Source organism: Pseudomonas sp. Sample_22 (genome assembly GCF_004307635.1).
In the GTDB taxonomy this organism is placed as follows: domain Bacteria; phylum Pseudomonadota; class Gammaproteobacteria; order Pseudomonadales; family Pseudomonadaceae; genus Aquipseudomonas.
In genome coordinates, this window is record NZ_RCNY01000004.1 from 27527 (window position 1) to 84551 (window position 57025).

51 protein-coding genes, 3 tRNA genes and 1 pseudogene (1 of these 55 only partly in view) are annotated in these 57025 nt (G+C 58.3%); 32 read left to right on the forward strand and 23 right to left on the reverse strand.

Translation table 11 applies throughout. From position 1 onward, the window contains the following. Positions 1-66: 66 nt before the first annotated feature. Positions 67-135, forward strand: a pseudogene (locus tag D8U73_RS00110) (lactoylglutathione lyase); the annotation flags it as partial. A 188-nt stretch (positions 136-323) separates the two neighbouring features. On the opposite strand, the gene ahpF reads toward D8U73_RS00110, so the two are convergent. From ahpF to D8U73_RS00125, 3 genes are all read right to left on the reverse strand, one after another. Beyond that, on the reverse strand, positions 324-1886 hold the full coding sequence (gene ahpF / locus D8U73_RS00115) for an alkyl hydroperoxide reductase subunit F (protein ID WP_130903394.1): 1563 nt from the start codon (positions 1884-1886) through the stop codon (positions 324-326). Between the two features lie 127 nt (positions 1887-2013). Then, positions 2014-2577: an alkyl hydroperoxide reductase subunit C gene (gene ahpC, locus D8U73_RS00120; RefSeq protein WP_007975937.1), complete on the reverse strand. Its 564-nt coding sequence runs from the start codon at positions 2575-2577 to the stop codon at positions 2014-2016. Between the two features lie 174 nt (positions 2578-2751). Further along, the gene (locus D8U73_RS00125) at positions 2752-3690 is read right to left on the reverse strand and encodes a site-specific integrase (RefSeq protein WP_130903395.1); all 939 of its coding nucleotides are present in this window, start codon (positions 3688-3690) and stop codon (positions 2752-2754) included. A 177-nt stretch (positions 3691-3867) separates the two neighbouring features. Here D8U73_RS00125 and D8U73_RS00130 point away from each other — a divergent pair, with 177 nt between their 5' ends. Next, positions 3868-4881 (forward strand): DNA-binding protein, encoded by a 1014-nt coding sequence (locus D8U73_RS00130; protein WP_130903396.1) that lies wholly within the window; start codon positions 3868-3870, stop codon positions 4879-4881. Here the strand turns inward: D8U73_RS00130 and gorA are convergent. Then, on the reverse strand, positions 4878-6236 hold the full coding sequence (gene gorA / locus D8U73_RS00135) for a glutathione-disulfide reductase (RefSeq protein ID WP_130903397.1): 1359 nt from the start codon (positions 6234-6236) through the stop codon (positions 4878-4880). The genes D8U73_RS00130 and gorA overlap by 4 nt on opposite strands. Before the next feature lie 130 nt (positions 6237-6366). Then, positions 6367-7206: a UTP--glucose-1-phosphate uridylyltransferase GalU gene (gene galU / locus D8U73_RS00140; RefSeq protein WP_008065368.1), complete on the reverse strand. Its 840-nt coding sequence runs from the start codon at positions 7204-7206 to the stop codon at positions 6367-6369. 290 nt (positions 7207-7496) lie between these two features. Between galU and D8U73_RS00145 the strand changes: the two genes are divergently transcribed. Together D8U73_RS00145 and D8U73_RS00150 are read left to right on the forward strand one after the other, a co-directional pair. Continuing rightward, complete coding sequence (locus D8U73_RS00145) at positions 7497-7685, forward strand: hypothetical protein (protein WP_056852767.1); 189 nt, start codon at positions 7497-7499, stop codon at positions 7683-7685. 140 nt (positions 7686-7825) lie between these two features. Continuing rightward, positions 7826-8107 carry a hypothetical protein gene (locus tag D8U73_RS00150; RefSeq protein WP_056852905.1) on the forward strand — a complete coding sequence of 94 codons (282 nt, stop codon included), beginning with the start codon at positions 7826-7828 and terminating at the stop codon, positions 8105-8107. 15 nt (positions 8108-8122) lie between these two features. On the opposite strand, the gene D8U73_RS00155 is transcribed toward D8U73_RS00150, so the two are convergent. Next, positions 8123-8353: a hypothetical protein gene (locus tag D8U73_RS00155; protein WP_056852768.1), complete on the reverse strand. Its 231-nt coding sequence runs from the start codon at positions 8351-8353 to the stop codon at positions 8123-8125. A 73-nt stretch (positions 8354-8426) separates the two neighbouring features. Continuing rightward, entirely contained in the window at positions 8427-8783 is a 357-nt protein-coding gene (locus D8U73_RS00160) for a hypothetical protein (protein ID WP_056852769.1), read from the reverse strand. Between the two features lie 209 nt (positions 8784-8992). Here D8U73_RS00160 and D8U73_RS00165 point away from each other — a divergent pair, with 209 nt between their 5' ends. The 4 genes from D8U73_RS00165 to ada all read left to right on the forward strand — a co-directional run bounded on the left by D8U73_RS00165 (position 8993) and on the right by ada (position 11349). Then, entirely contained in the window at positions 8993-9295 is a 303-nt protein-coding gene (locus D8U73_RS00165) for a DUF1883 domain-containing protein (RefSeq protein ID WP_007912251.1), read from the forward strand. A 35-nt stretch (positions 9296-9330) separates the two neighbouring features. Further along, positions 9331-9501 (forward strand): hypothetical protein, encoded by a 171-nt coding sequence (locus D8U73_RS29105; protein WP_162250568.1) that lies wholly within the window; start codon positions 9331-9333, stop codon positions 9499-9501. A gap of 30 nt (positions 9502-9531) precedes the next feature. Continuing rightward, entirely contained in the window at positions 9532-10197 is a 666-nt protein-coding gene (alkB, locus tag D8U73_RS00170; RefSeq protein WP_130903398.1) for a DNA oxidative demethylase AlkB, read from the forward strand. An 87-nt stretch (positions 10198-10284) separates the two neighbouring features. Next, on the forward strand, positions 10285-11349 hold the full coding sequence (ada, locus tag D8U73_RS00175) for a bifunctional DNA-binding transcriptional regulator/O6-methylguanine-DNA methyltransferase Ada (RefSeq protein ID WP_130903399.1): 1065 nt from the start codon (positions 10285-10287) through the stop codon (positions 11347-11349). Positions 11350-11399: 50 nt separating this feature from the next. Here the strand turns inward: ada and D8U73_RS00180 are convergent, their stop codons facing one another. Further along, entirely contained in the window at positions 11400-12383 is a 984-nt protein-coding gene (locus D8U73_RS00180; protein ID WP_130903400.1) for an MDR family oxidoreductase, read from the reverse strand. A gap of 214 nt (positions 12384-12597) precedes the next feature. Here D8U73_RS00180 and D8U73_RS00185 point away from each other — a divergent pair, with 214 nt between their 5' ends. The 10 genes from D8U73_RS00185 to D8U73_RS00230 all read left to right on the forward strand — a co-directional run bounded on the left by D8U73_RS00185 (position 12598) and on the right by D8U73_RS00230 (position 19449). Then, positions 12598-13662: a nitronate monooxygenase family protein gene (locus tag D8U73_RS00185; RefSeq protein WP_130903401.1), complete on the forward strand. Its 1065-nt coding sequence runs from the start codon at positions 12598-12600 to the stop codon at positions 13660-13662. Positions 13663-13769: 107 nt separating this feature from the next. Further along, on the forward strand, positions 13770-14537 hold the full coding sequence (modA, locus tag D8U73_RS00190; RefSeq protein WP_130903402.1) for a molybdate ABC transporter substrate-binding protein: 768 nt from the start codon (positions 13770-13772) through the stop codon (positions 14535-14537). Further along, on the forward strand, positions 14538-15218 hold the full coding sequence (gene modB / locus D8U73_RS00195; RefSeq protein WP_130903403.1) for a molybdate ABC transporter permease subunit: 681 nt from the start codon (positions 14538-14540) through the stop codon (positions 15216-15218). Between the two features lie 3 nt (positions 15219-15221). Then, complete coding sequence (modC, locus tag D8U73_RS00200) at positions 15222-16301, forward strand: molybdenum ABC transporter ATP-binding protein (protein ID WP_056852775.1); 1080 nt, start codon at positions 15222-15224, stop codon at positions 16299-16301. Between the two features lie 56 nt (positions 16302-16357). After that, positions 16358-17395 (forward strand): DNA topoisomerase IB, encoded by a 1038-nt coding sequence (locus D8U73_RS00205; RefSeq protein WP_056852907.1) that lies wholly within the window; start codon positions 16358-16360, stop codon positions 17393-17395. 72 nt (positions 17396-17467) lie between these two features. After that, positions 17468-17689 carry a hypothetical protein gene (locus D8U73_RS00210; protein ID WP_056852776.1) on the forward strand — a complete coding sequence of 74 codons (222 nt, stop codon included), beginning with the start codon at positions 17468-17470 and terminating at the stop codon, positions 17687-17689. Positions 17690-17817: 128 nt separating this feature from the next. Further along, the gene (locus D8U73_RS00215; RefSeq protein ID WP_056852777.1) at positions 17818-18048 is read left to right on the forward strand and encodes a hypothetical protein; all 231 of its coding nucleotides are present in this window, start codon (positions 17818-17820) and stop codon (positions 18046-18048) included. A gap of 202 nt (positions 18049-18250) precedes the next feature. Beyond that, positions 18251-18535, forward strand: coding sequence for a hypothetical protein (locus D8U73_RS00220; protein ID WP_130903404.1), 285 nt, complete (start codon positions 18251-18253; stop codon positions 18533-18535). Between the two features lie 136 nt (positions 18536-18671). Further along, on the forward strand, positions 18672-19097 hold the full coding sequence (locus D8U73_RS00225) for a hypothetical protein (protein ID WP_130903405.1): 426 nt from the start codon (positions 18672-18674) through the stop codon (positions 19095-19097). Between the two features lie 142 nt (positions 19098-19239). Continuing rightward, on the forward strand, positions 19240-19449 hold the full coding sequence (locus D8U73_RS00230; protein WP_056852780.1) for a hypothetical protein: 210 nt from the start codon (positions 19240-19242) through the stop codon (positions 19447-19449). A gap of 88 nt (positions 19450-19537) precedes the next feature. On the opposite strand, the gene D8U73_RS00235 is transcribed toward D8U73_RS00230, so the two are convergent. Beyond that, positions 19538-19624, reverse strand: a tRNA-Leu gene (locus D8U73_RS00235). Positions 19625-20024: 400 nt separating this feature from the next. Here D8U73_RS00235 and D8U73_RS00240 point away from each other — a divergent pair. Next, positions 20025-24173 (forward strand): CheR family methyltransferase, encoded by a 4149-nt coding sequence (locus tag D8U73_RS00240; protein WP_130903406.1) that lies wholly within the window; start codon positions 20025-20027, stop codon positions 24171-24173. Positions 24174-24300: 127 nt separating this feature from the next. Here the strand turns inward: D8U73_RS00240 and D8U73_RS00245 are convergent. From D8U73_RS00245 to D8U73_RS00270, 6 genes are all read right to left on the reverse strand, one after another. Then, positions 24301-24374: transfer RNA gene (locus D8U73_RS00245), tRNA-Cys, on the reverse strand. Between the two features lie 46 nt (positions 24375-24420). Next, a tRNA-Gly gene (locus tag D8U73_RS00250) sits at positions 24421-24496 on the reverse strand. A 63-nt stretch (positions 24497-24559) separates the two neighbouring features. Then, positions 24560-25120, reverse strand: a complete 561-nt coding sequence (gene pgsA / locus D8U73_RS00255; RefSeq protein ID WP_056852782.1) for a CDP-diacylglycerol--glycerol-3-phosphate 3-phosphatidyltransferase — start codon at positions 25118-25120, stop codon at positions 24560-24562. A gap of 32 nt (positions 25121-25152) precedes the next feature. Continuing rightward, positions 25153-26976, reverse strand: coding sequence for an excinuclease ABC subunit UvrC (gene uvrC, locus D8U73_RS00260; RefSeq protein WP_130903407.1), 1824 nt, complete (start codon positions 26974-26976; stop codon positions 25153-25155). A gap of 6 nt (positions 26977-26982) precedes the next feature. Continuing rightward, on the reverse strand, positions 26983-27624 hold the full coding sequence (gene uvrY, locus D8U73_RS00265) for a UvrY/SirA/GacA family response regulator transcription factor (protein WP_008015884.1): 642 nt from the start codon (positions 27622-27624) through the stop codon (positions 26983-26985). A 126-nt stretch (positions 27625-27750) separates the two neighbouring features. Next, a complete protein-coding gene (locus D8U73_RS00270) occupies positions 27751-28194 on the reverse strand; it encodes a GNAT family N-acetyltransferase (protein ID WP_130903408.1) in 444 nt (147 codons plus the stop codon). Between the two features lie 700 nt (positions 28195-28894). Here D8U73_RS00270 and D8U73_RS00275 point away from each other — a divergent pair. Next, positions 28895-29974 (forward strand): 3-deoxy-7-phosphoheptulonate synthase, encoded by a 1080-nt coding sequence (locus tag D8U73_RS00275; protein WP_130903409.1) that lies wholly within the window; start codon positions 28895-28897, stop codon positions 29972-29974. Between the two features lie 56 nt (positions 29975-30030). Here D8U73_RS00275 and D8U73_RS00280 read toward each other — a convergent pair whose 3' ends face one another. Next, positions 30031-31074, reverse strand: a complete 1044-nt coding sequence (locus D8U73_RS00280) for a hypothetical protein (RefSeq protein ID WP_130903410.1) — start codon at positions 31072-31074, stop codon at positions 30031-30033. A gap of 338 nt (positions 31075-31412) precedes the next feature. On the opposite strand from D8U73_RS00280, the gene D8U73_RS00285 reads away from it, so the two are divergent. The 10 genes from D8U73_RS00285 to D8U73_RS00330 all read left to right on the forward strand — a co-directional run bounded on the left by D8U73_RS00285 (position 31413) and on the right by D8U73_RS00330 (position 44475). Next, entirely contained in the window at positions 31413-32294 is an 882-nt protein-coding gene (locus tag D8U73_RS00285; protein WP_130903411.1) for a triacylglycerol lipase, read from the forward strand. A gap of 106 nt (positions 32295-32400) precedes the next feature. Continuing rightward, on the forward strand, positions 32401-32682 hold the full coding sequence (locus tag D8U73_RS00290) for a peptidylprolyl isomerase (RefSeq protein ID WP_007984657.1): 282 nt from the start codon (positions 32401-32403) through the stop codon (positions 32680-32682). A gap of 137 nt (positions 32683-32819) precedes the next feature. Then, positions 32820-34688 (forward strand): extracellular solute-binding protein, encoded by a 1869-nt coding sequence (locus D8U73_RS00295; protein ID WP_130903412.1) that lies wholly within the window; start codon positions 32820-32822, stop codon positions 34686-34688. Then, the gene (yejB, locus tag D8U73_RS00300) at positions 34688-35746 is read left to right on the forward strand and encodes a microcin C ABC transporter permease YejB (protein WP_130903413.1); all 1059 of its coding nucleotides are present in this window, start codon (positions 34688-34690) and stop codon (positions 35744-35746) included. The genes D8U73_RS00295 and yejB overlap by 1 nt, the downstream gene beginning before the upstream one ends. After that, entirely contained in the window at positions 35746-36768 is a 1023-nt protein-coding gene (locus D8U73_RS00305) for an ABC transporter permease (protein ID WP_130903414.1), read from the forward strand. Before yejB ends, D8U73_RS00305 begins: the two co-directional genes overlap by 1 nt. 13 nt (positions 36769-36781) lie before the next feature. Continuing rightward, positions 36782-38359: an ABC transporter ATP-binding protein gene (locus D8U73_RS00310; protein ID WP_130903415.1), complete on the forward strand. Its 1578-nt coding sequence runs from the start codon at positions 36782-36784 to the stop codon at positions 38357-38359. Positions 38360-38489: 130 nt separating this feature from the next. Then, positions 38490-39905: a sigma 54-interacting transcriptional regulator gene (locus tag D8U73_RS00315; RefSeq protein WP_130903416.1), complete on the forward strand. Its 1416-nt coding sequence runs from the start codon at positions 38490-38492 to the stop codon at positions 39903-39905. Positions 39906-40193: 288 nt separating this feature from the next. Beyond that, entirely contained in the window at positions 40194-41585 is a 1392-nt protein-coding gene (locus D8U73_RS00320; RefSeq protein WP_056852793.1) for a GntP family permease, read from the forward strand. Between the two features lie 7 nt (positions 41586-41592). Beyond that, on the forward strand, positions 41593-42366 hold the full coding sequence (gene hbdH, locus D8U73_RS00325) for a 3-hydroxybutyrate dehydrogenase (protein WP_130903417.1): 774 nt from the start codon (positions 41593-41595) through the stop codon (positions 42364-42366). Between the two features lie 153 nt (positions 42367-42519). Next, the gene (locus D8U73_RS00330; RefSeq protein WP_130903418.1) at positions 42520-44475 is read left to right on the forward strand and encodes an acetoacetate--CoA ligase; all 1956 of its coding nucleotides are present in this window, start codon (positions 42520-42522) and stop codon (positions 44473-44475) included. A 19-nt stretch (positions 44476-44494) separates the two neighbouring features. Here the strand turns inward: D8U73_RS00330 and D8U73_RS00335 are convergent, their stop codons facing one another. Both D8U73_RS00335 and D8U73_RS00340 read right to left on the reverse strand, forming a co-directional pair. Beyond that, positions 44495-48346 carry a hypothetical protein gene (locus D8U73_RS00335; RefSeq protein ID WP_130903419.1) on the reverse strand — a complete coding sequence of 1284 codons (3852 nt, stop codon included), beginning with the start codon at positions 48344-48346 and terminating at the stop codon, positions 44495-44497. Between the two features lie 135 nt (positions 48347-48481). Next, positions 48482-49591, reverse strand: a complete 1110-nt coding sequence (locus D8U73_RS00340) for a PilT/PilU family type 4a pilus ATPase (protein WP_130903420.1) — start codon at positions 49589-49591, stop codon at positions 48482-48484. A 111-nt stretch (positions 49592-49702) separates the two neighbouring features. Here D8U73_RS00340 and D8U73_RS00345 point away from each other — a divergent pair, with 111 nt between their 5' ends. Together D8U73_RS00345 and D8U73_RS00350 are read left to right on the forward strand one after the other, a co-directional pair. After that, on the forward strand, positions 49703-52240 hold the full coding sequence (locus D8U73_RS00345) for a PAS domain-containing protein (protein WP_130903421.1): 2538 nt from the start codon (positions 49703-49705) through the stop codon (positions 52238-52240). Positions 52241-52294: 54 nt separating this feature from the next. Next, entirely contained in the window at positions 52295-52570 is a 276-nt protein-coding gene (locus tag D8U73_RS00350) for a peptidylprolyl isomerase (protein WP_007933743.1), read from the forward strand. A 139-nt stretch (positions 52571-52709) separates the two neighbouring features. Here D8U73_RS00350 and D8U73_RS00355 read toward each other — a convergent pair whose 3' ends face one another. The 5 genes from D8U73_RS00355 to D8U73_RS00375 all read right to left on the reverse strand — a co-directional run. Beyond that, positions 52710-53642, reverse strand: a complete 933-nt coding sequence (locus D8U73_RS00355) for a sugar kinase (RefSeq protein WP_056852799.1) — start codon at positions 53640-53642, stop codon at positions 52710-52712. A 142-nt stretch (positions 53643-53784) separates the two neighbouring features. Continuing rightward, a complete protein-coding gene (locus D8U73_RS00360) occupies positions 53785-55002 on the reverse strand; it encodes an amino acid deaminase (protein ID WP_056852800.1) in 1218 nt (405 codons plus the stop codon). A 38-nt stretch (positions 55003-55040) separates the two neighbouring features. Further along, entirely contained in the window at positions 55041-55805 is a 765-nt protein-coding gene (locus tag D8U73_RS00365) for an IclR family transcriptional regulator (protein WP_056852801.1), read from the reverse strand. A gap of 171 nt (positions 55806-55976) precedes the next feature. After that, a complete protein-coding gene (locus tag D8U73_RS00370) occupies positions 55977-56366 on the reverse strand; it encodes a RidA family protein (protein ID WP_056852802.1) in 390 nt (129 codons plus the stop codon). Between the two features lie 30 nt (positions 56367-56396). Further along, positions 56397-57025, reverse strand: partial view of an amino acid ABC transporter ATP-binding protein gene (locus D8U73_RS00375; RefSeq protein ID WP_056852803.1) — the 3' portion only. Its footprint extends 166 nt past the window's final position; the window shows 629 of its 795 coding nt (coding positions 167-795); its start codon lies beyond the right edge, outside the window; it ends in the stop codon at positions 56397-56399.

Genomic DNA, 57025 nt, shown 5'->3' on the forward strand with positions numbered 1-57025 from the left:
GACGCGGAGCGTCCTGGGCTGCATTCCCACGCAGAGCGTGGGAACGATCATGTAAGCGTTCGACCCGATGGCCGCATGAAGAGCCTGGCGTTCATCACTTACTGGGTCGAGATCATTCCGCCGGCACCGCTGTAAAAAAGTTTGCTGCCACTGATCGTTCCCACGCTCTGCGTGGTAACGCCTCCTGTGACGCTCTGCGTCACGCTTTTGGGGACGCGGAGCGTCCTGGGCTGCATTCCCACGCAGAGCGTGGGAACGATCATGTAAAGAAAAACAAAAACCCCATGATCACTCATGGGGTTTTGTATTTTCAGCGTCCCGGTTTACGCCGGGGCTGAAGTTCGGATCAAGTGATCAAATGCGCTCAGGGAAGCCTTGGCGCCCTCGCCCACCGCAATCACGATCTGCTTGTAAGGCACGGTCGTTACGTCACCGGCGGCAAACACGCCAGGGATTGACGTTTCACCACGGGCATCGACGATGATCTCGCCGCGCGGCGACAGCTCGATGGTGCCCTTGAGCCAATCGGTGTTCGGCAACAGGCCGATCTGCACGAAGATCCCTTCCAGCTCAACGGTACGCAGTTCGTCACTCTGACGATCCTTGTAACGCAAGCCGTTGACCTTCTGTCCATCGCCAGTCACTTCAGTGGTTTGCGCACTGGTAATCACGGTGACGTTGGGCAGGCTGTGCAACTTGCGCTGCAGTACCGCATCGGCGCGCAGTTGTACGTCGAACTCCAGCAGCGTGACGTGGGAGACGATACCGGCCAGGTCAATGGCCGCTTCGACGCCGGAGTTACCGCCGCCAATCACTGCAACGCGCTTGCCTTTGAACAGCGGACCGTCGCAATGCGGGCAGTACGCCACGCCCTTGTTGCGGTACTGCTGCTCGCCGGGGACGTTCATTTCACGCCACCGCGCACCCGTCGCCAGGATCACGGTCTTGGCTTTGAGTTTCGCACCGCTGGCGAAGTGAACTTCGTGCAGCTCACCCTCTTTGCCAGGCACCAGTTTGTCGGCACGCTGCAGGTTCATGATGTCCACATCGTACTGTTTAACGTGTTCTTCCAGCGCTACGGCCAGTTTCGGCCCTTCGGTTTCCTGCACCGAGATGAAGTTCTCGATGGCCATGGTGTCCAGCACCTGTCCACCGAAACGTTCGGCCGCCACACCGGTACGAATGCCTTTACGCGCGGCATAAATCGCTGCCGAGGCACCGGCCGGGCCACCGCCGACCACCAGCACGTCAAACGCGTCTTTGGCGCTGATCTTTTCAGCCTGACGCTCGATGCCGCTGGTGTCGATCTTGGCGAGGATTTCCTCCAGGCCCATGCGGCCCTGGCCGAAGTTCACACCATTGAGGTAGATGCTCGGCACCGCCATGATCTGACGCTCATCGACTTCAGCCTGGAACAGCGCACCGTCGATAGCGACGTGGCGGATGTTCGGGTTGAGTACGGCCATCAGATTCAATGCCTGGACTACGTCGGGGCAGTTCTGGCAGGACAGCGAGAAGTAAGTCTCGAAGTTGAACTCACCTTTGAGCGAACGGATCTGTTCAATGACTTCAGCGCTGGCCTTCGACGGATGACCGCCAACCTGCAGCAGAGCCAACACCAGCGACGTGAATTCGTGACCCATGGGGATGCCGGCGAAGCGCAGGCTGACGTCGGCACCCGGGCGATTGATCGAGAACGATGGCTTGCGTGCATCGTCACCGTTGTCGAGCAAAGTAATCTGGCTGGAAAGACTGGCAACGTCCTTCAGCAATTCAAGCATTTCCTGGGATTTCGCACCGTCGTCGAGGGATGCAACGATCTCGATCGGCTGGGTGACCCGTTCCAGGTACGATTTCAACTGGGCTTTAAGATTGGTGTCCAACATACGGGCGATTTCCTTGAATTTGGTGCATAAAAAAACGCCCGAGCGAATCTCGCCCGGGCGTTTTTAGTGGGCGGTGCAGCTTGCTTAGAAGGTGCGGAAGTCCGCCCTGATGAAGCGCGTCACTGACTTAGATCTTGCCGACCAGGTCCAGGGACGGAGCCAGAGTGGCCTCGCCTTCTTTCCACTTGGCTGGGCAAACCTGGCCTGGGTGAGCAGCGACGTACTGAGCAGCCTTGATCTTGCGCAGCAGCTCGGAGGCGTCACGGCCTACACCGCCGTCGTTCAGTTCAACGATTTTGATCTGGCCTTCAGGGTTGATCACGAAGGTGCCACGGTCAGCCAGACCAGCTTCTTCGATCAGCACGTCGAAGTTGCGGGAGATCGCGTGGGTCGGGTCGCCGATCATGGTGTACTGGATTTTGCCAATGGCTGGCGAAGTGTTGTGCCAGGCAGCGTGGGCAAAATGGGTGTCGGTGGAAACGCTGTAGATTTCGACGCCCAGCTTCTGGAAGGCATCGTAGTTGTCAGCCAGGTCTTCCAGCTCGGTTGGGCAAACGAAGGTGAAGTCTGCTGGGTAGAAGAAAACTACAGACCACTTGCCTTTCAGGTCAGCGTCCGAGACTTTTACGAAGTCGCCGTTTTTGAATGCGTCAGCTTTGAATGGTTTAACTTGGCTGTTGATGATAGGCATCGTTGACTCTCCGTCAGGGGTTAAGAAGTTGATGGGGAGAACTTTACCCACTCGACGGACGGTTGGCTCATTGGCAAACCTGATGCTGCTGATTGGCTTTGGCTATTAGCCAACAGTATTAATAGAAGAAAACGGTATCTGGGGAATTGCAGTGAGGGCGCGCTTGCGCTTGGCTCAGGGAACCAGCGCTTTTTCAGGCAGGCGCGCCATGCCGAGAAACGGGCTGGCTTCGATATAGCGCATGGCCGACTTCATGTCCTTCCAGCCGACGTAACTCATCAACGATTTCAGATCCCAGCCGGCCTGATGCGCCCAGGACGCAAAGCCGCGGCGTAACGAGTGACTGGTGTAGAGCTCGGCGGCAATCCCCGCGCGCTCCAGCGCTTGTCGCAGCAATGGGATCACGCTGTTGGCGTGAAGCCCCTCCTCACTCAAATGCCCCCAGCGATCAATGCCACGGAAAACCGGCCCGCGCACCAGCGCAGCTTCGGTGATCCAGTCGATGTAGGCCTGCACCGGACACAGGCGTTGCAGCGCCGGTGTCTGGTAAGTCTTGCCGAGATTTTCCCGATCACTCTTGCTGCGCGGCAGGTACAACGTGATGCCCGAGTTGGCGATGGCCTGTACATGTTCAATCTGTACGCGGCACAACTCGTCGCTGCGAAAACCACGCCAGAAGCCCAGCAGAATCAGCGCGCTGTCGCGCTTTGCCCGCAGCAAACCGGGGCGATCGCCCTGTGCCCTGGCGGTTGCCGCCTCCTGTTCGAGCCAGCCAATCACTTGCTCCAGATGCTGAAGCTGCAACGGCTGCGCCTGTTTCTCTTGCGCGGGGTGCAACGCACGAATCCCTTTGAACACCTTGCGCACCACGGGCGCCTTGGTCGGATCGGCAAAACCCTGGCTGTTGTGCCATTGCGCCAGCGCCGACAAACGCAACTTGAGCGTATTGATCGACAACACGCCTGCATGGGCAACCAGGTAGCGCGCAACGCTGTCGCTGGTGGCCGGCAGAAACCCGCCCCAACTGACTTCGAAGTGCTCGATTGCCGCGCGATAACTGCGACGGGTGTTGTCGCGGGTGGCGGCTTGCAGGTAGCGGTCCAGTTCAGTCATGGCGCAGATCTCGAAAACGTACCGTTTCAGCGGGAAAATTCACGGCTTTTGCTGTATCACATGGGGTAATACCAGTATATCCCGTGTCAATAACGCTTTGTATTTAACTTCTATGATTGAATGGTACAATGTGTATTCAGGTAGTACGTACCACATTACGAAATTGTAGGAGTAGTCATGGCCCGTGGCGGTGTAAATAAGGCGGTCGTGCAAGCGGCCCGTTTGGCCATTCTTGCCCGCGGTGAGAACCCGAGCATCGATGCAGTGCGGATCGAAATGGGCAATACCGGCTCCAAAACCACCATTCATCGCTATCTCAAGGAACTGGACGACGGCGCTCAGCGCGTAGAAGCCGAACCTGCCGAACCGATCGACGATGAACTGCTGGCCTTGGTTTCGCGACTGGCGCAACGCCTGAAAGAACAGGCGCAAGAGCCGATTGATCAGGCCCGCGAGCAGTTCGAGCAGCAGCGCAAAGCGCTTGAAGCCCAGCTGACAGAAGCGCAGGAAACCAACAACGAACTCCACGAGCAGTATGAAATCCAGAGCCTGGCGCTGACTCAAGAACACGAATCCCTGCAAGAAACCCTGGCTACGCTGCAGGCCGAACAGACCCGCAACGCCGGATTGAACCAGGCGCTGGCGGATTTCGAATTACGCTTGCAAGACAAAGACGAGCAAATCCGCTCGCTGGAAGAAAAGCACCTGCATGCCCGCGATGCTCTTGAGCACTACCGCAATGCCGTCAAGGAGCAGCGCGAACAGGAACTCAGCCGTCATGAAAGTCAGGTGCAACAGTTGCAGATGGAGTTGCGCCAAGCGCAGCAAAATGCGCTGGTGCGCCAGGACGAAATCACGCAGTTGCACCGTGACAACGAACGATTGCTCACGGAGAACCGCGGAACGTTGCGTGAGCTGAGCCTGTTGCAGGATCAACTCAAGCAAAGCAATAACCGTCAGGACCAGCTACTGGAACAGGCCACCCGTGTCGACGCCGAACGCACCCTCCTCCAGGAACGCCTGCGCGTTGCCCTGTTGGAAAGTCAGGCGCAAAAACAGAACATCGATGAGCAATCGCACATCAACAAAGCACTGGAAATTGAACTGACGAAAACCCAGGCAGCGCTGGAAGAAAGCGTACGTCTGGCCGCTGCAGCAGCAGCGGCGGCAGACGCAGCCAAAGACGATTAACCGGCGACCGGCGTACGCATGGTGACGAACTCTTCGGCGGCCGTCGGGTGCACGCCGATGGTTTCGTCGAAGTGGCGCTTGGTAGCGCCTGCCTTCAAGGCAATCGCCAGGCCCTGAACGATTTCACCGGCGTCTGGCCCGACCATGTGACAACCCAGCACCTTGTCGGACTTGCCGTCCACCACCAGTTTCATCAGCGTGCGCTCCTGGCATTCGGTCAAAGTCAGCTTCATTGGGCGGAAGCGGCTTTCGTAGATCACGACGTCATGCCCGGCGTCGCGCGCCTCTTCTTCGGTCAAGCCGACGGTGCCAATGTTCGGCAAGCTGAACACCGCCGTCGGGATCATCTTGTAATCCACTGGGCGATATTGCTCAGGCTTGAACAAACGGCGCGCCACCGCCATGCCTTCGGCCAACGCCACAGGTGTCAGTTGCACCCGACCAATCACATCACCCAGCGCCAGGATCGACGGCTCGGAGGTCTGATACTGCTCATCCACCTCGACAAAGCCTTTCTTGTCGAGCTTGACCGCGGTGTTCTCCAATCCGAGATTGTCCAGCATCGGCCGGCGACCCGTGGCGTAAAACACGCAATCGGCTTCCAGCTGACGACCGTCCTTGAGCGTGACTTTCAGGCTGCCATCAGCCTGCTTGTCGATGCGTTCGATGTCGGCGTTGAACTGCAGGTCCATGCCGCGCTTGGTCAGCTCTTCCTGCAAATGCTTGCGCACGGAACCGTCAAAGCCACGCAGGAACAGTTCACCGCGATACAGCAGCGTGGTTTGCGCACCGAGGCCATGGAAAATCCCGGCAAATTCGACCGCAATGTAACCACCGCCTACCACCAGCACACGCTGGGGCAGTTCTTTGAGGAAAAACGCCTGGTTGGAACTGATCGCGTGTTCATGCCCCGGAATGTCCGGGATCTGCGGCCAGCCGCCAGTGGCGATCAGGATATTCTTCGCGGTGAAACGCTCGCCATTGACCTCGATCTGATGCGGATCGACGATCTTCGCGTGGCCTTCATGCAGCGTCACACCACTGTTGACCAGCAGGTTGCGGTAGATACCATTGAGGCGATTGATCTCGCGGTCCTTGTTGGCGATCAGCGTCGACCAATCGAACTGCGCTTCGTCCAGCGTCCAGCCAAAACCCGACGCCTGCTCAAAATCTTCGGCAAAGTGCGCGCCATAAACCAGCAGCTTTTTCGGCACGCAGCCGACGTTCACACAAGTGCCGCCCAGGTAACGGCTCTCGGCCACGCCCACCTTCGCCCCAAAACCCGCCGCAAACCGCGCAGCCCGCACACCGCCGGAACCGGCGCCAATCACATAAAGATCAAAATCGTAGGCCATTGTCTATCTCCTCGGCAGGTGATCAGCATACCTGCGGACGTGTGTTGGGCAAGCGTTGCGAACGTTATTGGGGCGGAAAATGAAAAAGCCACCCGAAGGTGGCTTTTCAATACAGTCGGGTCAAAAGCTTTTAGTAAGCCTTACCCGTCTTGTAGAAGTTCTCGAAGCAGAAGTTGGTCGCGTCGATGTAGCCTTCGGCGCCGCCGCAGTCGAAGCGCTTGCCTTTGAACTTGTAGGCCATTACGCAGCCGTTCTGGGCTTGCTTCATCAGGGCGTCGGTGATCTGGATTTCGCCGCCTTTGCCTGGCTCGGTCTGTTCGATCAGGTCGAAGATGTCCGGGGTCAGGATGTAGCGACCGATGATGGCCAGGTTCGACGGCGCGTCTTCAGGCTTTGGTTTTTCGACCATGCTGTGCACACGGTAGATGTCGTCGCGGATCATCTCGCCGGCGATGACGCCGTACTTGTTGGTCTCTTGCGGATCGACTTCCTGGATGGCCACGATCGAGCAGCGGAACTGCTTGTATAGCTTGACCATCTGGGTCAGTACGCCGTCGCCTTCAAGGTTGACGCACAAGTCGTCCGCCAGCACGACCGCGAAAGGTTCGTCGCCGATCAGTGGGCGACCGGTGAGGATCGCGTGACCCAGGCCTTTCATTTCGGTCTGACGGGTGTAGGAGAACGAGCAGTTGTCGAGCAGCTTGCGGATGCCGACCAGGTATTTCTCCTTGTCGGTGCCCTTAATCTGGTTTTCCAGCTCGTAGCTGATGTCGAAATGGTCTTCAAGAGCGCGCTTGCCACGACCGGTGACGATGGAGATTTCGGTCAAACCGGCATCCAGTGCTTCTTCGACGCCGTACTGGATCAGTGGCTTGTTTACCACCGGCAGCATTTCTTTGGGCATGGCTTTAGTCGCTGGCAGGAAGCGAGTACCGTAACCGGCTGCTGGGAACAAGCATTTCTTGATCATATAAGTCCTTGAAAGGGCTGTGTGTACGAGTTTCGGCGCAGTCTAATCAGGCGGCGTGCACCTTACAATGCCCCGCGCTGGCTAACCGATGTCAACATAGAGAAATATTCGAGCGGATAGTTCCGCACGGATCCGCGCAGATCGCTGCGTCGCCTCTTATTGATAGCAGAGACCGGCAGACTTGCACGGTTATCAATTGTCAACAAACGCACCACCCTACACCCATTGGCACCCGTCAGGTGCGTTTAGCGCTATCATGGCGCGATTGAACCAGCCAACGAGGCAGATAGATGTCGGCAGCAAAAAGCGTCAACGGATTCTTGATCAACAAGGCGAAAGACGGCCAATGGTGGGTCGCCAGCGTCAACGGCGAGAATATTGCCGGGCCTTTCCCAACCGAAGCCCTGGCAATCGAAGTGGCATCGGTGCTGGAACTTGAACACCCGGAACCCAAGCGCCGCGGCAAGGACAAGAATTGATCGAGGCCTGACACGCCCGCAGCCCTGCCATTGCGCAGGGCTTTTTTGTGCTTTTTGTAGAAGAAGTGGCCTTTGGCTATAACCTTTTGCAACTGGCGCTGTCACAGCATTTGCCTACCCCTCCTGACGACGACTACGACATGACTAAATTTTTGCCGCTGATTGCGGTATTGGCCCTCGGTGGCTGTGCAACATCCGAAACCACCTACCTGAATAACGGTGAGCAAGGCTTGGCGATTGATTGCTCAGGAGAAGCGAACTCCTGGGCGACCTGTTACGAAAAGGCCGATGCATCCTGTGCCGGCACCGGTTACCGCATCGTTGGCACTGACGGCAGCCCGGCGCCAGCGGAGAGCGATAAAACCCTGGGCGTCGATGTCGGTAACTACAAGAACCGTAATGTCGTGGTGGTCTGCAAATAAGGCAGCTTGCCCGCCTTATATATGGATTTCGGCGAATTTGATCCCGAGGCCACGCACGGTCTCGATCAGATCGTCGAGACTGCTGAAGGACTCGACTTCGTCGTTGTCATCCACCAGGAAAAAACTGCGCCCGGCGCTTTTCTTGAAAAACACGATCCATTCCCCCGGATCGGCCGGATTCTGAATCACATGGGTGGCACAGATATGCCCCTCTGCGTGCCGCTCCCGTACCCGCTCTCGCTTCATGCCCGACTCCAGAAATGACAAATGCCGCCAAAGCGTCGCTTTGGCGGCATCGATGTGTAGGGTCGACAGTTTATCAGCCAGAAATGCAGGCTGTGGCGGCATTGCGCACATCCCAAGGGCGTAACGGCACATTGGAAATACGTTCATGCAGCTTGATACTGCTGCCACCGGAACGTTCTTCGATATCGAAAACGGCCGCCGGACCTGATGAAAGCTTCTGCGGAACGATTACCCGCACCCCGTCTTTCTGCGATTCGACTTGCAAGGCGCCGCGACTGTCGGCGAGCTTTTCGCCCAGGCATTGCGCGTATTCATGAGGTTTCTTGCCTGAAATCACACTCATGGTGGGCAACGTTTCGTTGATGTCCGAGACGCTTGCACAACCACTCATTGCCAAGACCAATGGCAGGACCCACGCACCCCACTTCATACGAAATCTCCGATAAAGACCCTCCGACAGCACCGATACGGTTTTTCTCCGAAGCCGGGTGCATTTATCACTCATCGAATGTGAAATAACTGTTTTTAATTGCCAAAGCGCAGCCCGGCGGCCGGATTTTCAGGTGTCAGGGCTGATAAACTGCGCGCATTGCCTTGTATCGTTTTGATTTTGTAGTAAAAGCCCTTCTGGAGGCGCCCATGAAATTCATTCACCAACGCGAGCACCTCAACGAAGACGACATCGTCGTCATTCAATGTTCGCAGATGTGCAACATCCGTTTGATGAACGACGCCAACTTCCGCAGCTTCAAGAATGGCGGCCGTCACACTTACCACGGCGGCGCGTTCGATACGTTCCCGGCCCGCATCACCGCGCCGAGCACCGGTTTCTGGAACATCACCATCGACACCGTCAACCGCCGGGCGATCAGCGTGACCCGTAAACCGACCCTGACCCATTCGATCAAGATCATCCGCCGCTCCAGCACGAAATTGAGCTGAGTGGCGCTTCACTACGCACATAGACAGGTATGACCGTGGCTCAAACGACCAAATACGTCATCAAGTACAAGCTCAACGGCGAACGTCGTTTCGAGTTTGCCCAACTGGAAAATGGCAGCGAGGCAGAAGCCAAGGCGGCGCTGGATGCTATTCATGGCCAAACCGAAGACGTCATCAGCGAAATCAGTGTCAGTAAAGCGTTGTAACATCATCTTTCACGATGCGTTATGAATGCCATGAAACCACCCCTTCTTGATTTGTTCGCTGACGCGGAGCCTCAACAGGCGCCCCGCTGCGAACAGATCGGCGAACAGTCCTGCGTGCTGCGAGGTTTTGCCTTGCCCTGGCTGGATCGGTTGCTGCCCGCACTGGAATCGGTGCTGGCGGCAGCGCCGTTCCGGCAGATGGTCACGCCTGGCGGCTTTACCATGTCAGTTGCCCTGAGCAGTTGCGGCACGCTTGGCTGGACCACTGACCGCAGCGGTTACCGCTATAGCCGAATCGATCCGCAGACCGGGCACCCCTGGCCCGCCATGCCTGAGGTGTTTTTTCAGTTGGCGCAGGCGGCGGCGCGAGAAGCAGGGTTTGCCGAATTCGTCCCGGATTCCTGCCTGATTAATCGTTATATTCCTGGGTCGAAGATGTCTTTGCATCAGGACAAAAACGAAAGCTCCTACGCTGCGCCCATCGTTTCGGTTTCCCTGGGCTTGCCCGCCATGTTCCTGTTCGGCGGTTTTGAACGCAGCGACAAGAGCCGAAGAGTGCCGCTGCTGCACGGTGACATCGTGGTGTGGGGCGGTGTCGATCGCTTGCGTTATCACGGCGTACTGCCTATCAAGCCAGGACATCATCCGCGCCTGGGTGAACAACGGATCAACTTCACCTTTCGTACCGCGGGCTGAAGCCTTGGAATTTGACCGCAAGCAGCGGAGTGTGACGACACGGACGCGTGGTTAACCTGCAGGAAACGGGTCAACGGACATCCAACCATGACAAGCCAATCGAAAAAAATCTCCACCGAAAACGATCCTCGCTGGGCCGCGGTGGTAGCGCGTGACCCGCAAGCCGACGGGCAGTTTGTCTACGCGGTGAAAACCACCGGCATCTACTGCAATCCCAGCAGCCTGGCACGCCTGCCAAAACCGCAGAATGTGGAATTCTTCGATACCCCCGAGCTCGCTCAAGCAGCGGGTTACAGACCAAGCAAACGCGCTGCCAAGGATCAAAGCGACATCGCCGCGCAGCACGCCGCCACCGTGGCCGCTGCGTGCCGACAGATTGAAAACGCCGAGACGCTGCTGGCCCTCGGCGAACTGGCAGACGTCGCCGGCCTGAGCAGCTTTCACTTCCACCGGGTCTTCAAGGCCGTCACCGGCCTGACCCCAAAAGGCTACGCCGCTGCCCATCGCTCCCGCCGCGTGCGCGAGCGCCTGGCGGATGGCAATTCTGTGACCGAGGCGTTGTACGACGCGGGCTTCAATTCCAACAGTCGTTTCTACGAGGCAGCCGATCAGCTTCTGGGCATGAAACCCGCCGAGTACCGCGCAGCGGGTCACAACAACGACATTCGCTTTGCCGTCGGTCAGTGTTCACTTGGGGCGATTCTGGTGGCGCAAAGCGAGCGCGGGGTTTGCGCGATTCTGCTGGGCGATGATCCGCATCAGCTGGTGTGCGATCTGCAGGACAAGTTTCGCCGGGCCAATCTGATTGGCGCCGACCAGGACTTCGAGCGCCTGATTGCCCAGGTTGTCGGCTTCATCGAGACGCCGGCGCTTGGCCTCGACTTGCCGCTGGACGTGCGCGGCACAGCATTTCAGGAGCGCGTCTGGCAGGCCTTGCGGGACATTCCAGTCGGCAGCACCGCCAGCTACGCCGAGATTGCCCAGTGCATCGGCGCGCCAAAAGCGGTTCGCGCGGTAGCGCAAGCCTGTGGCGCTAACAGCCTGGCAGTGGCGATCCCTTGCCATCGCGTGGTGCGCAGCGATGGCAATCTTTCGGGATATCGTTGGGGCGTGGAGCGCAAACGGCAGTTGTTGGAGCGCGAATCGCAGTAGATCTGTGCAGGCGCTGCCGCAGGTTGCGACAGCTTTTCCAGGCGAACGCCTCAGCGATTCACATCCACGACAACCCGACCGCGCAACTGTCCGGCCAATAAACGCGGCGCCGCGTCTATTGCTTCGCTCAATGCGATCTCGTGGCTGATCAGTGGCAACAGATTGAAGTCCAGATCCTGGGCCAGACGGCGCCAGGCTTCCACACGCTTGGCCTTGGGTTGCGTCACGCTGTTGATACCCGCCAGGGTCACGCCGCGCAAAATGAATGGCGCAACCGATGCCGGGAAATCCATGCCTTGCGCCAGCCCGCATGCGGCCACCGTGCCATTGGCCTTGGTGCTGGCGCAGGCATTGGCAAGGGTGTGGCTGCCGACCGAGTCGATCACGCCCGCCCAACGCTCCTTCGCCAGAGGCTTGCCCGGCTCCGACAATGTCGCGCGGTCAATGATTTCACTGGCGCCCAATTGTTTTAGATAGTCGTGCTCGGACGTGCGCCCAGTGGACGCGACCACTCGATAACCCAAGCGGCTCAGTAGCGCGATGGCAAAGCTGCCGACGCCGCCATTGGCACCCGTGACCAGGATTTCACCTTGCTCGGGCGTTACGCCGTTGTGCTCAAGCGCCAGGATGCACAGCATCGCCGTGTAACCCGCCGTGCCGATGGCCATTGCCTGAGCAGCAGTGAATGCCGCTGGCAGCGGTATCAACCAATCACCATTCAAGCGGGCTTTCTGGGCCAGACCGCCCCAATGCCCTTCACCGACACCCCAGCCATTGAGCAGGACTTTGTCGCCGGCCTTGTAGTCCGGATGCCCACTGACTTCGACGGTTCCCGCCAGATCGATCCCGGGCACCATGGGGAATTTTCGCACCACCGGGCTGCTGCCAGTGATCGCAAGGCCGTCCTTGAAGTTCAACGTGCTGTACGCCACGCGCACCGTTACATCGCCCTCGGGCAGTTGATCGTCATTGATCTGTTGCAGTGTGGCCCGGTAACCGCTTTCGTCTTTGTCGATCAAAATACCTTGGAACATGACTGCCTCCTGGTGAGATCACCCCATTGTGGTGTGATTTAGATACCACATCGCAAAAAATCCCCGTACTCGACTTTAAGCCAAATAGCCAAACAGGGGGTTGGCCATGACCTGCGGCGCTCCCATCAGCAAACATCGCTAGCCTTGACTCAAGCATTGCTGCTACAAATCTTTTCTGCTGCCCTGCCCGGGCTGAACGTCGGAGGACATCAAAATGAGTCAATGGCCAGACACCCGCATTCTTGACTTGCTCGGGATCGAACTGCCGATCATTCAGGCGCCCATGGCCGGTGCCACCCACTCTTCGATGGTCATCGCCGCGAGCAACGCCGGCGGCCTCGGTTCAATGCCAGCAGCCATGCTGACTGTCGATCAGTTGCGCGATGAATTGAAGACCATCCGGCTACAGTGCCAGCGTCCGATCAACGTCAACTTTTTCTGCCATCAACCGCCACCCGTCGACGAGCAACGCGCGCAAGACTGGAAAAACCTGTTGCAACCTTATTACCGCGAGCTGGGTGTCGATTTCGATGCGCCGACACCCGTATCCAATCGCGCGCCGTTCGATGCCGCTGCCTGCGAAGTGATCGAAGCGTTCCGCCCTGAAGTGGTGAGTTTTCACTTTGGCCTGCCGGAACAATCCCTGCTCGATCGCGTAAAAGCTACCGGAGCCAAAGTGCTGTCATCGGCCACCACTGTCGAAGAAGCCGTTTGGCTGGAACAGCATGGTTGTGACGCAATCATTGCCATGGGCTACGAAGCCGGTGGCCATCGCGGGATGTTTCTCAGCGATGACCTCAGCAGCCAGGTGGGCACTTTTGCCCTGGTGCCGCAGGTTGTCGATGCCGTGAAGGTCCCGGTGATCGCCGCGGGTGGCATTGCCGATGCGCGAGGTGTTGCGGCGGCTTTCATGCTGGGAGCTTCAGCGGTGCAAGTGGGCACGGCGTATCTGTTTACACCGGAAGCCAAGGTCAGTGCCTCCCATCACAAGGCCTTGCGCACCGCCAAGGAAAGCGAAACGGCCCTGACCAACATTTTTACCGGACGTGCGGCGCGAGGGATATTCAACCGGGTCATGCACGAACTTGGGCCAATGAATGCCAAGGCTCCGGCCTTTCCTTTGGCCGGCGGTGCACTGATGCCGTTGCGCGCCAAAGGCGAAGCCGACTTCAGCAATCTCTGGGCCGGGCAGGCGTTCACCTTGGGCGTGGAATTGACCAGCGCAGAATTGACCCGGCGCTTGGCCGAAGAGGGCCTGGCAAAACTGCTGCACCGCTAGCCTGATCAGGGTTCTTATCCACGGCGTTCCGTTTGCAGGCGTTTCGCTATATATTCGCGTATATAGCGAGTCACCCTCGAATCATTCGCCTGTAACGGAGCCGCTTCATGACCATTGGTACCCCACGGTTAGCCCCTGCTTGCCTGGCCACTTTGCTCGCCGCATTCGCTGCTGGCGTTGCCCAAGCGAATGAAGTCCAGGTCGCGGTGGCTGCTAACTTCAGCGCACCTATTCAGGCGATTGCAGCGGACTTCGAGAAAGACACCGGCCACACACTGGTGACCTCGTTCGGTGCAACAGGCCAGTTCTATACGCAGATCAAAAACGGCGCACCGTTCGAAGTGTTCCTTTCGGCGGACGACACCACCCCGGAAAAACTCGAGAAAGAAGGTGACACGGTCAAGGGCTCGCGCTTCACCTACGCCATCGGTACCCTGGCACTTTGGTCGGCCAAAGACGGTTATGTCGATGCCCAGGGTGATGTGCTGAAAAACAACGCGTATCAGCACCTGTCCATCGCCAACCCCAAAGCTGCGCCTTATGGCCTCGCCGCCACGCAGGTTTTGGCCAAACAGGGCCTGACCGACAAGGTCAAGGACAAGATCGTCGAAGGCCAGAACATCACCCAGGCCTTCCAGTTCGTATCCACCGGCAACGCCGAACTGGGCTTCGTTGCCTTGTCGCAGATCTACAAAGACGGCAAAGTCACCCACGGTTCGGCGTGGATCGTTCCGGCTGAACTGCACGACCCGATCAAACAAGACGCGGTCATCCTCAACAAGGGCAAGGACAACCCGGCCGCCAAGGCACTGGTTGACTACCTCAAGGGGCCGAAAGCCGCGGCTGTCATCAAGTCCTACGGTTACCAACGCTAAATGACCCTGACGAGTGCCGATTTTTCCGCCATCTGGCTGACCCTGAAACTGGCGTCCCTGACGACCGTCATCCTGTTGATCATCGGCACTCCGTTGGCGTTATGGCTGTCGCGAACCCAATCCTGGTTGCGCGGCCCGGTCGGGGCGATCGTCGCCCTGCCCCTGGTGCTGCCGCCCACGGTGATTGGTTTTTACCTGCTGCTCGCGCTCGGCCCCCACGGGTTTGTCGGCCAGTTCACCCAGTCACTGGGGCTCGGCACCCTGACGTTCAGTTTCGCCGGGCTGGTGATCGGCTCGGTGCTGTATTCGATGCCGTTTGTGGTTCAGCCCTTGCAGAACGCGTTCTCCGCCATCGGCACTCGACCGCTGGAGGTGGCGGCGACTTTGCGCGCCAATCCCTGGGACACCTTCTTCAGCGTAACGCTGCCGCTGGCCCGCCCCGGCTTCATCACCGCTGCGATCCTTGGCTTTGCCCATACCGTGGGTGAGTTTGGCGTGGTGCTGATGATCGGCGGCAACATTCCCGACAAGACCCGCGTGGTTTCGGTGCAGATCTATGACCACGTCGAAGCCATGGAATACGCCCAGGCCCATTGGCTCTCCGGGGCGATGCTGGTGTTCTCTTTTGCGGTCTTGCTGGTGCTGTACTCCAGCCGTAAAACCAAAGCGGGATGGAGCTGACCGATGATTCACACGCGCCTGAAGTTGAATTACTCGGGATTTGCCCTTGATCTCGATTTGCAGCTGCCCGGCCGCGGCGTTACGGCGCTTTATGGCCATTCCGGTTCGGGCAAGACCACGTGCCTGCGCTGCATCGCAGGGCTGGAGCGGGCTGATCAGGGGTTTGTCCAGGTCAACGATGAAGTCTGGCAGGACAGCGCAAACAACCTCTTCGTCGCGCCACACAAGCGCGCCCTGGGCTACGTGTTTCAGGAAGCCAGTCTGTTCCCTCATCTGTCCGTGTTGGCCAACCTGGAATTCGGCCTTAAACGCATCCCCAAACAACAGCGCCGGGTCGACATGGCTCATGCCACTGAACTGTTGGGCATCGGTCACCTTCTGGATCGTCATCCGCAACACCTGTCGGGCGGTGAACGGCAACGTGTGGGCATTGCCCGCGCCCTGCTCACCAGCCCCAGACTGTTGCTGATGGACGAACCGCTGGCGGCGCTCGATGCCAAGCGCAAAAGCGAAATCCTGCCTTATCTGCAACGGCTGCACGATGAGTTGGACATTCCGGTGCTGTATGTCAGTCACTCCCAGGATGAAGTGGCGCAACTGGCCGATCACATCGTATTGCTCAGCGAAGGCCAGGCATTGGCCAGCGGCCCTATCGGCCAGATGCTCGCGCGACTGGACTTGCCGCTGGCAATGGGTAATGACGCCGGTGTGATGATTGAAGGCCGTGTCAGCCGCTATGACGCCGATTACCAATTGCTGACCCTGCAATTGCCCGACTCGGCGCTGACGATCCGCGTAGCGCATACGCCCATGACCCCGGGCCAGGCATTGCGCTGCAAAGTGCAGGCGCGGGATGTCAGCCTCAGCCTGCACGGTGTCGAGCAAAGCAGCATCCTCAACCGCCTGCCGGTCACCGTCGTCAATGAAATGAATGCCGACAATGCCGCCCATGTACTGATTCGGCTGGACGCTGCGGGGACGCCATTGCTGGCGCGGATCACCCGGTACTCCCGTGATCAGATGAACATCCATCCGGGCCAGCAACTCTGGGCACAGATCAAGGCCGTAGCCGTGCTGGCATAACTTCTCGGCACGACTGCATCGGCGTGGGGTCAATGGCTGTAACGGCCCATGTTCACCTGCCAAGGACAATCGCCATGCCCGATGCGCTGCCTGCCGACCTGCATTACGTCGATGACACTCAACCCGGGATCACCCGCAAGAAGCTGCGCGGTAAATTCTGCTACTTCGATCCGGCCGGTCAACGCATCAGCGACCCGGAGGAAATCCGGCGCATCAATGCCCTCGCCGTGCCACCGGCCTACACCGACGTATGGATTTGCACCGACCCGCGCGGCCATTTGCAGGCCACCGGGCGCGACGCCCGTGGTCGCAAGCAATATCGCTATCACCCGCGCTGGCGCGAGGTGCGCGACACCGACAAATACTCGCGTTTGAGAGATTTCGGCCAGGCATTGCCAAAACTGCGCAAGCAACTGGAAGCCTTACTGGCCGCTCCCGGCTTCAGCCGCGACAAAGTCATGGCCACCGTCATCACGTTGCTCGATGCCACGCTGATCCGTGTCGGCAATACACAATACGCACGGGACAACCGTTCTTACGGTTTGACCACCTTGCGCAGCCGGCATGTGGAGGTCAACGGCAGTGCGATCCAGTTCCAGTTCCGCGGCAAGAGTGGCGTGGAACATCAAATCACCGTGAAAGACCGTCGCCTGGCGCGGATCATCAAGCGGTGCCAGGAAATCCCCGGGCAAAACCTTTTTCAATACCTCGATGAAAATGGCGAGCGACACAGCATCACCTCCGCCGACGTCAACGCTTACCTGCAAACCCTGACCGGCGCCGACTTCACCGCCAAGGATTACCGCACCTGGGCCGGAAGCGTGCTGGCACTGGCGGTATTGCGCAAGTTGCAGTGGCAACCCGAATCCGAGGCCAAACGGCACATGGTGGAGATGGTAAAAAACGTCGCCAAACAGTTGGGCAACACCCCGGCAGTCTGTCGCAAGTGCTACATCCATCCCGGTGTGCTCGACGGTTTCTTACTGGGCGCATTGGCCCAGTTGCCAAGGCCGAGAACGCGCAAGGGCCTGCGCGCCGAGGAAGTCGGGCTGGCGATGCTGTTGGAGAAACTTGCTACTGAACCGACGAATTGACCTGCCTGTTTTTTGCACGATTACAAATGACTTCTATAGTTGATCTGTACATGAATCAGCTGCGGTGAAGCCATGGAAGACATATTCGTCGTCAAGCGATGCAACAAGATCATCATTCACGGCCGTCGGGCCGGAGAAACCGCTCACCCGCCACCTGATTCCGCTGTCTGGTACCGCATCGCCGATAGCCGCACCAACGGTTTCATCGGTGACGGCTACGATCTTGAAGAGGATGCGCGGCGTGTTTGCCGACAGCTGAACGCTCGATCAAAAATCACGGCCCAGCAAGGTTGATGAGCTTCGCCGGGCCTGTTACGGGTCTATACTGAAGAGAGCTGAAGGACCAGCGCCCATCGGTAGAAAGCTCGCTCCCCGCGGGCTTTTTACTGCCCTGCCAGGTGTCTTCAACGGAGGTGTTTCCCATGTCCGAAAAAGAGTCCATCACCACCCTGCTCACTCTGCTCGATTCCCGCCAGGTTCGCTTGGCCGCAGCTTGCAAGGAAATCGCCGATTGGGTCGACCATCAAGGCGGACATCCGACTGCCCTCAGAATTCGTGATCGCCTGAACGACATCGAAAAGGACACGCCGCTGATCCGCAATACGCTGTCTTCGCTCAAGCCTGTCGATCGGCCACTGCCACGGTTCAGATGAGTTGATCCGGACATCCGATGCGCAACACAGCCTGATGCAGGACACATGATCGGCGACAACCTCGTCACCGGGCATGTGCCTGCCTGACTCTTTCGTGCAACGCCCACCCGGCCACTCGCCGGGATTTTTTTGCCCAAGCGAAGCGGCGAACGTCAATGTTTACACGCGGTCCAACGATCACACGTCGCGAAGGAGACGTTTGATGGTTACCCACTTCAAAATCAGCGGGCACCTGGCCTGCGGTCACAAGGGCAGCAACCTCACCTCGACCCGAGAACTCAACCGGGTCAAATGCAGAAGTTGTCGCAACACCGAAGCGTACAAGGAAGCACGCAAATCCGAGCGCAACGCAGCCCGTCGCGCTGCACGCAAGGCCAAAACCGTACACACGGTGAACGACTGGCGCCAGGCATGGACAGAACGACTCACCGCCATGGTTGGCCTGCAACGGTTACCCCGAGGATTTACGGGTCAACCTTTCGTTTAGCTCATCCGTTTGGCGGTTGAATCGATTGGATCAGCCGCCAAACACCTCCAATCAACACCGATTGAACGCACCAGCCGATTGCATTTCAAATCCTGTAGACCCCTGCATCAAGCGGGCTATCGGAGAGGAAATTCGCATGAACAGTCGACTTCTGCTGCTGATCGTCAGTCTGTGCCCTGCCCTGGCAATGGCCCAAGGCTGTGACGTCATCACCCGCTCACAGAGCCCTTCCGTTCCGGTCATCGAATCCCACACCTGTTACGAATACGAAAACATGCCGGTCGACGCCATCGATTGGTCGTGCAGCAACGAAAGCAGGGAAATGCTCAGCAGCACCAAGAAAAAAGTCGCTCAGTGCGGCGATCAGTACAAAGCCACATGCGTGGGCACACTGACCCCGGAATCGCTGGCCAATCCGCAGTCGACCAGCAAAGACAAGAGCAGCAAAGCACTGAACATCCCCGCCAACGCGCAGATCTCGACGTATTACTACAACGCCGAAAACCTGGCGCAAGCGAAGATCGATTGCGAGACGGGCGGTGGCAGCTGGAAAGCCAAATAGCTGAACAGGCCGAGCGGGTTCCGGACCAGCGAAACCTCAGTCCGACGTACAGCATTGGCGGCAACAGGCAGACTCGGCTAGCGTCTCTTTCGTATCGAACTGCAACGCCTTCAGCAGAGCAAGCCCTATCATGGAGGAAACGATGTCATCCATTCGTAGTGCCGAACAAACCTATCGCCAGTGGTCCAACCCGATCCTGCTTGAGCTCAAGGAGCGAGAACATCAACTGGCCCCCACAGACCGCCAGGCGTTGCAAAATATTTTGCTGGAAAGACGGCTGATCAACAGCGGTAATCCTTGCGGGGCAGATCGACGCAAGCCGGGATCGTTGGCAAATGACAAATATTGCTGAGTAAACCAAATCCATTGAGCTGATCAGGTTTTGCAGAGCAAAAAATAAGGGCTTGCATGAGAAATCTCATGCAAGCCCTTGATATTCATGGTGCCCGAAGCCGGAATCGAACCGGCACGCCCTTACGAGCGGGGGATTTTAAGTCCCATGCGTCTACCAGTTTCGCCATTCGGGCGGTAGCGCGGTGAATCAGAGGGTGGAAATATATACATCCCTTCCCGGTGAAGCAAGGACGCATTAGTGTTTTTCCAGACAAAATCGTACCGCCACTGAAAATAAAAAAGCTCCGTAAATCATGGGTCTACGAAGCTTCTCTATGGCACTCACGGAAGTCGCCGTTGAAAGAGCGCCTCAGAACTGAGAATCGTCGATAAAACCCTGCATATCGGGCTACCGCGCCCTTGGGACGCCAGTCGCGAATGACCGAGAAAGGCAATCTTCGACTAGGCTGATCTATTATCAGAGTTGGGCTATTGTGGTTTCGCAATGCACCTCCAAGCGCATTATCCTTGTCCTGATATGAAATCCGTTCGGCCTGGTGTCGGCATTTGTGCTGCAGCATTTAAGGTTTGTTAATGAAGACGTCTACGAAGCCCTCACCCAGTATTCCACAGCGCGGAGAGCTGACACCCAGCTCCCTGGACTTTCCCGTGGTTGGTATCGGCGCGTCTGCCGGCGGCTTGCAGGCGATCAAGTCATTTTTCGAACACATGCCCCATAACAATGGCATGGCCTTCGTCGTCATCCTTCATTTGTCGCCTGACCATCGAAGCATCGCCGACCGGATCATTCAGGAGGTCACCAAAATGCCGGTGCGGCAGGTGACTGAAACCGTCGCGATCGAAAAAAACACGGTTTACGTCATTTCCCCGGCACACAGCCTGGCCATGAACGATGGCTACATTTGCGTGACGCCGTCCGATCGCAAGCCCGGGCTGCACACCGCTATTGATCTGTTTTTTCGGGACTTGGCCGACGTGCACAAGGAACGCGCCTTTTGCCTGGTGCTTTCGGGCACGGGTTCTGACGGTGCGGTGGGCCTTTCGAGGATCAAGGAGCAAGGCGGTGTGACATTGGTCCAGGCGCCGGAAGATGCCGAGTTCGACGGTATGCCCCGCGCCGCCATCGACACGCAAATGGTCGATTTGGTGCTGCCCGTCGTAGAGATGCCACAAAAGCTCATGGAGCTATGGCGCAACTCGCAGGCCATCACCCTGCCCACCAGCAACGACCCCGATTTCAGGATTATCGCTCCTCCTACCGAACGGGATGCCGTTGTCGCCGAGCAAATGCTGCAGGACATATTGCTGCAATTGCGTGCCGGAACCGGCCACGATTTCAAGCACTACAAACGCGCAACAGTACTGCGTCGAATTGAACGCCGCCTGCAAGTCACAGCACAGCCAGACCTGGCCTCGTACTACGAATACCTGCAAGCACACCCGGAAGAAACCAAAGCCTTGCTGGGCGACATGCTGATCGGCGTGACCAATTTTTTCCGCGACCGCGAGGCATTTGAAGCACTGGAACGCGACGTTGTGCCCAACCTGCTGAAATCGCTGCAAGACGAACTGCCTCATCGAGAAGAAATTCGTGTCTGGTCGGCCGGTTGTTCCACCGGCGAAGAAGCCTACAGCCTGGCGATTCTGCTGGCAGAGCAAATGACACTGGAGGCCAGCGCTGCCAAGCTGCAGGTTTTCGCCACCGACATCGATGATCGGGCCATCGCTTTCGGTCGCAATGGCGTCTATCCCGAAGCGATCATCACCGATGTTCCCCCTGCGCGCATGCGCCAGTATTTCACCCATGAAAATCAACACTATCGTGTCCGCAAGGAAATCCGCGAAAAGGTGCTGTTCGCCAAGCACAGCCTGTTGCTCGACCCGCCGTTTTCGCAAATTGACTTGATCGTATGCAGGAACCTGCTGATTTATCTCGATCGCGAGGTTCAGCGAGACATCATGCAGATGTTTCATTTTGCCCTTCGACCAGGCGGCTATCTGTTTCTGGGCACATCGGAATCTGCTGACGGCTGTCTGGACCTGTTCACCCCCGTGGACAAGCGCAATCGCATTTTCCGCGCCAAGAGTGTCTCGACCAATACGCGTCGCACGCCGACCATGCCCCGTGGTGGCTACGCGCGGACCACCGTTGCCACCAGTCCGGTAGAAACGGTGGTCAAGCGCAAGGTTTCTTTCGCTGACATCCACCTCAGAGCGCTGGAAAAAGCCGCCCCACCGAGCATCATTGTCGATACCAACGCCAATATCCTGCACCTGAGTGAAGGCGCCGGGCGTTTTCTGCGCTATGTGGCCGGGGAAATATCGCGCAACCTTCTGACGCTGGCCCACCCCGACCTGCGCCTGGAAATTCGCACCACATTGTTTCAGGCCCAACAAACCGGCGTGGCGGTCACTTCGCGCAAAATCCGGATGGAACGCGAACAGCGCAAGTTCCTGGTCGACCTGACTGCGCATCCCTACAAGGATGATGCAACCGAAAACGAGTATGTGTTGGTGATCTTCGAAGAGCGCGAGGTCAACCCGCATGAGCCGGTCGATGTCGCCGCCGACCCGATGAAAAACCAGGTATTGACCAACCTTGAGCACGAACTGCAGCGCACCAAGCTGCATTTGCAGGAGACGATCGAACAGTCCGAAGTGTCCAGCGAGGAACTCAAGGCCTCCAACGAAGAAATGCAGGCCATCAACGAAGAACTGCGTTCGGCCACCGAAGAGCTGGAGACCAGCAAGGAAGAGCTGCAGTCGATCAACGAAGAGTTGCTGACGGTCAACTACGAACTCAAGACCAAAGTAGAAGAAACCGACAAGATCAACGACTACCTCACCAACCTGATTGCTTCGACTGACATTGCCACGGTGTTTGTCGACCGCAACATGCGTATCCGCTGGTTTACACCGCGGGCCACGGACATATTCAGCATGTTGCCCGTCGATACCGGGCGCTCGCTGATGGACATCACCCACCGGCTGGACTATCCGGAGATGGCCGAAGATGCAGCGACGGTATTCGACTCGCTAAACATGATCGAGCGGGAGATCAGCAGCAACGACCAGCGCTGGTACATCGCGCGCCTGCTGCCCTACCGTTCCAGTGAAGATCATATCGACGGTACGGTACTGACCTTCATCGACATCACCAAGCGTCGTGCCGCCGAAGACGAACTGCGCCTCGGTGAAGAGCGCATGCGTCTTGTGGCTGAAAGCACCCACGATTTCGCGATCATCCTGCTGGATATCAACGGGATGATCACCGACTGGAACACCGGTGCCGAGCTGATTTTCGGCTACAAGAAAAGCGAGGTGCTTGGTGCTTTTTACGACCTTATCTTCACTCCCGAGGACCGGGCCGAGGCAATCCCCGAATCGGAACTGCGTGCAGCGCGCGAGCACGGGCGCGGCGAAGATGAGCGCTGGCACCTGCGCAAGGATGGCAGCCGCTTCTATTGCAGTGGTGAAGTCACGTTACTCATGGGTGACAGTCTACAAGGGTATGTGAAAATCGCCCGCGACCTGACCGGCCACAAACGCATCCACGACGAGCAAAGTCAGCAATTGGCTGAGACCCAAACGAACAGCCATCTCAAGGATGAGTTTTTCGCGGTGATGTCCCACGAACTCAAGCATCCGCTGAACCTCATCCAGCTCAACGCCGAACTGCTGCGTCGACTGCCAATGACCAAAACCGCCGGCCCGGCCATGAAAGCGGTCAACACGATCTGCGACGCCGTCTCCAGCCAGGCGCGCATCATCGATGACCTGCTGGACGTCGCCCGGGTGCGCACTGGCAAACTCAAGCTTAAAAGGCAGGCGGTGGACCTGGGAAGAATGCTGCAGGATGTGCACACCGTGGTGATCAACGACCAGCATCCGTGCACCGTTACCCTGAAAGTGCCGCAGCCACCGGAACCGCCGCTGGTGATTGATGCCGACCCTACTCGCCTGGAACAGATCATCTGGAACCTGGTGAACAATGCGCTGAAATTTACGCCCAGGGATGGTTGCGTCGAGCTGATTGCCCAGCGCGTCGAAAACATGGCACAACTGGACGTGATCGACAGCGGCGTTGGTCTTGAGCAGGGCAACCTGCATAAGGTTTTCGACCTGTTCAGCCAAGCGCAGAGCCAACATAACGCCCATCATCGCGAAGGCCTCGGCATCGGTCTTTCGCTGGTGCGACAACTGGTTGAGGCCCACGGCGGCTCGGTGAGCGTGCACTCCGAAGGCATGGGACGCGGCTGCACCTTCACCGTCCGCCTGCCACTTTGCCAGTCTCACCAGCACACTGACGACCAGCCCAAGGTGTCGAATGAGTCAGGGCGCCTGCTTGGCCAAAAGATCATGCTGGTAGAAGACTCCCAGGACGTGATGGAAGTCCTGCAAATGTTGCTGGAGATGGAAGATGCGCATGTGGAGGCCTTCAGCGACCCGTTATTGGCGCTTCAGGCGGCGAAGGATGGCAATTATGACGTGATTATTTCGGACATTGGCATGCCGGTCATGAATGGCCACGAATTCATCCAGGCCATTCGCCAGATCGCTCATCTGAAACACACACCAGCCATTGCCCTGACGGGTTATGGCACCGCCAATGACCAGAAAAAAGCCAGGCAATCGGGCTTCAATTATCACGTCAGCAAACCGGTTTCACATGATGACTTCATCGACATCATTGGCGAAGCGTGCACGGCGCGGCCTTATTGAGTGACCCGCGGATTGGAAACAACCTGCAGCAGTCGACATCACCGACTGCTGCAGGTCGGCAATAACCGGCTTTCTCGCAGACAATAAAAAACCCCGTAGATCATCGATCTACGGGGTTGATTATTAGTGGAGGCCGAGGTCGGAATCGAACCGGCGTAGGCGGATTTGCAATCCGCTGCATAACCATTTTGCTACTCGGCCTCAAAACATTTGCTGTCAGTAGCGCGACATCAAATGTGTACAAACTTGGAGCGGGAAACGAGACTCGAACTCGCGACCCCGACCTTGGCAAGGTCGTGCTCTACCAACTGAGCTATTCCCGCGTCTTGGTGTGGCGCATTCTATAGAATCCAGAAGCCCCGTCAACCCCTTGATTCAAAAAAGTTTTATTTCTTTTCAACGTCGGTCTTCAGATGCGGCCAGGCAGCCCGCAGGTACTGGACCATGGACCACAATGTCAGGCCGGCAGAGACCATCAGCAAGGCATAACCCAACAGAACCCAGAAGCTGAAGTCCGACGGATTGGCCAGCAGAATCACCAGCGCCAGCATTTGCGCGGCAGTTTTCCATTTGCCCAGGTTCGACACGGCTACGTGAGCACGAGCGCCGAGTTCGGCCATCCATTCCCGCAGGGCCGAGACAACGATCTCACGACCAATAATGACCGCAGCCGGCAGCGTGAGCCACAGGTTGCCGTGTTCCTGCACCAGCAGCACCAGCGCAACGGCCACCATCAGCTTGTCCGCAACGGGATCCAGAAAGGCCCCGAATGGCGTGCTTTGCTCCAGCCGGCGAGCGAGATACCCGTCCAGCCAGTCTGTGGCGGCAGCAAATGCGAAGACCGAGGCAGACGCCAGGTAACTCCAGTGGTAAGGCAGATAAAACAGCAAAATGAAGATCGGTATGAGCAGGACGCGTAGAACGGTAATCAGATTAGGGATATTCATCGGCACAACTGGCTACGAGGTGAGGGGGCATTCTACTCGCTGTGCAGATTTGCATAAATCAACTCTGCAAGCTTTTTACTGATCCCGGGAGCTTTGGCGATCTCTTCGATGCTGGCACGAGACAGCTCCTGCAATCCACCAAAATGTTTCAATAAATCGCGACGGCGTGTCGGCCCTACTCCGGCGACGCCTTCAAGCGTAGACGTTCGGCGGGTTTTGCCACGTCGGGCGCGGTGCCCGGTAATGGCGAAACGGTGGGCTTCGTCACGTATCTGCTGGATCAAATGCAATGCAGGAGAGTCACCGCGCAAGGTGAATTCGTGGGCGGCATCGTTGAGGTACAGCGTTTCGAAACCCGCCTTGCGCGTTGCGCCTTTGGCGACACCCAGCAGGATCAGGTCAGGCACCGCCAGTTCGTTGAGCACGTCACGCGCCATGGACAACTGCCCTTTGCCGCCATCGACCAGCAGAATGTCCGGCAGCTTGCCCTCCCCGTCCTTCAGCTTGCTGAAGCGCCGCGTGAGTGCCTGATGCATCGCCGCGTAGTCATCGCCTGCGGTGACGCCTTCGATATTGTAGCGACGGTAGTCGGCCTTGATCGGCCCTTCAGGACCGAATACCACACACGATGCCACCGTCGCTTCGCCGCTGGAATGGCTGATGTCATAGCACTCCAGGCGCTGCGGCGGCTCGTCCAGTTTCAGCACGTCGGCCAGCGCATCGAAGCGCGCCGTAATGTGCTGACGATTGGCCAGACGTGCGCCCAGGGCCTGTTCGGCATTCGTCACCGCCAATTGCTGCCAGCGCGCTCGCGTGCCACGCACCCGGTGACTGATGGTCAGCTCGCGACCACGAAGCTCTTCGATGGCTGCAATCAGTGTCGGGAAGTCTTCATGAACCACGTTGACGATCAATTCGCTCGGCAAGTCGCGCTCAGGACTGCTGATGAAGTACTGGCCAAGAAACGCCGCCATGACCTCAGACACGTCTTCTTCAATACCGACTTGCGGGAAGAAGTTCTTGCTCCCCAGTACCCGCCCGCCACGCACACTGATCAAGTGGACGCAGGCGCCCCCCGGATTGACGAACGCCGCGATCACATCGACGTCACCGCTTCCGCCTTCCATGCTCTGCTGATCCTGAACCCGTCGCAGCAGCGCGATCTGGTCGCGCAACTCGGCGGCGCGCTCGAACTCGAGATTGATCGCCGCTTCTTCCATGCCGGCGGACAACTCATCGGCCAGCGCATTGCTGCGGCCTTCGAGAAACATCACCGAGTGCCGCACATCTTCGGCGTACACCTCAGGTTCCACCAACCCGACACAGGGTGCCTTGCAGCGCTTGATCTGATACTGCAAACAAGGACGGGTGCGATTCTTGTAGTAGCTGTCTTCGCACTGGCGAACGAAAAACGCCTTTTGCAGCAGGCTGAGGCTTTCGCGAATGGCCCCTGCGCTGGGATACGGGCCGAAATACTTGCCCTTGGCTTTTTTCGCGCCCCGATGAATGCTCAACCGCGGGAACTGGCCGTCCGAGAGAAAAACGTAAGGGTACGATTTGTCGTCGCGCAGCAGGATATTGTACGGCGGGCGCCATTCCTTGATCAGCGTCTGCTCAAGCAACAGGGCTTCGGTTTCGTTGGCGGTGATGGTCGTTTCGACCTGGGCGATTCGCGCTACCAAGGCTGCGGTCTTGGGCGCGAGTCCGGTTTTGCGAAAGTAGCTCGACAGGCGATTTTTAAGATTCTTGGCCTTGCCGACGTAGAGCAGGCGTGCATCGCTGTCGAACATGCGATACACACCCGGACGCCCACTCACGGTTGACAGGAAGGCGCCTGGATCAAAGGAATCGGTCATTTTTACTCAGAGACTGGCATCGACCATGCCGTGACGTACCGCCAACAGCGTCAACTCGACATCACTGCTGATCGAAAGCTTTTCGAAGATGCGGTAACGATAGGTATTAACGGTTTTAGGCGACAGGCACAACTTGTCGGAAATGATTTGTACTTTCTGGCACCCGACGATCATCAAGGCGATCTGGATTTCCCGCTCGGACAAGGCATCGAACGGTGAATCGTTGGTCGGCTGGAACGACTTGATCGCCAGTTGCTGGGCGATTTGCGGGCTGATGTAACGTTGACCGGCGAAGACCAGGCGGATGGCCTGAACCATTTCCGGCAAACCGGCGCCCTTGGTCAGATAGCCTGCCGCACCTGCTTGTAACAGCCGTGTCGGGAACGGGTCTTCCTCGCACACCGTGACTGCAACGACTTTGATGTCCGGATGGCTGCGCAACAGTTTGCGAGTGGCTTCGAGGCCGCCGATGCCAGGCATTTTGACATCCATCAACACCACATCGGGCTTGAGCTCGCGCGCCTTGAGCAGGGATTCTTCACCTGATTCAGCCTGGCCGACCACTTGCAGGCCATCGATGTCAGCCAGCATTCGTGTAATGCCTGTACGCACGAGATCATGGTCATCGACTACTAGCACCCTAATCAAGCAGACACCTCGCGATATGGTCTTATTGGGTTGCCGACACCTTAGCAAAAAGCATGTGGCAGACCTAGCGGAAAGCAGCATATAAAAAGTTTCAATACATCTTGAAAGGCTTGTGGCATACGCGTTTCAGCGATGCGGGCGCGGAACGTTTCGCTGCATCCTCAGGAAACAGTCATCCGTACCCACCACTTGTAGTCCTTTTCTTTCATACAATGCCCGTGCCGGATTGTTTTCAAACACGGTCAAGCGCAATGCCGGACGTCGTTCCACGCACGCCAGAGCAAAAACCTGGTCGATCACCCAGGATCCCGCCCCCTGCCCCCGAAATGCTTCGCCAATGTGCAATTCGCGGATGTACAAAGCCCTGGCGTCTCGACTCAAGCTGACATACCCGAGCCGAACGTTGTCACTCACGATCAAACGGTTGTCACGCCCCGCCCAAGCCACATCGAACGCTTCGTCTTGCCACAACAGATTGTGCTGAATGTAATAGCGCAACAGGTTGCTGCAGGTCAGGTTGCGCGCATATTCGAGGTCACGTTCGTTGGCTGTTTGCCATTCAAGCTTCATCGAACCTCCGTGACTGCTTTGGCGGCCGGTGCACTTCTTCAATGTGGCAGCGAGTTGTTTCGATCATGACGTCTGGTTCATCCTGGCGAAGCGGTTTTATGGCTCAAACGCGAAGTGTGTCACAACCTCAGGGCTGCTCAACCGATAGAAAGCGCCAGTGATGAGCAATAGCATTTTCTGATTGAATCCTCGCACCAGCCTCTAGTAAGCTCGGTGCATCCATTGGAGTCAGACCATGTCAAACGCCCTTTCACAGCTTTCCTCCGCCAGCGCCCTGCGCTCGGTCGCGGCTGCCCGGGTGAACGACGTTTGCGCTCCGATCAACTTTTATTTTGGGTATTGGTTTAGCCACTGGCGCGCCTGATACCCACACGGCGCCCACTTCAAACGGGTCGCCACCAGAGAATTCTCAACCCCCGGTCGGCCTCCCGACCGGGGGTTTTGTTTTTTCAGCCCCACTAATTTTTGCGACATACCAGACACTCAGAGGATCCAGAACATGAACTACGCCACTTATTACCGTTACGACAGTTTTACCGCCTGGCGATTTACCACCCTCCGCTCGGGACAGCCTGCCGCCTCCGATCGGTCACCCAAAGGTGGCAAGCACACACACGTAGCCAAACCGGCCAATTGTCGAACACCCCAGTAGGGCCGAGTGCGCGGGAATGAACCCGCCGCCCGCCCAGGAAGCCTGAACATGAATTCGTCCGTCTCTGCTCTGCCACTGTCCACCCTGAGTCCGGCCAATGAGGCAATGACCCTGCGTCTGCCCAGCTCATTGCAGCTCAAACAGCAATTGCCGCTTACCAATGCCCTGACCCAACAAGTCGCTGCCCACCGCCAGGCGGTTCGCGCGATTCTCAATGGCGAAGACTCTCGCCTGCTGGTCATAGTTGGCCCCTGCTCGATTCACGACCCACAATCGGCGCTCGAATACGCTGGCAACCTGGCCCGCCTGGCGGCCGACGTCAGCGATGAAATGCTGCTGGTGATGCGCGCCTACGTTGAAAAACCCCGCACCACAGTCGGCTGGAAAGGCCTCGCGTACGATCCGTACCTCGATGGCAGCGACGACATGGCCGCCGGCCTGACCTTGTCCCGCGAACTGATGCGCGAAATGCTCCAACTGGGTTTACCGGTGGCCACTGAGCTGCTGCAACCGATGGCAGCCGGTTACTTCGATGACCTGCTCAGCTGGGTCGCCATCGGCGCCCGCACCACTGAGTCGCAAATCCATCGGGAGATGGCCAGCGGTTTGAGCATGCCGGTCGGTTTCAAGAACGGCACTGACGGTGGTGTAGCCGTGGCCAGTGATGCCATGCGCTCGGCCGCCCATCCGCACCGGCATTTCGGCGTCGACAGCCAGGGACATCCCGCGATCATCCAGACCCCGGGCAACGCCGATACGCATCTGGTTTTGCGCGGTGGCCATCATGGACCGAACTACGACCGCACCAGTGTGGCCAAGGTGCACAACGACTTGACCAGGTTGAAAATCCCCGCACGGATCATGGTCGATTGCAGCCACGCCAACAGCAGCAAAGACCCGCTGCGCCAGCCCGCGGTGTTCAACGACGTACTGGAACAACGCCTGCAAGGTGACCGCTCGCTGATCGGCATGATGATCGAAAGCCATTTGTTCGAGGGTTGCCAGCCACTGAGTGCGTCGTTGAAATATGGCGTGTCGATCACCGACGGCTGTTTGGGGTGGAACGGGACGGAAGAACTGCTGCGACAGGCAGCACGACGCCTGCGCGCGCAGCGCACCAAACCGTAACCGGCCCGTCGTTCACCAACCAGTCTTCACGTCCGACTGGTTGGTGACCAGCACCTCTAGGCGCGCACCTGTACCGTCATCACGGCTGACTGCTGACTGACATCGTCAAGTCGCTCAACTGAGTAGGCAATCCGGATCGTCGTGTCCCGATGCTCCCGCCAGAATCTGTACGGCACGATGAACACCAGTGGCTCGCCGACCATTTCCCTGGTTATCTCGCGGTCATCGCGATGATTGAAATAGTCGCCATCGCACTTCAGGTACACCAACTCGCCTTCTTCAACCCGAGCGTCATTGATCACGACGGTAATGCCATCGATCGCAGCCTGCAGGTCCAGCCTGCCCTCATCAGCCTCAAGCACCAACGGTGGCAAAAGAGGCTGGCGCGACAGCGGCCCGATCAGCAATTGAACCGATTCAGAGTATCGAGGGGCGTGACCTGTTTGCTGGACGCAATAGCTGAGCGTCACGTTGCTCCCCAGATTGGGAGCGATACAGTCCGGGTGGATCCAGAAGGACAGCTCACTGCCCACGGCAAATGACTCGACCTTCAGCGTATCGTTGAAACTCGCTTGCGCAGAAATACCAGCCCAGGCCAACAGGATTCGATCGCCTTCGGCCATCCGGGCATAGGGCCTGATCGTGACGAGAATGCCTTCGGGCACGCGATCAGGGTCGATCGTCCCGCCAACGGCATCGACCGCAATCGGTGGCAGCAAATCCGGATTGACGTCGCCCACGTCCAGCTGCAAACGCGATGAGTTCACGGGCACCGCGCGCCCGGCACGTTGCAACGTATGGAAAACTTCCAGGCTTCCCCCGTCGAGTGCCGCGATGTGCACCGCCGGCACGACGAATACCACGTCGTAGCCAACCTGTTCTTCGCTGACAAACCGAGTCATCTGATGCTTGTATACAAGCCCTTCGACGTCCAGGCCCTCCCAGTTCAAAAGCAATTTGTCGCCACAGGCCATGCCCGGATACGGCTTGATCCTGACGACGGCACGTTTTTGAAAGGGGTCGAGTACCGCGTTTTCCACCGGCTCAAGCAACGGTGGCGGTAATAAATGCAAGGAAATGCTTGCTTCGTGAGAGGTCATTTGAGGGTTCCGATCCGTGGAATCAGCGTCACCTTGGGGTCAAGGCAACCAACGGAGCCTATTGAACCCGATGCCAGCCATTTGCGATGCCGGAGATCGTCTTTGCAGGAGAGGAAAAAGGACACGCGTGAAGTAGGTCGTTGATCATTGAAGCTCGGGACTTGCTGAAAAGATGTCTGGATATTCCGATCAAGGCTTCGCACACGTCCGAGCTTTCGTACGCTTTCTATTCCGTTTTCATCAACTTACAGCGGTTTTTTCATACATCGCGCGCCCATCCGAGTGTTTTAGAGTGAGGCTCATGGCACCTCCTTAACTCCCTGAAAAAGGTAAATGCGATGCAACGGAATGCGAACACCCATTATCCAATTCTGCTGGTCCATGGACTTTTCGGCTTTGACCGGATCGGTCCGTTCGAGCTCTTTCACGATGTGAAACAGACACTCAGAAGCGAAGGCGCCAGAGTTTTCGTGCCGTATTTATCGGCCACCCACTGCAATGAGGCACGGGGCGAGCAACTGCTGGCACAGATTCAACGGGTGCTGGAAGGCACAGGCGCGGGCAAAGTCAATCTGATCGGTCACAGTCAGGGCGCACTCGCTGCTCGCTACGCTGCGGCGGTTGCACCACAGTCGGTTGCTTCGGTGACATCCGTCAGTGGGCCGAACCATGGGTCGGAACTGGCCGACTTTCTGCGCAAGGCGCTTGAACCGGGATGTTTGCCGGAACAGGTCGCTGAAACGGTCGCCACGTTGTTCGCAGGCTTCCTGTCCTTGCTAAGCGGCCACCATCGCCTCCCGCAGAACGCCATCGCCGCGCTCAATGCCCTGACCACAACTGGCGTAGGGGCATTCAACGACAAATACCCTCAAGGGTTGCCAAAAACCTGGGGTGGCAAGGGTCGGGAATTGGTCAATGGTGTGCGTTACTACTCCTGGAGCGGCGTCCTGCCGGACAATGCCCTGGATGAAGGAATGAACGCCCTTGATCCGTTCCACGGTTTCCTGCGGGCGTTTTCGCGATACTTCATCACTGAAGCCGAGCAAAACGATGGCATGGTTGGCCGCTACAGTTCGCATCTGGGGACGATTATCCGATCCGATTATCCGCTGGATCATCTGGCGGTCATCCGCCCGTCAGCCGGTATCTTCACGAAAAGCATCGACCCGATCGATCTATACGTACAACACGCTGCACGCCTGAAAAAAGCCGGACTATAAAAAGCACCCGCCGTCGAGGCCGTATGGAACGGAACTTTGAGAAGAAATCGTCCACTGAATCCGGTAGGCTCACCACTTTACAGAATATTGAAAGGAGTATTTCCCCATGGCTAAAGCCACTGCCCGCCACATCCTCGTTGCCAGCGAAGCCAAGTGCAACGAACTCAAAGCGCAAATCGAGGCTGGCGCAGATTTCGCCGAAGTCGCCAAGGCCAACTCCACCTGCCCTTCCAGCCGCCAGGGTGGTGACCTGGGTTCGTTCGGTCCTGGCCAGATGGTCAAGGAGTTCGACACCGTGGTATTCAGCGCGCCGATCAATGTCGTGCAAGGCCCGGTGAAGACCCAGTTCGGTTATCACCTGCTGGAAGTGACCAGCCGTCAGGACTGATCGACGCCTGATGCCTCTTACGCAACGGCCCGCCTTTTTGGTGGGCCGTTGTGCTTCAACTGCGTAATACGGCTGGCGAGGGACGCGCCGCTAGCGTACAAATTGTGGTTATCGACCACCCGGCTCTAAGGCTGACAATGCGACTGGCTTTCCCAACTTTGTTATTCACTGCCATGGCCCTGCTGATCGGCGCGGCTGGTGTGAACGCCGCACCGCAACATGCGTTGACCGTCTACGGCGAACCGGCCAAATACCCTGCCGGGTTCAGCCACTTTGCCTACACCAATCCGCAAGCCCCCAAAGGCGGGACGATGCGCCGTTCGGCCATCGAGATCGGGCATTTCGACCATGTCTTGCCCTACATCGACAAGGGCATTGGCGTCTCGCAGATCGACGGCTTGCTTTACTCGCCGTTGGCTCAGCGCTCGCTGGACGAGCCTTATACGGTGTACGGCCTGGTGGCGCAGAAGATGGAGCGTTCCGATGACGGATTGTCCCTGCGCTTCTACCTCAACCCCAAGGCGCGTTTCGCCGACGGCAAGCCGATCACCGCGCAAGATGTGCGCTACACCTTCGACTTGCTGATGACCCAAGGCAGCCTGCGTTATCGCACGCAATTCGCCGACGTCAAAGGCGTCGAGGTGGAGTCGCCACTGACCGTGCGCTTCGACTTCAAGAACAACGAAAACCGCACGCTTCCTCTGGACATCGCCACCCTGCCGGTGTTTCCCGAGCATTGGTGGACAACCCGCGATTTCGCCGGTGGCGGCGGTTATGAGCCGCCACTGGGCAGCGGTCCCTATAAAGTGGGCAAGGTCGATTCCGGGCGCAGCATTACTTTCGAGCGCAACGCCGACTGGTGGGGCAAGGATCTGCCGGTCAGCCGCGGCCTGTACAATTTCGATCGTTTCAGCATCGAATACTTCGGCGACACCGACGTTGCCCGTCAGGTCTTGCGCGGCGGTGCCTACGACTACAACCGCGAGTTTTCCGCCACCGGCTATTCCATCGGTTACGAGAGCCCGGCCCTGAGCGATGGACGACTGCAAAAGGCTCACCTGGCCACCGAAGCGCCGCAACCGTCCCAGGGCTTTGTGTTCAATCTGCAAAAACCGATGTTCCAGGACCGCCGCGTACGCCAGGCGCTGGTCATGCTGTGGGATTTCGAATGGAGCAACCGGCAGATGATGCGCAACATGTACATCCGCCAGCAGAGCTTCTTCTCCAACACCGATCTCGCGGCCCGGCAACTGCCGGACGCTGGCGAACTGGCGATTCTCGAGCCGTTGCGCGGGCAGATCCCGGACGAAGTGTTCACCAAGGTATTCGAGGCACCGAAAACCGATGGCAGCGGCATCATTCGCGACAAACAGTTGCAAGCCCTGGACCTGCTCGAACAGGCCGGATGGACACCCAAAGGCGATCAGCTGGTCAACGCCGACGGCGAGCCGCTGAGCTTCACGTTCCTGGTCAGCCAGAACGGCATGGATCGCTTGCTGCTGCCCTACAAGCGTACCCTCAAGCAAATCGGTATCGACCTGAATATCCGGCGCATCGATTCGTCACAGTACGTCAACCGTCTGATGAGTCGCGACTACGACATGATTGTCACCGGTTACCCGGTGACAACTTCCCCGGGCGGCGAGCTGTTCAACTACTTCGGTTCAGCCGCGGCCACTGATTCCGGCTCCAACAACTACATGGTGCTGAAAAACCCGGCAGTGGATACGCTCATTACCGGGCTGGTTCGGGCGAACACCCAGGCCGACATGTTGCGTTATGCCCATGCGCTGGACCGGGTGCTGCAATGGAACTACTACTGGATTCCCAACTATTACCCGCCAGGAACATCCACCGTGTGGTGGAACCGCTTCGGCATACCGAATGTGCAGGCCAGCAATGACGAAGCCATCGAAAGCTGGTGGGAAATGAGCACCACGCCGCTGACCAACCAGGAAATGACCGCCGAGCGCATCCGCCGCGGCAAACCCGGAGGACCGCATTGATGTGGGGCTACATTCTGCGGCGGTTGCTGCTGATCATTCCGACGCTGGTGATCATTCTTCTGGTCAACTTCGTTATCGTCCAGGCCGCACCGGGCGGGCCGGTGGAACAGGCTATCGCGCACTTGCAGGGCATCGGCGGCGCCAGTGTCGGCGGCAGTTCCAGCGAGGCCATGAGCAGCTCCCGAGCCAGCCGTGGCCTCGATCCGCAACTGATCAAGGACATCGAAAAACAGTACGGTTTCGACAAGCCTGCGCACGAACGCCTGTGGCTGATGCTGACCAGTTACGCGAGGCTGGATTTCGGCAAGAGCTTTTTCCGCGGTGCCACGGTCACCGACCTGATCCTGCAGAAAATGCCGGTGACCATTTCCCTCGGCCTCTGGGCAACCTTGATCACTTATCTGGTATCGATCCCGCTGGGCATCCGCAAGGCTGTGCACCACGGCAGTCATTTCGATATCTGGAGCAGTACCGCAATCATCATCGGCTACGCGATGCCGGCGTTTCTCTTCGCCATGTTCCTGATCGTGGTTTTTGCCGGCGGCACGTCACTGAACTGGTTCCCGGTGCGCGGGCTGGTGTCGGACAACTTCGAGTCGCTGTCGACCCTGGGCAAAATTGCCGACTATTTCTGGCACCTGGTATTGCCGGTGACGTCGCTGGTGATCGGCGGTTTCGCGACCCTGACCATCCTGACCAAAAACTCGTTCCTCAATGAAATCACCCGCCAGTACGTGGTCACCGCCCGAGCCAAAGGCTTGAGCGAACGCCGCGTCCTCTACGGCCACGTATTCCGCAATGCCATGTTGCTGGTGGTGTCAGGGATTCCCCAGGCGTTCATCAGCGTGTTTTTTGCCGGTTCACTGCTGATCGAAGTGATCTTCTCTCTGGACGGCCTGGGCCGCATGAGCTACGAAGCGGCCGTTTCACGAGACTATCCGGTGGTGTTCGGCTCGCTGTTCATCTTCACCCTGTTCGGTCTATTGATAAAACTGGTGGGTGACCTGTGCTACACCCTGGTCGACCCGCGCATCGACTTCGCCGCGAGGAACGCCTGATGTTCAAGCTTTCACCTTTAGGCCGACGTCGTTTCGAGCGTTTCAAGAAAAACCGCCGTGGCTGGTGGTCGCTGTGGTTGTTTGTCGGGTTGTTTCTGCTGACCTTGGGTGGTGAGCTGATCGCCAATGACAAACCGCTGGTAGTCAGTTACCAGGGCTCGTTGTATTTCCCTGTCTTCAAGCGCTACACCGAGCAGGAGTTCGGCGGTCAACTGCCGTTCCAAGCCGATTACCGTAGCGACTACGTGCAGCAACTGATCAAGAAAGACGGCGGATGGCTGCTGTTCCCGCCGGTTCCCTTCAGTGATGACACGCCAAACTATGACCTGAACAAACCCGCACCGAGCCCGCCTTCGCAGGTCAACTGGCTGGGCACCGACGATCAGGCCCGGGACGTCCTGGCCCGGGTTATTTTTGGCGCTCGGGTGTCGATTCTGTTTGCCTTGATGCTGACCGTTGTCAGTGCACTGATCGGCATCGCCGCGGGCGCCTTGCAAGGCTATTACGGTGGTTGGGTGGATTTGCTCGGGCAGCGGTTGCTGGAAGTCTGGTCCGGGCTGCCGGTCCTGTACTTGCTGATTATTCTGTCGGGGTTCGTCGAACCGAATTTCTGGTGGCTGCTGGGGATCATGGCGCTGTTTTCCTGGCTGGCGCTGGTGGACGTGGTGCGCGCCGAGTTCCTGCGCGGGCGCAATCTGGAATACGTCAAGGCTGCCCGGGCACTGGGCCTGAGCGATCGCAAGGTGATCGTGCGGCACATCCTGCCCAACGCCATGAACGCGACCTTGAGCTATCTGCCGTTCATTCTTACCGGCGCAATTTCAACCCTCACGGCGCTGGACTTCCTTGGCTTCGGCATGCCGGCGGGCAGCGCATCCCTGGGCGAATTGATCGGTCAGGGCAAGCAGAACCTGCAAGCGCCATGGCTCGGACTGACCGCGTTTTTTACCCTGGCGCTGATTCTTTCTTTACTCGTGTTCATTGGCGAAGCGTTGCGCGACGCCTTTGATCCGCGTTCTTGAGCGGACTGTTGATATGACCAACCTGATCGAAATCCGAGACCTCAGCGTGGCTTTCAGCGGCCAGACCGTCGTGCGCAATCTGTGCCTGGATATCCACCCGGGCGAATGCCTGGCGCTGGTGGGTGAGTCAGGATCGGGCAAGTCAGTGACCGCCCACTCAATTCTGCAATTGCTGCCCGAATGCGGAACCGAGACGACCGGCAGCATCCGTTATCGAGGCCAGGAGCTGGTGGGCGCGGACGCAAAGAAACTGCGCGAATTGCGCGGCAACCGCATTGCGATGATCTTCCAGGAGCCGATGACTTCGCTCAATCCGCTGCACAGTATCGAAAAACAGATCGGCGAAACCCTGCTCGTTCATAAAGGCATGGCCGGCAAAGCGGCGCAGGCGCGGATTCTTGAGTTGCTGCATCTGGTGGGCATTCAGAAACCCAAGGAACGCCTCAAGGCCTACCCGCATCAATTGTCCGGTGGCCAGCGGCAACGGGTGATGATCGCCATGGCCCTGGCCTGCGAGCCGGAACTGTTGATCGCCGACGAACCCACCACGGCCCTCGACGTCACCGTGCAGCGCAAGATTCTGCTGCTGCTCAAATCATTGCAGCGACGGCTCGGCATGTCGCTGCTGCTGATCAGCCATGACCTCAATCTGGTGCGCAGCATCGCCCAACGCGTCTGCGTGATGAAGGCCGGCGAGATTGTCGAGCAAGCGTCCTGCGAGACTATTTTTACCGAGCCGAAACATCCCTACAGTTGCATGCTGCTCAATGCCGAACCCGACGGTGAAGCCCTGCCAAGGGACGAACGCGAGAACGTGCTGGTAGTCGACGACCTGCGCGTGCAGTTTGCCGTGGGTGGCGGACTGCTGCGGCGCAAGACTTACTTCAAGGCGGTCGACGGCATCAGCCTGAGCATCCAGCGCGGCAAAACCCTGGGCATCGTCGGCGAATCCGGATCCGGCAAGTCAACGCTGGGCCAGGCAATCCTGCGCCTGCTCGACTCCGAAGGCAGCATCCGTTTCCAGGGCGAGGCACTCGATGGTTTGTCGCAGAAACAGCTACGGCCGTGGCGCAAGAAAATGCAGGTGGTGTTCCAGGACCCGTTCGGCAGCCTCAGTCCGCGGATGTCTGTTGAACAGATCATTTGCGAGGGCCTGGAGGTTCATAGCCAACTGAGTCCCGAGCAATGCAATGCCGAAGTGATTCGGGCATTGCAGGAAGTCGGCCTCGACCCGCAAAGCCGTCATCGCTACCCCCACGAATTTTCCGGTGGCCAACGACAGCGCATTGCAATCGCTCGGGCACTGGTGCTGAAACCGGCGCTGATCCTGCTGGACGAACCGACCTCGGCGCTGGATCGCACCGTGCAAAAACAGGTGGTCGCCCTGCTCCGCCAACTGCAGGAAAAACATGGCTTGACCTATCTGTTTATCAGCCATGACCTGGCAGTGGTCCGCGCCCTGGCGCACGACATGATCGTGGTCAAGGATGGCAAGGTCGTGGAACGTGGCGCCAGCCATGACGTATTCGATGCCCCACAGCATCCGTACACCAAGGAGCTGTTGGCGGCGGCGCATGTTGGGCAGGCATAATCGATTCACAATCGTTAAACCGTGTCACGGCCATCGCGGGCAAGCCTTGTTCCTACAGGGGGCATCTGTAGGAGCAAGGCTTGCCCGCGATTAGGCCGGACCGGGCAATGAAAAATCAGGATCAGCACCCATGAACACCACCGAAAGCCTCAAGGACTACCAGCGCGTGCGCCTGCTGGCGATCCGTTCACTGTTCGAAATTATCGAGCAATCGAGTGAAGGCACGGTGATCGTCGACCGCGACGCCAACATAGTCTGGATGAACGAGCGTTATGCCCGGCGTTTCGGTCTGCAATCGGCCGAGAACGCCATCGGCAAAGCCTGCGAAAGCGTGATACCCGGCAGCCTGTTGCGTGAAGTGGTGCGCACCGGCCGACCGATCCTGCTCGACATGCAGGACACGCCCAAGGAACCCTTGGTGGTCATGCGCCTGCCGATCCATGACGACGCTGGCGAGGTCATCGGTGCGATCGGTTTCGCCCTGTTCGATGAACTGCGCAGCCTGTCGCCGATGCTCAAGCGCTACATGAGCATGCAGGAAGAGCTTGCTTCCACGCGCTCGCTGTTGCGCGCGCGGCAGACCAAATACAACTTCGCCCACTTCATTGGCACCAGCGCCGCCAGCCTTGAAGTCAAACGCCGCGCCCGGCGCAGTGCCAGCACTGAGTCGCCGGTGTTACTGCTTGGCGAAACCGGCACCGGCAAGGAGTTACTGGCGCAGGCTATTCACAACGCTTCGCCGCGGGCACACAAGGCGTTTGTCAGTATCAACAGCGCAGCGATCCCGGAATCGTTGCTGGAAGCTGAATTCTTCGGCACGGCACCGGGTGCCTTCACCGGCGCTGATCGCAAGGGCCGCGCAGGCAAACTGCAAATCGCCCAGGGCGGCACGCTGTTTCTCGATGAAATCGGAGACATGCCGCTGCCGTTGCAAAGCAAGCTGCTGCGGGTGTTGCAGGAAAAGGAATTCGAACCGGTGGGTTCCAATGAAGTGATCCAGAGCGATGTGCGGGTGATCGCTGCGACCTCGACCGACCTGGAAGCCGCGATCAAGCGCGGTGATTTCCGCGCGGATTTGTATTACCGCCTCAATGTCCTGCCAATCCAGGTGCCACCGCTTCGCGACCGCCTCGACGACCTGCCCGCGCTCAGCGAGGCCATCCTTGAAGAGCTGCGCAGCCAGCACGAACTCAACAGTGAAGCGCTGCAGCTGCTGGGTCAACACGCCTGGCCGGGGAACATTCGCGAGTTGCGCAACGTCCTGGAACGGGCCGCCTTGCTCAGTGATGACCTGCGACTTTCGGCCACGGACATCCGCGCGGCGATCGGAACGTTTACCCCCGTTGAACGCCCGGCACCAGCGACTCTGGAACCTCTGGAGCATGAGACGTTCAGTGCGGCACGGGAGCGCTTCGATCGCCAACTGATCGAAACCACGCTGGCGCGATGCGGCGGCAAAGTGATTGAAGCCGCGGCGCGTTTGGGGCTTGGGCGGTCGACGTTGTACAAGAAAATGGTGGCGTTGGGGATTGCGGAGTCTCAATAGAGAGACAGGCATCTCTATTGTTAGATCCGGCTTCTTCGCGGGCAAGCCTCGCTCCTACGGATGGTGAAACCCTGATATTTCCCAAATCTCTGTAGGAGCGAGGCTTGCCCGCGAAAACGCTCTCCTGGTCGAAAAAATCTCCAAATAGAGACACCCCCTGTAAATCCATCGCACCAACGATAAATATTTCCTTATATTTCAGCTAGTTAACCACCTGGCACGAAACTCGCTATAGCCCCTTCCTACAAGATTTCACCACACAAAAATAACAATCCCAGGAGACACACCATGAGTGTGATCATTGCCTTGGCAGCCCTCGCGCTGCTGATGGTGGCTGCTTACCGTGGCTACAGCGTTATCCTTTTTGCCCCGATTGCCGCCCTCGGCGCCGTCCTGCTGACTGACCCTTCCGCCGTCGCACCTGCCTTCACCGGCGTGTTCATGGAGAAAATGGTCGGTTTCATCAAACTCTACTTCCCGGTGTTCCTGCTCGGTGCGGTGTTCGGCAAGCTCATCGAGCTGTCCGGTTTCTCGCGTTCCATTGTCGCCGCGGCCATCCGCCTGCTGGGCACCCGCCAGGCGATGCTGGTGATCGTGCTGGTCTGTGCCGTGCTCACATACGGTGGCGTGTCGCTGTTTGTGGTGGTATTCGCGGTGTATCCGTTTGCCGCTGAAATGTTCCGTCAGAGCAACATCCCCAAACGCCTGATCCCGGCGACCATCGCCCTCGGCGCGTTTTCGTTCACCATGGACGCCCTGCCCGGCACCCCGCAGATCCAGAACATCATCCCCAGTACGTTCTTCAACACCACCGCCTGGGCTGCGCCATGGTTGGGTGTGATCGGTACGATTTTCGTGTTCTGCGCCGGCATGCTGTTTCTTCAGCGCCAGCGCAACAAGGCCCAGCGTGCCGGTGAAGGTTATGGCACCGACCTGCGCAACGAGCCGGAAACCGCTGCCGACATCAAGCTGCCCAACCCGTGGATCGCCCTGTCGCCGCTGCTAGCCGTGGGCATCATGAACCTGCTGTTCACCCAGTGGATTCCACAGTGGTACGGCAAGACCCACAGCCTGGCGCTGCCGGGCATGGCGACACCGGTCACCACTGAAATCGCCAAACTCACCGCAATCTGGGCGGTGCAGGCTGCGCTGCTGGTCGGCATCCTCATGGTGTTGGCGTTCGGCTACAAAGCCATCAGCAGCAAACTTGCCGAAGGCAGCAAAAGTGCGGTCGGCGGTGCATTGCTGGCGGCGATGAACACGGCTTCGGAATACGGCTTTGGTGCGGTGATCGCCTCCCTGCCGGGTTTCCTGGTGCTGGCCGACTGGCTCAAGAGCATCCCCAATCCGCTGGTCAACGAAGCGATCACCGTCACCTTGCTGGCGGGTATCACTGGCTCCGCCTCGGGCGGCATGAGCATCGCGCTCGCGGCAATGTCCGAGCAGTTTATCGCGGCGGCCCACGCCGCCAATATTCCGCTGGAAGTGATGCACCGTGTAGCTTCGATGGCCAGTGGCGGCATGGACACCCTGCCGCACAACGGCGCGGTGATTACCTTGCTCGCGGTCACCGGTCTGACCCACCGCGAAGCTTACAAAGATATTTTCTGTATTACGCTGATCAAGACCCTGGCGGTTTTCGTGGTGATCGGTACTTTCTACGCCACTGGCATTGTGTGAGGTATTCATGACGACTCTTTCCGGCAAGACCGCACTGGTTACCGGCTCCACCAGCGGCATCGGCCTGGGGATTGCCCTGAGCCTGGCCAAGGCCGGCGCCAACCTGATCCTCAATGGCTTCGGCGATGCGTCCAAGGTCATTGCTGAAGTCGAACAGTTCGGCGGCAAGGTCGGCCATCACCCGGCCGACGTCAGCGACCCGCAACAGATCGCCGACATGATTGCCTACGCCGAGCGTGAGTTCGGCGGCGTCGACATACTAGTCAACAATGCCGGCATCCAGCACGTCGCGCCAGTGGACGAGTTCCCGGTGGAGCGCTGGGATTCGATCATCGCGATCAACCTGTCGTCGGTGTTTCACAGCACCCGCCTGAGCCTGCCGGGCATGCGCGCCAAAGGTTGGGGCCGGGTGATCAATATTGCTTCGGTGCATGGACTGGTCGGCTCGACGGGCAAAGCCGCGTACGTTGCCGCCAAGCATGGGGTGATCGGCTTGACCAAAGTGGTCGCCCTGGAAACCGCCACCAGCAACGTTACCTGCAATGCCATTTGCCCGGGTTGGGTATTGACACCGCTGGTGCAAAAGCAGATCGACGATCGCGCCGCGACCGGAATCGATCCGCAGCAGGCGCAGCATGATCTGCTGGCCGAGAAGCAACCCTCGCTGGAATTCGTGACCCCGCCGCAGTTGGGCGAGTTGGTGCTGTTCTTGTGCAGTGAAGCCGGGGCTCAGGTGCGGGGTGCGGCGTGGAATATTGATGGTGGGTGGTTGGCGCAGTGATTGGCCGCTAAACCCTTATAGATGATCGTTCCCACGCTCTGCGTGGGAATGCAGCCCGGGACGCTCCGCGTCCCAGAAGCCGAACGCGGAGCGTCCGTTGAGGCATTCCCACGCAGAGCGTGGGAACGATCTGACAACAAGAAGAGGCAAACCATGTCCGACATCCTCTGGCAACCCAGCGCCGAACGCATCGGCAAGACCCGCATGGACGCCTTTCGGCGCTTCGTCAATCAGCGGCATCATCTGCACATCGACGACTACCCTGCCCTGCATCAGTGGTCCATCGATCAGCGTGAAGCGTTCTGGCAAGCCATCGTCGATTTCTTCGACATCCGTTTTCACGATCAGCCGGATGCAGTATTGGTCGAGGGCACGCAACTGCCCAGCGCCGAGTGGTTTCCCGGCGCTACCCTGAACTTTGCCGAACATTTGCTGCGCCGTCGCGACGATGCCGTGGCCGTGGTGGCCGTGGCGGAGAACGGCCAGCGCGAACAACTGACCTGGGCCGAGCTGGCGGAACATGTCGCCGGTTTTCAAAGTGGTTTGATCGCCGCCGGTGTCGGCCTGGGCGACCGGGTGACGGCGTGCATGCCCAATACCTGGCAGACATTGGTGGCGATGCTCGCCACCACCAGCCTCGGGGCGATCTGGTCCTGTTCTTCGCCGGACTTCGGCACGCAAGGCGTGATCGATCGTTTCGGCCAGATCGAACCCAAAGTGCTGGTCACCTGTGCCGGTTATCGCTATGCCGGGAAAGAAATCGACCAGAGCGCCAAGGTCAACGAGATCCTCGAACGACTGCCATCCTTGCAGCAACTGATCATCGTGCCTTATGCGCGGCCCGAAGTGCGCATCGAAGACTTTCACACATCGGCCAACGTCACGCTGTGGGACGACTTCTACTTCCCCGGTGGCGAACCGGATTTCACGCCGGTGCCCTTCGCCCATCCGCTGTACATCCTTTATTCCAGCGGCACCACCGGCGTTCCCAAATGCATCATTCACAGCACCGGCGGCGTGCTGCTGCAACACGTCAAGGAACACGGCCTGCATTGCGATCTCGGCCCCGGCGAACGCCTGTTCTACTACACCACGTGCGGCTGGATGATGTGGAACTGGCTGGTCTCGGCCCTCGCAGTCGGCAGCGCCGTGGTGCTGTACGACGGCTCGCCCTTCCAGCCAGATGCCGAGCGTTTGATCGACCTGATCGACGACGAGCGCATCAGCGTCTTCGGGACCAGCCCCAAGTACCTCGCGACCCTGGAAAGCAGCGGCGTCAACCCCAGGCACAGCCATGAACTTGGCAGCCTGAAAACCTTGCTCTGCACCGGCTCGGCACTCTCGCCGCAGAGTTACGATTTCGTCTATCGCGATTTCAAGCCTGACGTGTGCCTGGCCTCGATGTCCGGCGGTACGGACATCGTCTCGTGCTTCGTCAACGGCAACCCGTTGAGCCCGGTCAGACGCGGCGAAAACATGGGCAAGAGCCTGGGCATGGCCGTTGAAGTGTGGAACGACAACGGCCAACCGGTGATCGGCGAAAAAGGCGAACTGGTCTGCACCCGACACTTCCCGGCAATGCCCATCGGCCTCTGGCACGACCCCGACGGCGCAAAGCTCAGGGCGTCGTATTTCAGTCAGTTTCCCGGAGTCTGGGCGCAAGGTGATTACGCCGAACAACTGCCCCATGGCGGCATGATGATCCACGGTCGCTCAGACGCGGTGCTCAATCCCGGTGGCGTGCGCATTGGCACAGCGGAAATCTATCGTCAGGTCGAGAAAGTCCCGCAGGTCATCGACAGCGTCGCTATCGGCCAGCAATGGCAAGACGACGTGCGGGTGGTGCTGTTCGTGCGATTGGCTGATGGCGTTGAGCTGGACGAAGCATTGCAGCAACAGATCCGCCAGGTCATCCGCGCCAACACCACGCCGCGGCATGTCCCGGCGAAAATTGTTGCGGTGACCGATATACCGCGCACCATCAGCGGCAAGGTGGTTGAACTGGCGGTGAGGAATGTAGTGCACGGGCAGGCGGTGAAAAACACGGATGCGCTGGCCAATCCCGAAGCGCTGGAACAGTTTCGGGATCGGCCGGAACTCGACACGTGAACGATCGTGCGGGTGCGTGTTAATCCATGTGCGAACCCGGTGGGCGCGTTCCACCGGCAGGTTTAGATGCAAGTGAGCTGTTCAGAGTGATCAGAACCGGCTGGTCAATCGCGCGCCCGGCGTTTGCTTCGACTGCGCCGCGCAGGATGGACATATTGCGTTCATAAGCATTTCTGTCCGTGTACAACTGGCTCAGCAGCGAGGTAGTCACCGCCAGCGAGTCAGCATTTTCAAAGGTTTTGGCACTGGCGTGACAGGCATCGCCCTCATCCGTAACCGGCAGACGTCCCGACGCCAGGTTCAGCAGCGCGGCTACATCCAGCAACTGCCCTCTTTCGCCGTTGCGTCCGGCATCGCGGGCATAGCTGACATCGTCAGTCTGTGAAGCACCGTGGAACAACTCATGAATCAAGTCGTCTGCCACGACATCATGGTTGAAGCCCAAACTGATGAAGTGTTTGTTCAGTTGGGGTGTATAGATTTCGATGAATTGCGTGTTGGATGGGTCTTGTGCGCCTTTCCATTGTTCGTACGCCTCCTTGTTCAATGCAGCGATGTTGTGAGTGGTCTTGAGCGGATCGAGAAACATGTTACTGATGGAAAGACCTGCAAAGTCAGCCCTGACCAATCTCAGATAGCTCAACAACCGTTCGAATGCATCGCTCGAGTTGCTTCCCATCAGCACCTTGATGATTGCGTCGCGCTCCCTCGTCAGGTCGAGACTGTTCAAGACGTTGATCGCGTTTTCGATTTTTGTACGCGCCAGCGGCAAGCTTTGCTCAATGAACTGTCGGGTATAGCTGACGGGCAATGTCTTGTTGAATCGAGGCAACTGGATAGGTGACTCAAAGATGAAGTTGTTCAGTCTGGGTCCCCAGGGTTTGCCCAATCGGTCAAGGGCATACCATTGATGAGCGTTACGCGCTGCCACCACCGTTAATGTGTCACCGGTTGCGCCAAGAGGTCGCCAGGTACCCTGCCCGGTGGTATCGGCGCGATTGGCTGCGCGAATCAAGTCATAGATTTTGTGTCGGCCATTGAGTTTTTGTAACTGTGATTGCGCCAGCCCGAGCATCTCTTGAGCCTGCCTGTTAAAGCGTAGCGCTCCCTTGTGGACGAGTTTCCCGGCTCCGAACAATGCCGTAGGCACGCCATCCAGCGGGTTGATGAGGGAAACGGAGGTCACGAAGGCTAGCTTGGTCAACTGGGCGGCTTTGGACGACAAGGAGACGGCCTTCGACGAAATGCTCAGCGCTTTGGCAGCCGCCCCCGCAAAGGCACCTCCCAAGGCAATGGCGTCCATGGCACAACCATAGATCCCGTCAACCACCCTATTGTGATCCCCAGAAGATAAATCCTCGATGCACTTTTTAAAGGGAACCACCAGATTCACGATGTAATCGGCAGTCTCATTGCCCATTTTGCGCTGGCTTTCAAGCGCAGTCGGCACGGTGGCCATTGCTTCAACTTCGGAAAACTTGCGGAACGGATGATGACTCACCACGAACTCGGCAATCCTTGCAAACTGCGGGTTGCCAAAATTCATATAAGTACTCTGCGTGCGCGCTACCACAGACCTTGGTGCCGGGAGCTCACCCAACTTTTCGATAATCGCCAAGTCGCTGCGCGCATGCTGCTCAACTGCAACCCCCTCCGTGTATTCCTTCAGAGTGACAGGCAACGCTTCCAAAGGCGTGGGTGCCACCTGCGCATTCAGATCGCCGGTGAAATCGATCCTGGAGCGACCCGAACATTTTCCCTTCGAGGTGATCAGGTTTCCAAGGACATCGTTTTTCCGTAGCTCTCCTCTGAATGTAAACAACTCATAGCACGCAACCGAGTTTTCGTGGATGGCGTACATCACAACACCAAAGCGGCCCGTGACAGCATCTTTGCCTTGTTGGGTTTCGTAATCTGTCTCATACGTAAGCGGTCCGCCGATATAGCGGGAGGATATCTCTACCGCTGCACCGCGAAGGGTAAAGAACGTAATCTTGCCTTTCAGAAAGATTTCCAGGTCAAAGGGAAGCATGTGTGAAAGGGCCAATTTCACGTTTGTGACCACCGCACTATTCAAATTGCCGAGATAGCCGCGCAATTGCCGATGAAATTCGACATTGTTGGGTGCCAGGTACGACAACAGAGGGAAACGTTTGTAAATGCTGAGTACGGAGGGATCGTGGAAGGTTGGCCTTGTGTAATGGGTCATACCGGCCAGCAAGTCAGTTGTCGTGGTGTCATCGGGAAAAACCGCGCGAAGATCCCACTCACCGCTCGCCAGGTCTCCTGACATATGCAAATCGACCATCGACATGGCGGTGGGCGAGGCATATAGGCCAGGGCGTTGATAGATAACTTTCCTGTCGAGGAAATCACAACCGGGTGCCACGTCTTCCAAGGCTTTGCGAGCAATGTCTTCTCTACTGGGCAACGGATTGGACAGTACCCGGGCCAGATGGGTGAAGTGCTCTGTGTAAGCCTCGAAAGCGGCAATCGCCCGCTCCGTCGTTTCCTTCGCCGCTTGAGTGAGCTCAGTTGGCTCGATAACACCATTCAACAACGCCCAGTCAACGATTGGATCGATCATTGCCAGATCCCGCAGACGGGAGAGGGGCGAACTGACAGGCTCGAGTTCGACGTAGGCCATGATTTGCCCGTAGCTCAGCACAAGCGCCGCCCCTTTCGTGACCGCCTCCACCAGCGCAACGCCACGGCAAAAGACCACCCAGGCAACCGAGCCCATCGTCAACGACGATGGAACACCCTTGACCAGAAATTCCGGCGCAATTTCCGCCAGTAGCAGGTGCGATGCCATTGGCGCCAGGACAGGATTCACCCAGCCTTTGGTGTGCAGGAAGGTTTCCAGTTCCTTGCGCACGTTCAACGAAGATCGTTCGACGTTGGTTGGTGAATACAAATCGAACCCGCCGATACTCTTTCTGCCTTGAGCTTTGCCGAAGTCTGGATACAGCTCCAGCAAAATAGCCGTTATCAATAGTTGCCCAAGATCCTGTGCAGAGACGTCTTGCCCAGATGTTGCACCGAACCAGTCCAGTTCCTTCAGGAGGTTTCTGGCGCAGGTTTGGGCCGCCGGATGCCTGACCAACTGAACGATACATTCAGCGGCGTTATCGTGCGTTGCAAGAGTGCCATTCGTTTCGCGATACAGTTTGTCCAGCAGCTTTTTGTCGGGAGCTATAAGCTTTGCAGTGGCCTGACGAATAGCTGCATGTTGCTCAGCCGACAATACGACTAATGACGGATCATCGGCAGCAAGTTGCCCCCAATAGTTACCAAGTTCATCAACTTCAGGATCAAATTCGAACAACGCGATCAGATTCCTGGTTTCGCTCGCATTCCTGGGAACCGCCAACCCATGAAACTCCAGCCATTGATCAACAAAAGTGTAGTCCTCTGTATATACGTACCCGCCCGCCTGGCTTGCAATATCCCCTATGACAAGAAGTTTCTGATAGTTGTGGGATGCCTGGCTGAGTTCCAGGTCAACGGCTTCCCACGTTGTAGTGCTTTTTCTGTATATTTCCAACACGCCGTTGTCGTTAATACGTGTTAAGGCCATACTCTCGAGACGGAGGCGGCGGAGTTCATCCATCACGGACGTATGATTAGCCAGATTATTCCATGCCACTCGCCCTGGCATATGGACCTCATAGAGAGAAGACCCCGTCACCAACGGAAACTCATACCCTTGCCAGTCATACGGCCCTTCGTCCTCTTGTTCATCGAAGACAGTTTTTAACTGCTGCAATACCAATTGTCGCTCTGCCGCATCGGCCTTTAACCATTCGCACTGCACATCTGAAGCCGACCCCGACAACTGATAGGCTTTATATTTCAAGCTGTCACACATAAAACAACCTCATAGATTTAATCACTGATTAGTTAAACGAGCATCAATCCTTACCCACCCGGGATTAATTAAACAGTAAAAATCTACGAAACAATATTTCAAAACTTCAAATAACGAACCTGCCTGCCAATAAAATCAATCCTCCAAATTCCACTCACTACTCGGCCCACTTACTATTGAAACACCCTCTCTATAACGTTTTAGGCGCAACTTTAAATTATTAAACGATTCCGCATTCTTTAATGCTTCGCTCTCGCTGATAACACCTTCGACCACCAGTTCATACAGTGCGCCATCGAAGGTCTGCATGCCCAACTCTTTGGATTTTTCCATAATGTTTTTAAGTTCATCCAGTTCATTGCGCCGGATCAAATCGCCAATGGTCGGCGTCCCGAGCATCACTTCCACCGCCGCCCGTCGCTGACCATCCCGAGTGCGCACCAACCGTTGCGACACGAATGCCTTGAGGTTGTTGCCCAGGTCGTGGAGCAGCTGCGTACGCCGTTCCTCGGGGAAAAAGTTGATGATGCGGTCCAGCGCCTGATGGGCGTTGTGAGCATGCAGCGTGGAGATCACCAGATGCCCGGTATCAGCAAATGCCAGTGCGTGCTCCATGGTTTCGCGGTCGCGAATCTCGCCGATCAGCACCACGTCTGGCGCCTGACGCAGGGTATTTTTTAACGCGGCGTGAAAACTGCGGGTATCGACGCCGACCTCGCGCTGGTTGATGATTGATTTCTTGTGCCGGTGGACGTATTCGATCGGGTCTTCGATAGTGACGATATGCCCACTGGCATGACGGTTGCGATAATCGATCAGGGCCGCCAGCGAGGTAGACTTGCCGGAACCGGTGGCGCCGACGAACAACATCAAACCTTGCTTGAGCATCACCGTCTCGAGCAGTACCGGCGGCAACTTGAGGTCTTCGTAACGTGGTATGTCGAGTTTGACGTTGCGCACCACCATCGACACGTCGTTACGCTGTTTGAAGATATTGACCCGGAAGCGACCAATCCCCGCCAGGGAGATCGCCAGGTTCATCTCCAGTTGACGATCGAACTCCAGCCGCTGTTCGGCGTCCATGATGGACGCGGCAATTGCCGCAATGTCTCCCGGCTTGAAGGGATGGTCGTCAAGCGCTGTAAGAATTCCGTCGAAGCGCGCGCTGGGTGGCGCGCCCGTGGACAGGTAAAGGTCGGAGCCATCCTGGCTGGCCAGGCGTTTCAACAGCGCATCGATTTCCATGGCAAAAAGCACCCGCGAAGCATTCAATTGGAAAATGACCCGATTGCGGTCATTCAGCGTCTGGTAACAATAGTAGACGCCGCCATACCGACTTATGTGCAGGACAACTTGATGAACGCATCACCGACCGGCAGCGATGCCCAGGCCTTGATTGCCCGACTGGACTGGGCGAACAGTCCGCTCGGCGCCGCCAGTACCTGGCCGCAAAGCCTGCGAACCGCCGTGGATATCGTGATTCACTCGCCAATGCCGATGTTGCTGCTCTGGGGCCCGCAGCTGACGCAGATCTACAACGACGGCTTCGCCCTGCTCGCGGGCAGCAAGCATCCGCACGCTTTCGGACAGCCTACACACCAGATCTGGCCAGAACTCCAGGACTTCACCGACCCGATTTACAGCGCCGTCCTACAAGGCCAGGTGCGAACCTACAGCGAGCAGCGTTTCACCTTGCAGCGCAACGGCAAGGATTCCGACTTCTGGCTTGATCTGACTTATAGCCCGATCCGCGACGAGAATGCCCAGGTCGCCGGAATTCTGGTCACCGCCATCGAAACCAATGAGCGACGGCGCATCGCCCTGGAACTTGAACAGCGCTCGGCCGCCAGCCTCAAGGCACAGCAAGACACCGAGGAGCGCCTGCAACTGGCGCTCTCTGCCACCGACGCGGTGGGCACCTGGGATTGGGATATCGGCGAGGACCGCTTCATCGCCGATGCGCATTTCGCCCAACTGCACGGTATCGATCCGGCCATGGCCGGCCAGCTGCCAATCAGCGATTACCTGCACGGCGTCCACCCCGAAGACCGCGCCATGATCGCCCGCAGCATCAAGCACTGCATCACCCACGGCACCGAATACGCCGAGGAATATCGCCTGCTGCAGCCAGATGGCCAAGTGCGTTGGGTGTTTGCCCGCGGGCGTTGCTACAAGGACCATCACGGCCGGCCGATCCGTTTCCTCGGCGCGGCCCTGGACCTGACCGAACGCAAGAATACCGAGCAGGCCCTGCGTCAGAGCCAGACCGAGTTGCAGTTGATCATCAACGCCATGCCGATTCTGATCAGCTATGTCGACCGTGAGGAACGCTTTCGCCTGAACAACGCCGCGTATCTGGACTGGTACGGCCTGACACCACAGGAGCTCTATGGCCGCACGGTTCGGGAAGTCCTGGGCGATGAGGCCTACGCCCTGCGCGCCGAGCACATCGCCCAGGCATTGAGCGGCAAACCATGCTGCTTCAGCCTCAATACGCCGCACCGTGACGGCAGCATCCGCCATGCCCTGATGAACTATTTGCCACGTCACGGTGCCGATGGCTCGGTAAACGGTTTCTACATCTTCGTGATCGACGAAACCGAGCGCAAGCAGACCGAAGAAGCCCTGCGTAACCTCAACGAGACCCTCGAAGAGCGCGTTGCCGCCCGCACCCGGCAACTGGCCGAAAGCAATCAGCGTCTGCAAAACGAGATGGTCGAGCGCGAACGCGCGGAAGACGCCTTGCGCCATGCGCAGAAGATGGAAGCGGTGGGCCAGCTGACGGGGGGTATCGCCCATGACTTCAACAACATGCTCACCGGGATCATCGGCAGCCTTGACCTGATGCAGCGCTACATCGCCGAAGGGCGCACGGAAGAAATCGGCCGCTTCACCGAGGCGGCGGTGTCCTCGGCCAACCGCGCCGCCGCTCTTACCCATCGCCTGCTGGCGTTTTCCAGGCGCCAGTCGCTGGATCGCAAACCGCTGAACGCCAACGATCTGATCCATTCCCTGGAAGACCTGCTGCGGCGAACCAAGGGCGATCACATCGAACTCAAGTTGCAACTGGCCGAAGATGCCTGGCCGGTCAGCACTGACGTCAGCCAACTGGAAAACGCCCTGCTCAACCTGGTCATAAACGCTCGGGATGCCATGCCCGATGGCGGTGAGCTGCGTATCGAAACCGCCAACGTCTACCTCGACAGCAGCGACATCAATACGCTGGAACCGGTCAAGGCCGGCGATTACCTGATGATCGCCGTCACGGACAACGGTACCGGCATGACCCCCAAAGTCCTGGCCAAGGCGTTCGATCCGTTCTTCACCACCAAACCCATCGGTCAGGGCACCGGGCTTGGGTTATCGATGATTTATGGCTTTGCGCAACAGTCGGGCGGCCACGTCAGCCTGTTCAGCCTGCCGGGCCAGGGCACCAGTGTGCGTTTGTATCTGCCGCGTCTGCGTGTCATGGAACCCGAAGATGTGCTGTCGCCGGTCATCAGCGAAGCGCCACCGGCCATTGCCGGGGAAACCGTGGTGTTGGTCGAGGATGACCCGGCGGTGCGCATGTTGGTGCGAGACCTGCTCAAGGAACTGGGGTATCACGCACACGAAGCCGAAGATGCGAAATCCGCCCTGCCCTTGCTGGAGTCCGACATGCGGGTCGACCTGCTGGTGACGGATGTCGGCCTGCCGGGTATGAACGGTCGGCAATTGGCGGAAATCGCCCGCCAGTATCGTCCGGCGCTGAAAGTGCTGTTCATGACCGGGTATGCGCAGATGGCGGCCGAACGTCAGGGCTTTCTCGAAGAAGGCATGGACATGGTGGCCAAACCGTTCTCCATTGATCTGTTGGCCAACAAGATTCGCACGATGATCGGCCAACCCCAGTGACTTAGGGCATAATCGCGCGCCCCGCCGTGAACACCGTTACAAGGTATCTACCCCATGAAAGCTCAAGCCCGCCACATTCTGGTGAAAACCTCGGAAGAAGCCGAGCAGCTCAAACAACGCATCGCCAAGGGCGAGGCCTTTGATGTGTTGGCCAAGAAATATTCCACCTGCCCGTCCGGCAAACGTGGCGGCGACCTGGGTGAAGTGCGGCCGGGGCAGATGGTTGGGGCGATTGATGCGGTGATCTTCAAGAAACCGTTGCGGGTGGTGCATGGGCCGATCAAGAGCAAGTTCGGGTATCACCTGGTGCAGGTGTTTTACCGGGATTGAGCGGCTGGCTTTCTGGCCGCATCGCTGGCAAGCCAGCTCCCAGTGATTTGTGGGTGGCCAGAGATGTCAGCCACACCAAAAAACCTGTGGGAGCTGGCTTGCCAGCGATCCGATGGCGCAGCCATCGGCCATGCCACTGTTATCCTGGAATCAGCGCCCCAGGCACCTGAATCACCTGGCTCGCCAACCGATGCCCCGCCTCGGCAGCCTCCACCGGGCTCCCGCCCCTGAGCCGCGAGGCCAGATACGCCGCACTGAACGAATCCCCTGCCGCCGTGGTATCCACCACCCGCTCGACCTTCTGCGCCGGCACTTCAAATGACTCACCAACACAGCGAATCAGGCACGCTTCGGCACCTCGCTTGAGCACCACTTCCGGCGTGCCGATCTGCTCGTACGCGGCGAACACCGCCTCGCAATCGGCAAAATGGAACAGCGCCTGTTCGTCATCGACGGTCAGCAACGCCAGATCGACATACGGCAAAACGCTGCGGTAGGCCGCCCGCGCATCCTCCAGCGAAGCCCACAGCCGTGGCCGATAGTTGTTGTCGAAGACGATTCGCGCATCACGCTGACGGGCTTCGATCAAGGTTTCCAACAGTTTTCCCCGACCTTGTACGCCAAGGACCGCGAGCGTGATGCCGCTAAAATAAAGCACATCGTAATCCGGCAACGCCGCCAGGATCGGCGCGGCGGCCGGGGTGGTGAAGCAATCGCGCACCGCGGCTTCATTGCGCCAATAAAGGAAACGACGCTCGCCGGCGGCATCGGTCTGAATGCAGTACAAACCCGGCAAACGCCCGGGTAAACGCTGAACCATGTCCAGGCCGATGTTTTCTTCGGCCCAGCTCTGGCACATGGCATCGCTGAAACTGTCGTCGCCCAGCGCGGTGACATAGTCGACGCTACCAGCATTGCCGAGCTCACGGGCCAGGTAGACCGCGGTGTTCAAGGTATCGCCGCCGAAGCTTTGTTGCAGGCTGCCGTCGGCGCGCTGTTGCAGCTCGATCATGCATTCGCCGATCAGGGCGATGCGCGGGGTGTTGGGGCCGAGGGTGTTGATGGTGTTCATTAGGGTGGAGGCTCTCTCAAACGATCGTACCCACGCTCTGCGTGGGAATGCATCCCGTGACGCTCTGCGTCACATTCGCAAGCAGGACGCGGAGCGTCCCTGGCGGCATTCCCACGCAGAGCGTGGGAACGAGCAGGTGTGGTTAGAAACAGGTTTCCATGGTCTCGATAACGCTCAACTGCTCATCCACCAGACACCCCATGCGCCACTTGTCGAACGTCAGGCACGGGTGCGAAGTGCCGAACGAAATAATGTCACCCACGCGTAGTTCTACCCCCGGCGCCACGGTCATGAACGCGTGCTGGTCCATCACCGCCGTCACCTTGCAGGCACCGACATCGTCGCCCTTGGCCGGCACCACGCCAGCCTTGTAACGCAGCAGCGGCACCGGCAAACCGGCGTCGTAGGCCACATCGCGCTTACCCAGGGCAATCACCGCGAAGCCCGGCTCCGGCAAGGACTGCACGTGCGCCCAGACTTCCAGCGCCGGGCGCAGGCCTTCGTGCAAATCACTGCGACGGTCGAGGACGCAGCATTGCGCTTCTTTGTAGATGCCATGGTCGTGGGCGACATAACTGCCCGGGCGCAAGACGCTGAGGAAACGCCCTGCGGCGTTCTGCGCCTCGAACTCTTCGGCAATCAAGTCATACCAGGCCGAGCCGGACGCGGTGATGATCGGCTTGGCGATGGCAAACGCGCCGCTGTCCTGCAGCTGCACCGCCAGGCGAACCAGCGAGCCGGCAAACGCTCGAATCCCGCTGACCGCGTGATCACCGTGGATCACGCCTTCGTAACCTTCGATCCCGGTCAAGGCCAGTGCCGGTTGCGCAGCGATGGCCTTGGCCAGATCCAGCACTTGCTGCTCGCTGCGGCAACCACAACGTCCACCGACCACACCGTACTCGATCATCACGTTCAACCGAACGCCGCGCGAGGCGAAATAGGCGCCGAGGTCAGCGACGTTGTCCGGGTGGTCGACCATGCAATAGAAGTCGAACGCAGGGTCAGCCAGCAGATCGGCGATCAGCGCCATGTTCGGCGTACCGACCAGTTGGTTGGCCATCAACACCCGATGCACGCCATGGGCGTAGGCCGCGCGGGTTTGCGTGGCGCTGGCCAGGGTGATGCCCCAGGCGCCGGCGTCCAGTTGCCGACGAAACAGCGCCGGGGTCATGCTGGTTTTGCCGTGGGGCGCCAGTTCAGCGCCGCTGTTGCTGACAAAGTCCTGCATCCAGCGGATGTTGTGTTCCAGCGCTTCACGGTGCAGCACCAGCGCCGGCAGGCTGACGTCGCGCACCAGGTTGGCGCCAATGTGGGCAAAGCCCTTTTCCACGGCGGCAGTATTCTTGGCAGAAGACATGATCGAACTCCTCACATTCGCGGCCGCAGGCAGCCGCTTTATTCGTTGATGCGACGGGCCAGGCTGTTGGCGCTGTCGATCAGCACCCGGCGGTAGTCGTTGTAATTGTTCTTGGCATCGGCTCGCGGGGCGACGATGCACAGGGTCGCGATGGCTACGCCGTTCGGGTCTTTGACCGGGGCGGCGAAGCAATGGGTAAACGTGTCGGCGACGCTATCGAAAGAGAAAAAACCCTCGCGCCCGGCCTGACGAATTTCCGCCAGGAATTGCTCCAGCGGCAAGCGGTCGCCGTCGGGCAGGATGAAGTCGTCGTGGTCGATCAGCTCGACGATTTGCTGGTCACTGAGGTGCGCCAGCAACAGGCGCCCGGACGCGGTCCAGGGAATCGGCGCGTTCTCGCCGATGTCCGAGGAAATACGAAAATGCCGCTCGCCCTCTTTCATCAACGCCACGGTGTATTTGCGTCCGTTGAGCAGGCACATCTGCGCGGTTTCATGGGTCTGGCTGACGATCTCCTGCAAGGCGAGATCGGCCTCGCGGGTCAGATCGAAATGACGCAAATGCGCCTGCCCGAGGAAGTACAGCTGACGACCGAGGTAGACGTGGCCGTCCTTGCCCACCGGCTCCAGAATCCTGCGTTCGAGCAATGAAGCCACCAGTTCGTAGACCGTGGATTTTGGGCTGCCGATGCCATTGGCGATATCGTTCGGGCGCAGGGGCTGGCCGACTTCCTTGAGGAAATCGAGGATATCGAACGCCCGGTCCAGACCGCGTGCCCGGCGCTTGATGGTGTCTTCAGTCATGTCAGTGGTTCCCCTTCAAAATGCCGGGAGTTTACCGAGTGTGCAGTGTTGACTGTGAGGCCGCCATCGCTGGCAAGCCAGCTCCCACAGGGATTTAGGGTGTGCCGACAATCTGTGGCAATACACAACACCTGTGGGAGCTGGCTTGCCAGCGATGCAGTCACCGCCGGTTCAGGCCTTTTTCTTGTAGGCAATGCAGTCGATCTCGACCTTGCAGTCGACCATCATGTTCGCCTGCACGCAGGCGCGGGCCGGGGCGTGTTCCGGTTTGAAGTACTCGGAAAAGACCTTGTTGAAACTGCTGAAATCCCGCGGATCCTCCAGCCACACGCCGGCACGCACCACATCTTCCAGGCCATAACCGGCCTCTTGCAGAATCGCGATCAGGTTCTTCATGGTCTGGTGGGTCTGTTCGACAATGCCGCCCACAATGATCTCGCCATCCACCGCCGGCACCTGCCCGGAAACGTGCAGCCAGCCATCGGCTTCAACGGCGCGGGCGAAAGGACGGGGCGCGCCGCCAGCGGCGGTGCTGCCGGTGCCGTAACGAGTAATGCTCATGAGTGTTTCTCCTGATTGATAGTTGAAAGATCAAAAACGCGTATTTTTGAGAAATTCCGCCAGACGCGGCGATTGCGGGCGTTCGAACAGTTCCTTGGGTGGCCCCTGCTCTTCGATACGCCCCTGATTCATGAATACGATTTTGTCCGAGACCTCGAAGGCAAAGCGCATTTCGTGGGTCACCAGCAGCATGGTCATGCCGTCTTCCGCCAGGCCCTTGATCACGTTGAGCACTTCGCCCACCAACTCAGGGTCGAGGGCCGAAGTGACCTCGTCGAACAGCATCAGGCTCGGGTTCATCGCAATCGCCCGGGCAATCGCCACGCGTTGTTGCTGGCCGCCGGACAACTGCCCGGGAAAGTGGTCGCGGCGTTCCAGCAGGCCGACCCGCTCCAGCCATTTCTCCGCCAGGGCCACGGCCTGGTCCTTGTGCAGCTTTTTGACCTTGAGCAACCCGAGGGTGACGTTCTGCAACGCAGTCAGATGCGGGAACAGATTGAATTGTTGAAACGCCATGCCGGTCATCGCGCGATGGCGGGCGATGACTTTTTCCGGGTGACGAATGCGCTTGCCATTGACTTCGTCATAACCAATGGACTCGCCGTCGAGCAGGATCTGCCCGCCCTGGAATTCTTCAAGCATGTTCACGCAGCGCAGCA

What these genes read in the sequence shown, in the direction of transcription:
- ahpF (WP_130903394.1), bottom strand. Translation starts at nt 1,886, where the DNA reads ATGTTGGACACCAATCTTAAAGCCCAGTTGAAATCGTACCTGGAACGG.
- ahpC (WP_007975937.1), bottom strand. Translation starts at nt 2,577, where the DNA reads ATGCCTATCATCAACAGCCAAGTTAAACCATTCAAAGCTGACGCATTC.
- D8U73_RS00125 (WP_130903395.1), bottom strand. Translation starts at nt 3,690, where the DNA reads ATGACTGAACTGGACCGCTACCTGCAAGCCGCCACCCGCGACAACACC.
- D8U73_RS00130 (WP_130903396.1), top strand. Translation starts at nt 3,868, where the DNA reads ATGGCCCGTGGCGGTGTAAATAAGGCGGTCGTGCAAGCGGCCCGTTTG.
- gorA (WP_130903397.1), bottom strand. Translation starts at nt 6,236, where the DNA reads ATGGCCTACGATTTTGATCTTTATGTGATTGGCGCCGGTTCCGGCGGT.
- galU (WP_008065368.1), bottom strand. Translation starts at nt 7,206, where the DNA reads ATGATCAAGAAATGCTTGTTCCCAGCAGCCGGTTACGGTACTCGCTTC.
- D8U73_RS00145 (WP_056852767.1), top strand. Translation starts at nt 7,497, where the DNA reads ATGTCGGCAGCAAAAAGCGTCAACGGATTCTTGATCAACAAGGCGAAA.
- D8U73_RS00150 (WP_056852905.1), top strand. Translation starts at nt 7,826, where the DNA reads ATGACTAAATTTTTGCCGCTGATTGCGGTATTGGCCCTCGGTGGCTGT.
- D8U73_RS00155 (WP_056852768.1), bottom strand. Translation starts at nt 8,353, where the DNA reads ATGAAGCGAGAGCGGGTACGGGAGCGGCACGCAGAGGGGCATATCTGT.
- D8U73_RS00160 (WP_056852769.1), bottom strand. Translation starts at nt 8,783, where the DNA reads ATGAAGTGGGGTGCGTGGGTCCTGCCATTGGTCTTGGCAATGAGTGGT.
- D8U73_RS00165 (WP_007912251.1), top strand. Translation starts at nt 8,993, where the DNA reads ATGAAATTCATTCACCAACGCGAGCACCTCAACGAAGACGACATCGTC.
- alkB (WP_130903398.1), top strand. Translation starts at nt 9,532, where the DNA reads ATGAAACCACCCCTTCTTGATTTGTTCGCTGACGCGGAGCCTCAACAG.
- ada (WP_130903399.1), top strand. Translation starts at nt 10,285, where the DNA reads ATGACAAGCCAATCGAAAAAAATCTCCACCGAAAACGATCCTCGCTGG.
- D8U73_RS00180 (WP_130903400.1), bottom strand. Translation starts at nt 12,383, where the DNA reads ATGTTCCAAGGTATTTTGATCGACAAAGACGAAAGCGGTTACCGGGCC.
- D8U73_RS00185 (WP_130903401.1), top strand. Translation starts at nt 12,598, where the DNA reads ATGAGTCAATGGCCAGACACCCGCATTCTTGACTTGCTCGGGATCGAA.
- modA (WP_130903402.1), top strand. Translation starts at nt 13,770, where the DNA reads ATGACCATTGGTACCCCACGGTTAGCCCCTGCTTGCCTGGCCACTTTG.
- modB (WP_130903403.1), top strand. Translation starts at nt 14,538, where the DNA reads ATGACCCTGACGAGTGCCGATTTTTCCGCCATCTGGCTGACCCTGAAA.
- modC (WP_056852775.1), top strand. Translation starts at nt 15,222, where the DNA reads ATGATTCACACGCGCCTGAAGTTGAATTACTCGGGATTTGCCCTTGAT.
- D8U73_RS00210 (WP_056852776.1), top strand. Translation starts at nt 17,468, where the DNA reads ATGGAAGACATATTCGTCGTCAAGCGATGCAACAAGATCATCATTCAC.
- D8U73_RS00215 (WP_056852777.1), top strand. Translation starts at nt 17,818, where the DNA reads ATGTCCGAAAAAGAGTCCATCACCACCCTGCTCACTCTGCTCGATTCC.
- D8U73_RS00220 (WP_130903404.1), top strand. Translation starts at nt 18,251, where the DNA reads ATGGTTACCCACTTCAAAATCAGCGGGCACCTGGCCTGCGGTCACAAG.
- D8U73_RS00225 (WP_130903405.1), top strand. Translation starts at nt 18,672, where the DNA reads ATGAACAGTCGACTTCTGCTGCTGATCGTCAGTCTGTGCCCTGCCCTG.
- D8U73_RS00230 (WP_056852780.1), top strand. Translation starts at nt 19,240, where the DNA reads ATGTCATCCATTCGTAGTGCCGAACAAACCTATCGCCAGTGGTCCAAC.
- D8U73_RS00240 (WP_130903406.1), top strand. Translation starts at nt 20,025, where the DNA reads ATGAAGACGTCTACGAAGCCCTCACCCAGTATTCCACAGCGCGGAGAG.
- pgsA (WP_056852782.1), bottom strand. Translation starts at nt 25,120, where the DNA reads ATGAATATCCCTAATCTGATTACCGTTCTACGCGTCCTGCTCATACCG.
- uvrC (WP_130903407.1), bottom strand. Translation starts at nt 26,976, where the DNA reads ATGACCGATTCCTTTGATCCAGGCGCCTTCCTGTCAACCGTGAGTGGG.
- D8U73_RS00270 (WP_130903408.1), bottom strand. Translation starts at nt 28,194, where the DNA reads ATGAAGCTTGAATGGCAAACAGCCAACGAACGTGACCTCGAATATGCG.
- D8U73_RS00275 (WP_130903409.1), top strand. Translation starts at nt 28,895, where the DNA reads ATGAATTCGTCCGTCTCTGCTCTGCCACTGTCCACCCTGAGTCCGGCC.
- D8U73_RS00280 (WP_130903410.1), bottom strand. Translation starts at nt 31,074, where the DNA reads ATGACCTCTCACGAAGCAAGCATTTCCTTGCATTTATTACCGCCACCG.
- D8U73_RS00285 (WP_130903411.1), top strand. Translation starts at nt 31,413, where the DNA reads ATGCAACGGAATGCGAACACCCATTATCCAATTCTGCTGGTCCATGGA.
- D8U73_RS00290 (WP_007984657.1), top strand. Translation starts at nt 32,401, where the DNA reads ATGGCTAAAGCCACTGCCCGCCACATCCTCGTTGCCAGCGAAGCCAAG.
- D8U73_RS00295 (WP_130903412.1), top strand. Translation starts at nt 32,820, where the DNA reads ATGCGACTGGCTTTCCCAACTTTGTTATTCACTGCCATGGCCCTGCTG.
- yejB (WP_130903413.1), top strand. Translation starts at nt 34,688, where the DNA reads ATGTGGGGCTACATTCTGCGGCGGTTGCTGCTGATCATTCCGACGCTG.
- D8U73_RS00305 (WP_130903414.1), top strand. Translation starts at nt 35,746, where the DNA reads ATGTTCAAGCTTTCACCTTTAGGCCGACGTCGTTTCGAGCGTTTCAAG.
- D8U73_RS00310 (WP_130903415.1), top strand. Translation starts at nt 36,782, where the DNA reads ATGACCAACCTGATCGAAATCCGAGACCTCAGCGTGGCTTTCAGCGGC.
- D8U73_RS00315 (WP_130903416.1), top strand. Translation starts at nt 38,490, where the DNA reads ATGAACACCACCGAAAGCCTCAAGGACTACCAGCGCGTGCGCCTGCTG.
- D8U73_RS00320 (WP_056852793.1), top strand. Translation starts at nt 40,194, where the DNA reads ATGAGTGTGATCATTGCCTTGGCAGCCCTCGCGCTGCTGATGGTGGCT.
- hbdH (WP_130903417.1), top strand. Translation starts at nt 41,593, where the DNA reads ATGACGACTCTTTCCGGCAAGACCGCACTGGTTACCGGCTCCACCAGC.
- D8U73_RS00330 (WP_130903418.1), top strand. Translation starts at nt 42,520, where the DNA reads ATGTCCGACATCCTCTGGCAACCCAGCGCCGAACGCATCGGCAAGACC.
- D8U73_RS00335 (WP_130903419.1), bottom strand. Translation starts at nt 48,346, where the DNA reads ATGTGTGACAGCTTGAAATATAAAGCCTATCAGTTGTCGGGGTCGGCT.
- D8U73_RS00340 (WP_130903420.1), bottom strand. Translation starts at nt 49,591, where the DNA reads ATGGAAATCGATGCGCTGTTGAAACGCCTGGCCAGCCAGGATGGCTCC.
- D8U73_RS00345 (WP_130903421.1), top strand. Translation starts at nt 49,703, where the DNA reads ATGAACGCATCACCGACCGGCAGCGATGCCCAGGCCTTGATTGCCCGA.
- D8U73_RS00350 (WP_007933743.1), top strand. Translation starts at nt 52,295, where the DNA reads ATGAAAGCTCAAGCCCGCCACATTCTGGTGAAAACCTCGGAAGAAGCC.
- D8U73_RS00355 (WP_056852799.1), bottom strand. Translation starts at nt 53,642, where the DNA reads ATGAACACCATCAACACCCTCGGCCCCAACACCCCGCGCATCGCCCTG.
- D8U73_RS00360 (WP_056852800.1), bottom strand. Translation starts at nt 55,002, where the DNA reads ATGTCTTCTGCCAAGAATACTGCCGCCGTGGAAAAGGGCTTTGCCCAC.
- D8U73_RS00365 (WP_056852801.1), bottom strand. Translation starts at nt 55,805, where the DNA reads ATGACTGAAGACACCATCAAGCGCCGGGCACGCGGTCTGGACCGGGCG.
- D8U73_RS00370 (WP_056852802.1), bottom strand. Translation starts at nt 56,366, where the DNA reads ATGAGCATTACTCGTTACGGCACCGGCAGCACCGCCGCTGGCGGCGCG.